The sequence below is a fragment of the Amycolatopsis sp. QT-25 genome (assembly GCF_029369745.1).
GTDB lineage: Bacteria > Actinomycetota > Actinomycetes > Mycobacteriales > Pseudonocardiaceae > Amycolatopsis.
Genome location: NZ_CP120210.1, coordinates 4,743,046 through 4,800,320 on the forward strand (window position 1 = coordinate 4,743,046; position 57,275 = coordinate 4,800,320).

54 protein-coding genes (2 of these 54 only partly in view) are annotated in these 57,275 nt (G+C 68.4%); 32 read left to right on the forward strand and 22 right to left on the reverse strand.

The annotated features are described in order from the left end of the window. Both P3102_RS21995 and P3102_RS22000 read right to left on the reverse strand, forming a co-directional pair. Window positions 1-1,226 carry the 5' portion of an MFS transporter gene (locus tag P3102_RS21995; protein WP_276361353.1) on the reverse strand. Its footprint begins 76 nt before the window's first position, so only the first 1,226 of its 1,302 coding nucleotides appear in the window; it begins with the start codon at window positions 1,224-1,226; its stop codon lies beyond the left edge, outside the window. After that, the gene (locus P3102_RS22000; RefSeq protein ID WP_276361355.1) at window positions 1,223-2,584 is read right to left on the reverse strand and encodes a M20/M25/M40 family metallo-hydrolase; all 1,362 of its coding nucleotides are present in this window, start codon (window positions 2,582-2,584) and stop codon (window positions 1,223-1,225) included. The genes P3102_RS21995 and P3102_RS22000 overlap by 4 nt, the downstream gene beginning before the upstream one ends. 46 nt (window positions 2,585-2,630) lie before the next feature. Between P3102_RS22000 and P3102_RS22005 the strand changes: the two genes are divergently transcribed. Beyond that, window positions 2,631-3,173, forward strand: coding sequence for a helix-turn-helix domain-containing protein (locus P3102_RS22005; RefSeq protein ID WP_276361357.1), 543 nt, complete (start codon window positions 2,631-2,633; stop codon window positions 3,171-3,173). Window positions 3,174-3,729: 556 nt separating this feature from the next. On the opposite strand, the gene P3102_RS22010 is transcribed toward P3102_RS22005, so the two are convergent. Then, window positions 3,730-4,605 carry a YhjD/YihY/BrkB family envelope integrity protein gene (locus tag P3102_RS22010; RefSeq protein ID WP_276361359.1) on the reverse strand — a complete coding sequence of 292 codons (876 nt, stop codon included), beginning with the start codon at window positions 4,603-4,605 and terminating at the stop codon, window positions 3,730-3,732. 96 nt (window positions 4,606-4,701) lie between these two features. On the opposite strand from P3102_RS22010, the gene P3102_RS22015 reads away from it, so the two are divergent. Next, window positions 4,702-5,301, forward strand: coding sequence for a CDP-alcohol phosphatidyltransferase family protein (locus tag P3102_RS22015; protein WP_276361361.1), 600 nt, complete (start codon window positions 4,702-4,704; stop codon window positions 5,299-5,301). Here the strand turns inward: P3102_RS22015 and crtI are convergent. From crtI to P3102_RS22030, 3 genes are read right to left on the reverse strand one after another with little or no spacing between them, the layout of a single operon-like run. Further along, complete coding sequence (crtI, locus tag P3102_RS22020) at window positions 5,212-6,744, reverse strand: phytoene desaturase family protein (RefSeq protein WP_276361362.1); 1,533 nt, start codon at window positions 6,742-6,744, stop codon at window positions 5,212-5,214. The two genes, P3102_RS22015 and crtI, sit on opposite strands and share 90 nt — an antisense overlap. Then, the gene (locus P3102_RS22025) at window positions 6,741-7,862 is read right to left on the reverse strand and encodes a glycosyltransferase (RefSeq protein ID WP_276361364.1); all 1,122 of its coding nucleotides are present in this window, start codon (window positions 7,860-7,862) and stop codon (window positions 6,741-6,743) included. Before P3102_RS22025 ends, crtI begins: the two co-directional genes overlap by 4 nt. Next, a complete protein-coding gene (locus P3102_RS22030; protein ID WP_276371293.1) occupies window positions 7,841-8,659 on the reverse strand; it encodes a carotenoid biosynthesis protein in 819 nt (272 codons plus the stop codon). Before P3102_RS22030 ends, P3102_RS22025 begins: the two co-directional genes overlap by 22 nt. A gap of 429 nt (window positions 8,660-9,088) precedes the next feature. Here P3102_RS22030 and P3102_RS22035 point away from each other — a divergent pair, with 429 nt between their 5' ends. From P3102_RS22035 to idi, 4 genes are read left to right on the forward strand one after another with little or no spacing between them, the layout of a single operon-like run. Beyond that, window positions 9,089-10,189 carry a polyprenyl synthetase family protein gene (locus P3102_RS22035; RefSeq protein WP_276361365.1) on the forward strand — a complete coding sequence of 367 codons (1,101 nt, stop codon included), beginning with the start codon at window positions 9,089-9,091 and terminating at the stop codon, window positions 10,187-10,189. 59 nt (window positions 10,190-10,248) lie between these two features. After that, window positions 10,249-10,557, forward strand: coding sequence for a hypothetical protein (locus P3102_RS22040; protein WP_276361367.1), 309 nt, complete (start codon window positions 10,249-10,251; stop codon window positions 10,555-10,557). After that, on the forward strand, window positions 10,554-12,104 hold the full coding sequence (locus P3102_RS22045; RefSeq protein ID WP_276361368.1) for an FAD-dependent oxidoreductase: 1,551 nt from the start codon (window positions 10,554-10,556) through the stop codon (window positions 12,102-12,104). The genes P3102_RS22040 and P3102_RS22045 overlap by 4 nt, the downstream gene beginning before the upstream one ends. Further along, window positions 12,101-12,676 carry an isopentenyl-diphosphate Delta-isomerase gene (gene idi, locus P3102_RS22050; RefSeq protein ID WP_276361370.1) on the forward strand — a complete coding sequence of 192 codons (576 nt, stop codon included), beginning with the start codon at window positions 12,101-12,103 and terminating at the stop codon, window positions 12,674-12,676. Before P3102_RS22045 ends, idi begins: the two co-directional genes overlap by 4 nt. Here idi and P3102_RS22055 read toward each other — a convergent pair. From P3102_RS22055 to P3102_RS22075, 5 genes are all read right to left on the reverse strand, one after another. Next, window positions 12,633-14,129 (reverse strand): cryptochrome/photolyase family protein, encoded by a 1,497-nt coding sequence (locus tag P3102_RS22055; RefSeq protein ID WP_276361371.1) that lies wholly within the window; start codon window positions 14,127-14,129, stop codon window positions 12,633-12,635. The genes idi and P3102_RS22055 overlap by 44 nt on opposite strands. 113 nt (window positions 14,130-14,242) lie before the next feature. Further along, the gene (locus P3102_RS22060) at window positions 14,243-14,452 is read right to left on the reverse strand and encodes a DUF2945 domain-containing protein (RefSeq protein ID WP_276361373.1); all 210 of its coding nucleotides are present in this window, start codon (window positions 14,450-14,452) and stop codon (window positions 14,243-14,245) included. Next, a complete protein-coding gene (locus P3102_RS22065; RefSeq protein ID WP_276361374.1) occupies window positions 14,449-14,880 on the reverse strand; it encodes an OsmC family protein in 432 nt (143 codons plus the stop codon). The genes P3102_RS22060 and P3102_RS22065 overlap by 4 nt, the downstream gene beginning before the upstream one ends. A gap of 230 nt (window positions 14,881-15,110) precedes the next feature. After that, the gene (locus tag P3102_RS22070) at window positions 15,111-15,872 is read right to left on the reverse strand and encodes a VC0807 family protein (protein WP_346660138.1); all 762 of its coding nucleotides are present in this window, start codon (window positions 15,870-15,872) and stop codon (window positions 15,111-15,113) included. Next, window positions 15,773-16,228 carry a MarR family winged helix-turn-helix transcriptional regulator gene (locus tag P3102_RS22075; RefSeq protein ID WP_276361378.1) on the reverse strand — a complete coding sequence of 152 codons (456 nt, stop codon included), beginning with the start codon at window positions 16,226-16,228 and terminating at the stop codon, window positions 15,773-15,775. Before P3102_RS22075 ends, P3102_RS22070 begins: the two co-directional genes overlap by 100 nt. Window positions 16,229-16,287: 59 nt before the next feature. Here P3102_RS22075 and P3102_RS22080 point away from each other — a divergent pair, with 59 nt between their 5' ends. Beyond that, complete coding sequence (locus P3102_RS22080; RefSeq protein ID WP_276361379.1) at window positions 16,288-17,634, forward strand: NAD(P)/FAD-dependent oxidoreductase; 1,347 nt, start codon at window positions 16,288-16,290, stop codon at window positions 17,632-17,634. 149 nt (window positions 17,635-17,783) lie between these two features. Here P3102_RS22080 and P3102_RS22085 read toward each other — a convergent pair whose 3' ends face one another. From P3102_RS22085 to P3102_RS22115, 7 genes are all read right to left on the reverse strand, one after another. After that, window positions 17,784-18,980 carry a ketosynthase chain-length factor gene (locus P3102_RS22085; protein WP_276361381.1) on the reverse strand — a complete coding sequence of 399 codons (1,197 nt, stop codon included), beginning with the start codon at window positions 18,978-18,980 and terminating at the stop codon, window positions 17,784-17,786. Then, the gene (locus P3102_RS22090) at window positions 18,977-20,242 is read right to left on the reverse strand and encodes a beta-ketoacyl-[acyl-carrier-protein] synthase family protein (RefSeq protein WP_276361382.1); all 1,266 of its coding nucleotides are present in this window, start codon (window positions 20,240-20,242) and stop codon (window positions 18,977-18,979) included. The genes P3102_RS22085 and P3102_RS22090 overlap by 4 nt, the downstream gene beginning before the upstream one ends. A 23-nt stretch (window positions 20,243-20,265) precedes the next feature. Next, window positions 20,266-21,723, reverse strand: coding sequence for an NDP-hexose 2,3-dehydratase family protein (locus tag P3102_RS22095; RefSeq protein WP_276361384.1), 1,458 nt, complete (start codon window positions 21,721-21,723; stop codon window positions 20,266-20,268). A gap of 140 nt (window positions 21,724-21,863) precedes the next feature. Further along, a complete protein-coding gene (locus P3102_RS22100) occupies window positions 21,864-22,670 on the reverse strand; it encodes an ABC transporter permease (RefSeq protein ID WP_276361385.1) in 807 nt (268 codons plus the stop codon). After that, window positions 22,667-23,623, reverse strand: a complete 957-nt coding sequence (locus P3102_RS22105; protein ID WP_276361387.1) for an ATP-binding cassette domain-containing protein — start codon at window positions 23,621-23,623, stop codon at window positions 22,667-22,669. The genes P3102_RS22100 and P3102_RS22105 overlap by 4 nt, the downstream gene beginning before the upstream one ends. Before the next feature lie 80 nt (window positions 23,624-23,703). Next, window positions 23,704-24,363, reverse strand: coding sequence for a VC0807 family protein (locus P3102_RS22110; protein ID WP_276361388.1), 660 nt, complete (start codon window positions 24,361-24,363; stop codon window positions 23,704-23,706). A gap of 92 nt (window positions 24,364-24,455) precedes the next feature. Then, entirely contained in the window at window positions 24,456-25,220 is a 765-nt protein-coding gene (locus P3102_RS22115; protein ID WP_276361390.1) for an AfsR/SARP family transcriptional regulator, read from the reverse strand. A gap of 881 nt (window positions 25,221-26,101) precedes the next feature. Between P3102_RS22115 and P3102_RS22120 the strand changes: the two genes are divergently transcribed. The 14 genes from P3102_RS22120 to P3102_RS22185 are packed head-to-tail and all read left to right on the forward strand — an operon-like array spanning window position 26,102 to window position 38,316. After that, complete coding sequence (locus tag P3102_RS22120; protein ID WP_276361392.1) at window positions 26,102-27,328, forward strand: class I SAM-dependent methyltransferase; 1,227 nt, start codon at window positions 26,102-26,104, stop codon at window positions 27,326-27,328. Beyond that, window positions 27,328-28,002, forward strand: coding sequence for a dTDP-4-dehydrorhamnose 3,5-epimerase (gene rfbC / locus P3102_RS22125; protein ID WP_276361393.1), 675 nt, complete (start codon window positions 27,328-27,330; stop codon window positions 28,000-28,002). Before P3102_RS22120 ends, rfbC begins: the two co-directional genes overlap by 1 nt. Further along, a complete protein-coding gene (locus P3102_RS22130; protein WP_276361395.1) occupies window positions 27,999-29,108 on the forward strand; it encodes a DegT/DnrJ/EryC1/StrS family aminotransferase in 1,110 nt (369 codons plus the stop codon). Before rfbC ends, P3102_RS22130 begins: the two co-directional genes overlap by 4 nt. Next, complete coding sequence (locus P3102_RS22135) at window positions 29,105-30,127, forward strand: NAD-dependent epimerase/dehydratase family protein (protein WP_276361396.1); 1,023 nt, start codon at window positions 29,105-29,107, stop codon at window positions 30,125-30,127. Before P3102_RS22130 ends, P3102_RS22135 begins: the two co-directional genes overlap by 4 nt. Window positions 30,128-30,135: 8 nt before the next feature. After that, window positions 30,136-30,567 carry a cupin domain-containing protein gene (locus tag P3102_RS22140; RefSeq protein WP_276361397.1) on the forward strand — a complete coding sequence of 144 codons (432 nt, stop codon included), beginning with the start codon at window positions 30,136-30,138 and terminating at the stop codon, window positions 30,565-30,567. 26 nt (window positions 30,568-30,593) lie between these two features. Further along, window positions 30,594-31,058, forward strand: coding sequence for an SRPBCC family protein (locus P3102_RS22145; protein ID WP_276361399.1), 465 nt, complete (start codon window positions 30,594-30,596; stop codon window positions 31,056-31,058). Beyond that, window positions 31,055-32,101: a methyltransferase gene (locus tag P3102_RS22150; protein ID WP_276361400.1), complete on the forward strand. Its 1,047-nt coding sequence runs from the start codon at window positions 31,055-31,057 to the stop codon at window positions 32,099-32,101. Before P3102_RS22145 ends, P3102_RS22150 begins: the two co-directional genes overlap by 4 nt. Next, window positions 32,098-33,354 carry a cytochrome P450 gene (locus tag P3102_RS22155; RefSeq protein WP_276361402.1) on the forward strand — a complete coding sequence of 419 codons (1,257 nt, stop codon included), beginning with the start codon at window positions 32,098-32,100 and terminating at the stop codon, window positions 33,352-33,354. Before P3102_RS22150 ends, P3102_RS22155 begins: the two co-directional genes overlap by 4 nt. Beyond that, window positions 33,339-33,662 carry a TcmI family type II polyketide cyclase gene (locus P3102_RS22160; protein ID WP_276361404.1) on the forward strand — a complete coding sequence of 108 codons (324 nt, stop codon included), beginning with the start codon at window positions 33,339-33,341 and terminating at the stop codon, window positions 33,660-33,662. The genes P3102_RS22155 and P3102_RS22160 overlap by 16 nt, the downstream gene beginning before the upstream one ends. Further along, window positions 33,659-34,009, forward strand: coding sequence for an antibiotic biosynthesis monooxygenase (locus P3102_RS22165; protein WP_276361405.1), 351 nt, complete (start codon window positions 33,659-33,661; stop codon window positions 34,007-34,009). Before P3102_RS22160 ends, P3102_RS22165 begins: the two co-directional genes overlap by 4 nt. Continuing rightward, window positions 34,006-35,037 carry a class I SAM-dependent methyltransferase gene (locus tag P3102_RS22170; protein WP_276361407.1) on the forward strand — a complete coding sequence of 344 codons (1,032 nt, stop codon included), beginning with the start codon at window positions 34,006-34,008 and terminating at the stop codon, window positions 35,035-35,037. Before P3102_RS22165 ends, P3102_RS22170 begins: the two co-directional genes overlap by 4 nt. After that, window positions 35,034-36,173, forward strand: coding sequence for a glycosyltransferase (locus tag P3102_RS22175; RefSeq protein WP_276361408.1), 1,140 nt, complete (start codon window positions 35,034-35,036; stop codon window positions 36,171-36,173). Before P3102_RS22170 ends, P3102_RS22175 begins: the two co-directional genes overlap by 4 nt. Further along, the gene (locus tag P3102_RS22180; RefSeq protein WP_276361410.1) at window positions 36,170-37,117 is read left to right on the forward strand and encodes a hypothetical protein; all 948 of its coding nucleotides are present in this window, start codon (window positions 36,170-36,172) and stop codon (window positions 37,115-37,117) included. Before P3102_RS22175 ends, P3102_RS22180 begins: the two co-directional genes overlap by 4 nt. After that, window positions 37,114-38,316 (forward strand): acyl-CoA dehydrogenase family protein, encoded by a 1,203-nt coding sequence (locus P3102_RS22185; RefSeq protein ID WP_276361412.1) that lies wholly within the window; start codon window positions 37,114-37,116, stop codon window positions 38,314-38,316. The genes P3102_RS22180 and P3102_RS22185 overlap by 4 nt, the downstream gene beginning before the upstream one ends. A 4-nt stretch (window positions 38,317-38,320) precedes the next feature. Here the strand turns inward: P3102_RS22185 and P3102_RS22190 are convergent, their stop codons facing one another. Next, complete coding sequence (locus P3102_RS22190; protein ID WP_276361413.1) at window positions 38,321-39,595, reverse strand: NAD(P)/FAD-dependent oxidoreductase; 1,275 nt, start codon at window positions 39,593-39,595, stop codon at window positions 38,321-38,323. Window positions 39,596-39,653: 58 nt separating this feature from the next. Here P3102_RS22190 and P3102_RS22195 point away from each other — a divergent pair, with 58 nt between their 5' ends. The 4 genes from P3102_RS22195 (at window position 39,654) to P3102_RS22210 (ending at window position 43,697) form a co-directional block, all read left to right on the forward strand. Further along, window positions 39,654-40,130, forward strand: coding sequence for a MarR family winged helix-turn-helix transcriptional regulator (locus P3102_RS22195; protein WP_276361415.1), 477 nt, complete (start codon window positions 39,654-39,656; stop codon window positions 40,128-40,130). Between the two features lie 5 nt (window positions 40,131-40,135). Next, window positions 40,136-41,497, forward strand: coding sequence for an MFS transporter (locus tag P3102_RS22200; RefSeq protein WP_276371294.1), 1,362 nt, complete (start codon window positions 40,136-40,138; stop codon window positions 41,495-41,497). Window positions 41,498-41,606: 109 nt separating this feature from the next. Next, window positions 41,607-42,707, forward strand: a complete 1,101-nt coding sequence (locus P3102_RS22205; protein WP_276361416.1) for a polyprenyl synthetase family protein — start codon at window positions 41,607-41,609, stop codon at window positions 42,705-42,707. Window positions 42,708-42,722: 15 nt separating this feature from the next. After that, entirely contained in the window at window positions 42,723-43,697 is a 975-nt protein-coding gene (locus P3102_RS22210; RefSeq protein WP_276361418.1) for a phytoene/squalene synthase family protein, read from the forward strand. Between the two features lie 41 nt (window positions 43,698-43,738). On the opposite strand, the gene P3102_RS22215 is transcribed toward P3102_RS22210, so the two are convergent. Both P3102_RS22215 and P3102_RS22220 read right to left on the reverse strand, forming a co-directional pair. Beyond that, entirely contained in the window at window positions 43,739-44,632 is an 894-nt protein-coding gene (locus P3102_RS22215) for a MerR family transcriptional regulator (RefSeq protein ID WP_276361419.1), read from the reverse strand. A 234-nt stretch (window positions 44,633-44,866) separates the two neighbouring features. After that, the gene (locus P3102_RS22220; RefSeq protein ID WP_276361421.1) at window positions 44,867-45,751 is read right to left on the reverse strand and encodes a MerR family transcriptional regulator; all 885 of its coding nucleotides are present in this window, start codon (window positions 45,749-45,751) and stop codon (window positions 44,867-44,869) included. Window positions 45,752-46,644: 893 nt separating this feature from the next. Between P3102_RS22220 and P3102_RS22225 the strand changes: the two genes are divergently transcribed. The 7 genes from P3102_RS22225 to pip all read left to right on the forward strand — a co-directional run bounded on the left by P3102_RS22225 (window position 46,645) and on the right by pip (window position 56,114). Then, window positions 46,645-47,322, forward strand: coding sequence for a DUF1990 family protein (locus P3102_RS22225; RefSeq protein WP_276361422.1), 678 nt, complete (start codon window positions 46,645-46,647; stop codon window positions 47,320-47,322). A 36-nt stretch (window positions 47,323-47,358) separates the two neighbouring features. Next, on the forward strand, window positions 47,359-48,414 hold the full coding sequence (locus P3102_RS22230; protein WP_276361424.1) for an NAD-dependent epimerase/dehydratase family protein: 1,056 nt from the start codon (window positions 47,359-47,361) through the stop codon (window positions 48,412-48,414). A 267-nt stretch (window positions 48,415-48,681) separates the two neighbouring features. After that, the gene (locus tag P3102_RS22235) at window positions 48,682-48,903 is read left to right on the forward strand and encodes a DUF6480 family protein (RefSeq protein ID WP_276371296.1); all 222 of its coding nucleotides are present in this window, start codon (window positions 48,682-48,684) and stop codon (window positions 48,901-48,903) included. Between the two features lie 1,292 nt (window positions 48,904-50,195). After that, window positions 50,196-53,303 carry an RHS repeat-associated core domain-containing protein gene (locus P3102_RS22240; protein WP_276361425.1) on the forward strand — a complete coding sequence of 1,036 codons (3,108 nt, stop codon included), beginning with the start codon at window positions 50,196-50,198 and terminating at the stop codon, window positions 53,301-53,303. A 25-nt stretch (window positions 53,304-53,328) separates the two neighbouring features. Further along, window positions 53,329-53,811: a hypothetical protein gene (locus P3102_RS22245; RefSeq protein WP_276361427.1), complete on the forward strand. Its 483-nt coding sequence runs from the start codon at window positions 53,329-53,331 to the stop codon at window positions 53,809-53,811. 209 nt (window positions 53,812-54,020) lie between these two features. Beyond that, window positions 54,021-54,920, forward strand: a complete 900-nt coding sequence (locus tag P3102_RS22250; RefSeq protein WP_276361429.1) for a helix-turn-helix domain-containing protein — start codon at window positions 54,021-54,023, stop codon at window positions 54,918-54,920. Between the two features lie 243 nt (window positions 54,921-55,163). Next, the gene (gene pip / locus P3102_RS22255; protein WP_276361430.1) at window positions 55,164-56,114 is read left to right on the forward strand and encodes a prolyl aminopeptidase; all 951 of its coding nucleotides are present in this window, start codon (window positions 55,164-55,166) and stop codon (window positions 56,112-56,114) included. Window positions 56,115-56,365: 251 nt separating this feature from the next. Here the strand turns inward: pip and P3102_RS22260 are convergent, their stop codons facing one another. Continuing rightward, a protein-coding gene (locus tag P3102_RS22260) for an ABC transporter ATP-binding protein (protein WP_276361432.1) crosses the window boundary here: on the reverse strand, window positions 56,366-57,275 show its 3' portion. It continues 848 nt past the right edge of the window; the window shows 910 of its 1,758 coding nt (coding positions 849-1,758); the start codon falls outside the window, past its right edge; the stop codon is at window positions 56,366-56,368.

Below are 57,275 nucleotides of genomic sequence, written 5' to 3' on the forward strand. Positions count from 1 at the left end.
ACCACGCAGGTACCGCTGAGCAGGGCGAGCGCGGTGATCCAGTAGCTGGGCGCGAGGGTGGATCCGGTGGCCGCGATCAGCAGGGTGATGGCCAGCGGGGTGACGCCGCCGAAGAGGATGACGCCGAGGTTGTAGCTGATCGACAGCCCCGTTCCCCGGCCGCTGACCGGGAACATTTCGGCCATGGCCGCGGGCAGCGGCCCGGCGTACCAGGCTTTGACCAGGCCCATCAGCGCCAAGGCCGCCACCAGGGTGACCATCGCCGGTGCGGCGCGGATGAGCAGGAACAGCGGAAGGGCGATGAGCGCGATCACGGCGGCGGCCGCGGTGAGCATCCGGGTCCTCCCGATCTTGTCGGAGAGATGACCGGCCACGGGCGTGAGCACGGTGAGGACGACACCGGTCACGAAGGTCGCGGTGAAACTCGTCGACGGGGACATGCCGAGGTGCCGGATGGCGAACGTCGGCATGTAGGTGATCAGGTAGGAGAACCCCGTCGAGACCGCGATCATGCCCATGACCAGCAGCACCCGTGTCTTGTGGTGCCGCATGAGGTGCACCAGTGGGCGCGGCGGCGCGGAGTCCGGTTTGGCGTGTGCGGCGATGAACTCCGGCGAGTCGCGCAGCCGGGTACGGATGTAGTAGCCGGCCGGGCCGAGGAGCAGGGCGACCGCGAACGGTATCCGCCATCCCCACGTGTCGAACTGCGCCGGGCTCAGGAACCCGCTCGTGGTCGCGAGCAAGCCGGTCGCGAGCAGGACCGCGAACGCCTGGCTGGCGGTTTGCCAGCTCCCCATGAAGCCACGCCGCCCGGCGTGACTCTCGACGAGCAGTGCGGTGGCGGAGCCGAACTCACCGCCCGCGGAGAAACCTTGGAGCACCAGCGCGAGGAGCATCCCGATCGGCGCGAGCACGCCGATCTTCTGGTAGTCGGGCAGGACCACGATCAGCAAAGAGCCGAGGGTCATCAGCCGGATGGCCACGGTCAAGGCCGCCAGCCGTCCGGCCCGGTCGGCGTAGACACCGAGCACCACCGCGCCGATCGGCCGGACCAGGTAGGCGGCCACCGCCGTACCCAGTGCCAACATCAACGAGGTCACCGGATCGGCCGAGGGAAAGAACTGCCGCGCGATGACGTCGGCGACCAGTGCGTAGGCGGTGAAGCTCAGCCATTCCAGCATGTTCCCCGTCGAGGCCGCCGCGACGAGGCGCACTGTCGCGTTCATCGTCGGCCGATGCTGGAGAGGACACTGGCCGCGGTCACGATGCCCTGGTGGAACCGATGGAGTTCGAGGTTCTCGTTCGGCGCGTGGTTACGCTCGTCGACATTCGCCAGCGCGATGCCGTAGCAGGGCAGGGCCAGCCCATCGGTGAGCGCCGCGATCGGCAGGCTGCCGCCCATCGCCGGGACCGCCAAGGCCTGCTTCCCGTGTGCCTCGGTCACCCCACGCAGCACGAGGTCGGCATAAGGCGCGTCCGGCAACGTGCGGGACGCCTCCATGGTCGCCCCGAACCGCAGCTCGGCGTGTGGCAGATGCTTGCCGATGTGTGCGCGGACAGCGTCGATGACCGTCTCCGTCCGCTGGCCACCGGCCAGCCGCATATCGCATCGGGCGACCGCGACCGACGGGACGACCGTCCGGTGCTCGTCGTTGTCCATGCAGGTCAACGAGTTGATGCTGAACGTCGGCAGCGCGAGTCGTTCGTTGACGTCCCGGCCGCGACCGGTGTCCATCCGGTCCAGTCCCGCTTCCGCCAGCATCGCGGCCGGGTCGATCGGCAGTGCCCGCACCGCGTCGAGTTCGGCGTCGGTCAAGGGCGTCACGCCCGCGTCGTGACCGTCGATGGTCACCTGGCCGTCGGGTCCGCGCATCGTCGACAGCAGCCAGATCAGCTCCCAGGCGGGATTGGGCGCGACATTGCCCCAGTTTCCCGAATGCAGCGGGCTTTTCGCGCCGCGCACGGTGATCTCGAAGGCCACGACGCCACGCACGCCGAGCGCGACCGTCGGCTCGTAACTGTCATGCACCGGACCGTCGCTCCACACCGCCAGATCGGCGGCCAAGTCCTCTCGCATCGCCGCCAGCGTGCCGGTCAGATGCGGGCTGCCGATCTCCTCCTCACCGTCGAGCACCACGGTCACCGAGCACGGCGGTCCCCCGTGGATGTCGCGCAGTGCCCGGAGAGCGAGGAGCTGAGCGAGGTGCTGGCCTTTGTTGTCACCGGTGCCGCGCCCGTACATCCGGCCCGCACGGACACTCGCCTCGAACGGCGGACTGTGCCATTCCTCCAGCGGTCCCGCCGGCTGGACGTCGTAATGCCCGTAGATCACCACATGCGGACTGCCCACCGGACCCGCCGCGTGCCCGACGACCAGCGGCCAGCCGCCGGTTTCCACGACCCGTGAGCTGAGCCCGCTGCGTTCCAGCAACTCCCGCGCGTACGGCGTGGCCCGTTCCATGCCCTCGCCCGTGGCACTCACGCTGGGCACCGCGATCCAGTCCGCGAGCTCTTGCTCGTGCCGCAGCCGGTGCCGCCGCGCGTATTCCCTGACCGAGTCCACGTCGACTCCCATCGATTTCATCGAGTGAAATTGATTTTGAGTATGAGAATCGATTACCGTCCTGTCAATGGCCGGACAGATCGAGCCCCCAGCCGCGACGCCGGAAGAACTGCGCGCGCTCTCCCACCCGCTGAGCTGGCGCATCCTGCGGTTGTGCCTGAACACGGCATGGACCAACCAGCAACTCGCCGAACGCCTCGACGTCGCACCGGCCACCTTGCTGCGCCGGCTGCGGGTACTGACTTCAACGGGATTCCTCGTGGCCGAGGAGCCACGGCGAGGACCCAAAGGCGCGTGGGAACATCCCTACCGGGCGACCAAGAAGACCTGGCGTCTCAACCTCGAGCCGGGGAGCGACCTTCACCTCACGGCCAAGGTCGACCTCGCCATCCTGGACGCACACCGGTCGGAAATCAGCGAGAACGACCCTTCGGTCCCCCAGCACACCCGCCGGGCGGTTCTGCGGCTGGATCCCCGCGACCAAGCGGAGCTGAACAGCAGGGTCGACGCGCTCCTCGACGAGTTCGCCGGGCGAGAGAAACCGGACCAGGCACCCATCGCCATCCTGTGGAACGCCGTCGAACGCCACGAACCTCCCGGACAGCCGTGACGGTCACGCCGAAGGCGCTCGGGTAGCCCCGCTGAAACTACGCGCCGCCGATTACACCTTGCCGGACTCGGCACCGTGTGGACTTGACGGGCCAGGTGTCGCGGGTGGCGGGAGCAAGCGGTTGCGAGTTGTCTGCCGAGATGACCGAACGTGGCGTAGGTCAGCTTCTCCCGTGAAGGGCTTCTTCCAGATGCCTACGGCGATGAGCCCGGGGTCGCAGGCCCGGGAAGCCGGTTATGCACCGGTTGCTCCCGGACCTCCAGCGGCCCGGCAACCGCCGTCCTCTTCCACTGTCTGCCCCGCCCGCCGGGACGAACACGGTCTGGCTCGGTGGTACTCGATGGGGCGTCGAGCTCGGCTGCCGCCGAGTAGCCGAAGCGACCGAGGCGTGATTCGCCGCGAAACACGGGTTTCACCTCGTCCCGAACTTTCTCCGAAACACGCGGCTGTCGGCACCAGGCCGATGATGGCTGCTGAATCGCTTGTGCAACGCTTCACCGATGTGCCCTGGCCAATGCGCATCCAGACCTGTTCCGAGCCACGCGGAGACTCGTGCTTACGACGCGCTTTCGCTTGCACTTTCGGGGGATTTCTCAGTGGCCGGCTCCAGACCCGCCCGGGTGCCTTCGACGCTCAACGTGAGCCTGAAGCCGAGCAGGAGCAGGACGTGCAACAGATAGAGCCAGAGGACCAGGGCCGACACCACTCCCACCGCCGCCAGCCCGCCGAACGGGATACTCCAGTCCAACGGGATGGCCAGGAAGAGAAGAAAGCCGTGGAAGAACCCGGTGAGGATCGACGCGACGGCCAGCGAGCCGAGCAGCAACGGCCCGCGGCGCGCCGTGCGCGGGGCACTGCCGACGAACACGATGCCGGTCACCAAGGCGATGAGCAGCCAGTCGATGTGAAAGGACAGCGTGATGCCCCAGAAGGTCGACCAGCCGCCGCCGGTGTAGAGATCGGCCACGAGGTCGGCGGTGGCGAGCGGCACGACGGCCAGGGTCGGGCTGAGCAGCAGGACCGGGACGAACATCAGCCGGCCCCGCCAGCCGACGAAGGCGCCAGGCGCCCGCCCGGCGACCTGCACGAGTCCCCGGTAGAGGCCTTCCCCGTAGAACGTGGCGGGCAACAGGGTCACCAGGAAGGCACCCCACGGGGTGTTCAGCGCGGCGTTGGCGAGAGCGGTCAACGCGACACCCGGTCGCTGGTCGGGCGGGAGCGCGTCGGCCCATCGGGACACGCCGTGGTGGACGAACTCGGGCGATCCGAGGAAAGCCGCCCCGCGCAAAGCGACCAAGGCCAGCGGAACGACGGCAAGCACGGCGAAGAACGTCACACCGGCCGCCCAGAGGGACAGATCGCGGCCGCGCAGGGATCGGGCGGTGTCGCGGAGCACGACGGTGACCCGGCGGCGCACGGTGACACCGCTCATGACAGGGCGTCTTCGGAAGGCGGGATCTCCGGCTGGTCCAGGCTGCACGACCACGACGTCTCCGGCAGCCCGCTCGCGGTCGGGTGGCTGCGCGGTGTGCAGGTTCTCGCCCGCCCGGTGCTCGGCGTCCCTCCGGACGTGCTCACCGGGGTGGGGGTCCTGTGCGCGGCGGCCGCGGTGCCGACGGCGTCCGCGGGCGGCTGGTGGCTGTGGCTCGCGCTGGTGCTCCTGGTGGCCACCGGCGTGTTCGACGGTTTGGACGGCGCCGTCGCGCTGCTCACCGGCAAGGCCCGGCCTGCCGGGGCCGTCCTGGACGCGGTCGCCGACCGGATCACCGAACTGTGCTTCACCGCGGTGCTTTTCGTTCTCGGCGCGCCGTCGACCTGGTGCGCCGGTCTCGCGATTTCCTTCTTGCTGCACGAATATCTTCGAGTGCGGGCCCAGGCCGCCGGGATGCGCGGCGCCGGCGCGATCACGGTCGCGGAACGTCCGACGAGGCTGATCGTCGCCGCGGTGGCGGTGACCGGCTCGGCGCTGGCACCGGCGGGAGCGCCTTGGTCCGGATGGCCTTGGGCGCCGACCTGCGCCGTGGTCTGGGCGGTTCTGTCAGTCATGGGGCTGGTGCACCTTTCGATCGGCACGGCGCGAGCGCTGCCCGCCCGCCGGGCCGACCAGTCCGGCGGTGATCGCGGCTGACATCGCCACCAGCGGCAGTCCGCCGCCGGGGTGGGCCGAGCCGCTCGCGAGGTAGAGCCCGGGGACGGGACCGCTGTTGGCGGGGCGGAGCAGGGCGGCGCGGGAGCCGTTGGAGGACGAGCCGTAGATCGAGCCGCCCGGCGCACCGACCTCACGTTCGAGGTCCGCGGGGGTGCGGATTTCTCTCCACAGTAACCGGTCCCGGACGTCGTGGCCGCGCTCGGCCAGGATGTCGAGCACTCGGTCGGCGTAAGCCTCAGCCAGTCCCGGTGCCGTCCAGTCCACTCCGGACACCGGGTCGTGGCGGGGAGCGTTCACGAGCACGAACCAGGATTCACCGTCTGGTGGGTGCAGTTCGGGATCGTCCGGGGCGCAGACGTAGACGGTGGGGTCGGGCACGGGCCGTGGTGCTCTTCCGAAGATCGCGTCGAACTCGGCGTCGTAGTCGGCGGGGAACAAGACCCGGTGATGACTGGGGTTCGGCGTCTTGCCGCGTAGGGCGAGCAGAAGCACGAATCCGGCCAGCGAAGGTGGTACGCGCCGGAGCGCGCGGCGTGGTCCGCGAGCACGCGGGTCGTCGAGCAGATCACCGTAGAGCCTTGCGGCGTCCGCGTTGCACACCACGATCGGTGCGGCCAGTCGTTCGCCGTCTGCCAGCCGCACACCGCGCACCCCGTCCGGGCCGGTTTCGACGGCGGTGACTTCGGTGTCTGTGCGGATCTGGACGCCGAGGGCGGAAACGCGGCTCAGCAGGGCTTCACCGAGGCGGCGGAGCCCGCCGCGGACGTGCCAGCTGCCGAACTCCTGTTCCACGAACGGAACGACACTCATGACGGCGGGCAGCCTGCGCGGGTCCGAGCCGGTGTAGGTGGCGTAGCGGTCTAGCAGCATGCGCGCTCTGGGGTCGCTGAGGCGACGTCGTCCCATACTCCGCAGGGTGCGCCACGGAGCGATCGCGAGCAGGTCTTTGACGCTGGTGGAGTACCGGATCAAGTCACGAGTCCCGTTCAGCGGGTGCTGGAGTACCTGTTCGCCGACGAGCGACCAGAGATACCCCGCTTCCGCCATCAGACGTGCCCACTCGGCTCCCGCCCCATCGCCCAGCGCGTCGTCCAGAGCCGCCGGCACGGCGTCGCGATCATGCGGCATGGTCAGCTCGGTTCCGTCGGCGAAGCGGTACTGACATGCGGGATCGACCGGTTCGATTTCGATGAGCGAGTCGAGATCGGCGCCCGTGGCCGCGAACAGGTCGCGGTAGACCGACGGTAACGTCAGCAACGAGGGCCCGGTGTCGAAGGTGAACCCGTCCCGGCTGAAGGTGCCCAGCTTGCCACCACACCGCGAAGAACGTTCGAGCACGGTCACCGCGTGCCCGCCCGCCGCGAGCCTGGCCGCGGCCGCCAGCCCGCCCATGCCTGCTCCGATGATCACGACGTCGCTCATGGTGCCTCCCGGCGCAGGACACGGTTCTTCCACATCAGCCGTCCGGTGCGGCGGGCCCACCAGGACCGGCCGATGAGACCGACCAGGGCGAGGACCGACACCGGATGCACGAGGCTGTCGGGCCAGACGCGGCCCCGGGTGCGGCGGGCCGCCACGGTCCGGCCGGCGACTCCTGCCAGGTATCCGAGCAGTCCGGCTTTCGAGCCGGTCAAGGCGGCCGCCGCGGGCAGCACCCACACCGTCAGCAATCCGGCGCAGATCGCGAGGGCACCGGGAACCGAAGCGGTGGCCGACCAGAGCGACTTGGTGTAGCCGTCGCGCAGATCCGGCCAGTTCGTGTACATCGTGCACTCGGCGATCCGGCTGCCGTCCGCGACCACCCCACGGCCACCCGCGTTCTTGACCGCTCGCATCAGCGCGATGTCGTCCAGCACCTCGTGCCCGACAGCGGCGAATCCGCCGCATTCGCGCAGCATCGCCGCGTCGATGATCAGGAATTGACCGTTCGCCGCGGTGAGAGACGGTCGCGGTGATCTTTCCGCGAGCCGCAGCGGGAGCAAGGTCAACCACGACCACTGCAACAGCGGCTGCACCAGACGGGCGCCGGCACTGTCGGCGCGTTGCCTCGGGAACGGTGAGACGGCGTCGAGCGACGCGCCGCGCAGCAGCGAAACCGCTGACGCCACCGCGTCCGGGGCGAGTACGACGTCCGCGTCGACACACACCAGGACGCTTCCTCGGGCCCGGGTGGCGAGCTGGTGGCAGGCGTACGGCTTGCCGACCATGTCCGGTGGCGGCTCGATCCCGGTGAAGACCTTGACGCGCGGGTCACCTCCCGCGACCCGCCGGACCACCTCGGCCGTCCCGTCGGAGGAGCAGTCGTCGAGTACGAGTATCTCGACGTCGTCGAGTCCGCTTTGCGCCATCAGCGAGCGCAGTGTCGGCGCGACCCGCAGGGCTTCGTCACGGAGCGGAAGCAAGATGGACACCGGCTCCCGGCAGCGAGCCGGTTGTTTCGGCGGCTCCCGGACGATGCGCGCGTTGTAGGCCGCGTGGACGGAGGCCGTCACGGCGGCCACCGCGGCGGTGCGCACGATCACTCGGGAACGCGTGCCCACAGCAGCCCCCGTCCCAGCCGGATCGCGAACGGCACGGCGATCGCTCCCATCAGCAGTCCGCCCACCACGGCGACCCAGGGCCTGCCGAAGAAGGCGAAATGCGCCCATACCGACGAGAACCAGGTCCAGAGGTACAGCGCGGGAGCGGGACCCGCGGCGAGCCCGGTGACACGGTCCCGCTCGAGTGGGATCAGCCGATGCAAAGCGGTTTGGACGATGAGCGCGACGAGCAGCCAGCCCGCGAAGTTGGTCAGCGGAATGCCCTCCACACCGGGAAGCGACGGCGTGGGCGAAAACCAGGTCCAGTAGCCCTCGTCCACCATCTGAGGGTCGAGGAAGACGTCCCAGACGGCGAGGGCGGCCGCCGACACCGCGACGACGAACACCGGCCGCCTGGCCAATGCCCGGCCCACCAGGAAAGCGGGCCACGCCATCATCAGCCAGGCCAGCGGAATGAGCATCGGGACACCGGCTATCCGCCAGCCGAGCGACGCCGTGTACCGGTAGTGCCCGAACGGCAATCCGGTATGCAAACCGACGACCTCGGCGAGCAGGCCGCCGCCACCGGCGATCACGGCGAGCACCACGGCGGCTTTCGCCCCCGCACGCGTCCAGGCATCGGCGAGTGAGGCGGCCGCGAAACAGAGCACGGTCAGCACGGTCAGCGGGGTGCGCGCTCCGGCGTTGGTGACCGAGTAGAGAATCTGGCAGAGCACGGTTCCCGCGGCGCAGATCCACGCGGCCAAAGCACCGGGTCGAGACGACGAACGTGAGAATGCGGCGGCCCGCGTAACCATCACGACGACACGATAGACCGCTCGGTGCGGACAGGAAGAGCGGTATCCGCTGACGCGCCGAAAAAACAAGGAACTGCTGCGAAAAAAGCAGGAGCGGCGAGGAAAAGAATGCAGAACGAAATGCCCGGCGGCGCCACGTCGGCCGGGAGGGAACCGGTCGGTGCCGGGCACCACCGAGCATCCAAGACCCGATCCCGGAGGGCCGGGTTCCGAACGGCGGCGGGGAGCCGTCCACCGTTCCCCCAGACGGGACTGTTCGATTCGTCACCGATCCAGGTTTGACCCCGAGAGTGCCGGGTAGCCGCGTATATCCCGGTCAGGCAAGCGGCACCCCCAGGTTGCGGGGTGGTCCCCGGATCCAGTAGACAAGGTACACCAGCCGTGAAACGGTTGTGCATCGAATCACCGAATGGTGGAGGGGGCAGTCGGATGACGTCGACCGTGGCGGCGGAAGTGGTGCCGTCGGGCGAGGAGACGGCTACCTGGTTGGATGCCTTACGGGAGCGCTGCCTCGCCGAAGCGCACGGTTTCGTCGAGGCGCGGTCGATCGAAAACTTCGCCGGTCACACCGAGGGTGAACTCGCCAGAACTGTCATCCCCCAGTTCGTCGCGAGCGGCAAGTTCCTCCGCCCGACGTTCGCTTATGTCGGCTGGCGTTGCGGCAGGCCGGAATCGGAAGACGCCTTGCGAGCCGCGTCCAGTCTGGAATTGCTGCACTGTTTCGCGCTGGCGCAGGACGACGTCATGGACGGCTCGCCACTACGCCGGGGACGTCCCTCCCTGCACACCCGGTTCGCCCGGTGGCACACCGAGCAGGGGTGGGGTGGATCCGCTGATCGGTTCGGCGAGTCCGCCGCCACGCTGTTCGGCGATCTCTTCCTGGTCTGGTCGGAGCGGATGCTGAGGGAATGCGGCCTCGACGCGACGACACTGGCACGCTGCTGGCCGCGCTACGACCGGATGCGCGCGGAGCTCGCCGTCGGGCAGCTCGCCGATCTGGTGAACGACGCGCGCTCGCTCCCGAGCTGGGAAGCCTTGCTCGACGTCCTGCGCCGGAAGTCCGGCAACTACACCGTCCGCAGGCCGCTCGAGTTCGGTGCCGCGCTGGCAGCTTGCGGACCGGACGTCCTGACCGCACTCGCCGAGTACGGCGGTCTGGTGGGTGAGGCGTTCCAGTTCACAGACGATCTGCTCGGCGTGTTCGGCGATCCGCTGGTCACCGGCAAACCCGCCGGCCAGGATCTGCGCGACCGCAAGGCTTCCAGCGTCGTCGTGCTCGCCGCCGAGATGGCCGATCGGCGCCAGCGGGCCGAAATCGCCGAACTGCTCGCACTGACGACAGTGGACGACGACGCCGTGGCCCGGTGGCGCGCGCTGATCAGCGCGGCCGGCGCCCGCGAACGACTCAGCGAACTCATCCGAGAACGCGCGGAAAAGGCCCAAGCGGCGCTGGACCCCACCGTGTTCCCCCGGCACGCCGCGGACGCGCTGGCCGTTCTGGCCACCAGATGCGCGGAGCGCGATCGATGAAGCCGGCTGCTCCGGCGACCCGCCGGCTGCCTACGGGCCCGGCGGCGCGAGGAGGCACGATGAACGCCCTGGCGCGAGGCGGTCTGCCGCCTGGGCGCGAGCACTCCGGCCATGACGTTCGCCGCGCCCGCCGGGTCCGGTACGCCGTGTGCGCGGGAGGTGACCATCCCACTGGGAGAGTCACCACCGGCGACGCGGCGCTCTGTCGCCATCCACGCCGCAGCGTCCTCGAGTCCGGCGGAATAGGATCACTCGCCCAGCGCGTGACCGACGCCGCTTTCGCCGACGTCCACGAAACGACCGTCCCCGGACGGCGGCGGGACATCGTGCACACCGTCGTCGGCACCGCCCCGGAGGAGACCCAGTGACCACACCCCTCGGTATCGATCCCCGCCTTGTCACCCTTCCGGCGTCACGCGGCCTTGCCGACGCCGGGCAACTCGGCAAGCGTCCCACCGTGGCGGTGATCGGCGGCGGCATAGCCGGCCTCACCGCGGCGACCGGACTGGCCGAACGCGGTGTCGACGTCACCGTCTTCGAACGCGAAAACCACCTCGGTGGCCGGGTGGGCGGCTGGCGGGAACAGTTGTCCGACGGCAGCACGGCGACCATGAGCCGAGGCTTCCACGCCTTCTTCCGCCAGTACTACAACCTGCGCGCATTGCTGACCCGCACCGATCCTCATCTGGACCGGCTCACCCCGTTGTCCGACTACCCGCTCCTCGACGCGCACGGCCGCACCGACACCTTCGCCGGGCTCCCGCGCACGCCACCATGGAACGCGCTGGGCTTCGCTCTGCGCAGCCCGACTTTCACCCCCGGGGACCTCCTGCGGATCAGCGGACGCAATGCCTTGCCGCTGGCGACGGTCAGTGTGCCCGAGACCTATCACCGGCTCGACCACACCGACGCCTCGTCCTTCCTGGAAGCGATCAACTTCCCGGCGGCCGCGCAGCACCTCGCGTTCGAGGTGTTCTCCCGCAGCTTCTTCGCCGATCCGCACCAGCTGTCGGCCGCGGAGCTGGCGACCATGTTCCATCTGTACTTCCTCGGCTCCAGCGAAGGCCTCGTCTTCGACGTGCCGACCGAACCGTTCCCTCAGGCTCTCTGGGATCCGCTGGCGAGCTATCTGGACGGCCGCCGCGTCGAAATCCGCACCGGTGAAACAGTCACCGCTCTCGGCCGGACGGCCGGCGCCTTCGAAGTCGAGACGGGCGGCGAGACCTTGCCGTTCGACGGAGTCGTGCTCGCTTGTGACGTCACCGGGCTACGGGACATCATCGCGGCCTCGCCGCAGCTCGGAACCGAAGCCTGGCGACGCGGGATCGGCGAACTGCGCACCGCACCGCCGTTCCTGGTCCGGCGGCTCTGGCTGGATCGCCCCGTCGAGTCCCGGCGCCCGCCATTCCTCGGCACCGGCAGCGTCCCGCCGCTGGACAACATCAGCCTGCTCGACCGGTACGAGGGAGAAGCCAAACGCTGGGCCGCGCGCACCGGCGGATCGGTGGTCGAACTGCACGCCTACGCCGCCACCACGCAAGACCACAGCGGTTTGGAGAAAGCGCTGGAAGAACGTCTCCACGAGATCTACCCGGAGACCCGCGCCGCCCGGACCGTCGGAGAGATCACCTTGTGGCGCGAAGACTGCCCGCTGTTCGGGGTCGGTGACTTCGCCCGCCGCCCCACGATCACGACGCCTGAGCCGGCTCTGGTGCTGGCCGGGGACGGCATCCGCATCGACCTGCCGGTCGCCCTGATGGAACGCGCGGCGGCCACCGGCTGGGCCGCGGCGAACGCGCTCCTCGAAAACTGGGGCCTCGCCGGGCATCCGATCCGTTCGGTCCCCAACCACGGCCGGATCGGACTGTTGAATCGGCTGGCCGCGTCGAAGTCGTTCAGCGGTGCGCGGGCATGACCGAGGAACGCGTCGTCTACGTCACCGAAGACGGGACCCCGACCGGTGAGACCGCGCCCAAACTCGCCGCGCACCATGCGGAAACCCGGCTTCATCTCGCTTTTTCCTGTTATCTCACCCGAAAATCGGACGATGCGCTATTGGTCACCCGTCGAGCACTCGTCAAGAAGGTGTGGCCTGGCGTGTGGACCAACAGCGTGTGCGGTCACCCGGCGCCAGGCGAGACGCTCGAATCCGCCGTCGTCCGCCGGGCCGCCCAAGAATTGGGGTTGCTGAACCTGGCCGATCTCCGCTGTGTCCTTCCCTCCTATCGCTACCGGACCCCGCCCTTCAACGGCGTCGTGGAGAACGAGTTCTGCCCGGTGTTCACCGCACGGGTGGACGTGGACCCCGAACCCGACCCCGCGGAGGTCGAAGAGTGGCGCTGGATCAGCTGGGACACCTACCGCGAGATGATCGGCGACCCGTCGTCGAACCTGAGCTACTGGGCCAAGGACCAGTTCCACCACCTGGATCCCTTGATCGCCGTCAAAACCGACGCCGTTCCCTTTCCTGTGCCACCACGTCGGTGAGGTCCGACAGCCTGCCCAGGCCGTTGAGGGGCTGACGCATCCGCGGGTTCCCTCGCAGGCGTTCGGCGTTGCGATCGAGGAAGGCCCAATATCCGGCGGTGAACGGGCACGCCGTTTCACCGACGCGTTTCTTCGGGTCGAAGACGCAGCCTCCGCAGTGGTCACTCATCCGATTGATGTACGCGCCGCCTGCCGCGTAGGGCTTCGTCGCGACGACGCCACCGTCGGCGTACTGGCTCATCCCGATGACGTTCGCCGGCATCACCCACGGGAAGCCGTCGACGAAGGCGGTGGCGAACCAGCCGGTCAGTTCCGCCGGATCGTAACCGCGCTGAAGCGCGTGGTTGCCCAGCACCATCAATCGTTCGATGTGATGGGCGTAGCCGCGGTCGCGGACCCCGGCCATCGCGGTACGAAGACAGGCCGCCTCCACCTGATCGGCGTCCAGCTCGCGCCACCATCGAGGTAACTTCGTCCGTGCCTGCAACTCGTTTCGACGCGGGTAATCCGGTCCGAGGTGCCAGTACAGATGCCACACCCATTCGCGCCAGCCGAGTATCTGGCGGACGAATCCCTCGACGCCGGCCAGTGGCGCTGTACCGTCGCGGTACCGTTCCTCGGCTTTCCGGACGACGTCGAGCGGGTCGAGGAGACCGAGATTGAGGGGCACCGACAGGAGGGCGTGCGACATCGCCCAGTCCGCGTGAAGCATCGCGTCCTGGTGTGGGCCGAAAGTGGGCAGCCGCAGGTCCAGGAAGCGGCGCAGAGCACTGGTGGCTTCGCTGCGGCTGACAGCGAACTGACGCGGGCCATCGACGCCGACGGGATGGATCGCCCCGTCCCGTTCCGCCTGATCCAGATCGGCCCGGACACGTTCGTCGATCACGTCTTCACGAGGAAGCCACGGAGGAGGGACCGGCAGGGTCGAGCGGCCCGGCGGCGGACGGCGGTTTTCGTGGTCGTAGTTCCACTTCCCGCCCGCCGGATGACCGTCCAGATCGAGCAGCACCCCGAAGCGGCGGCGCTGGTCGCGGTAGAAGTCCTCCATGAGAAACCGGTGCCGCCCGGCCGCCCACGACGCGAACTCCTGTCTGGACAGGACGAAGCCCGGTGTGGGCATGACCTCCGCCACGACACCCTCGTCATGGAGCCGCCGGACCAACGCGTCGGCGGCATGCGAGCCCGGCTCGTGCACGACGACCGGCTTGCCGAAGCGGCGCAGGCCTTCGGTGTAGGTAGGCGCGTCGACGATTCTGGCCCGACCGCCCAAATCGGCGGCCAGCCTCCGCATCCCGGTTTCGATCAAATGCAACTTCTGCCGATGGAACCGGCGGCGCCCGAACGCCGCGGCGGACCGGATCAGCAGAACTTCACGGTCGCGGTGTTCGGGCGTGCTGTGGAAATGCGGTCCGAGCTGGTCGCTGAACAACCACAAGGCATGGGGTGCGTTCATCCGGTGCCCGACTATTCACTTCTCGCGGGTATCGCCGGTCACCGGCCGCGCGTCCGGCTCGTCCGGGGTGCGGGAGGCCGGTGGCCCGGTGGCGTGGACATCGCGCTCGCCGTTCACATCTTCTCCAGTGCCTCGGGCTTGTGCACCGCCTCGCCACCGCTCTTGGAGCTGCGCACCAGATACTGCGGTTCGTCAGCGGACGCGCGGACGGTACGGCCTGCCGCTTCGGTATCGGCGGTGATCTCCTTCACCACCTCGCCTTCGGCCTCCCCGCCATGACTTTGCCAACGCACCTTGTCACCCTGGTGAAAGCGCTTGGTCATGGTCGCTCCTTGCCTGAGGGATTCGATCGGCTTTTCGCCGGGAAGTCGTCAACCACCTCGACCGTCCAGCCGTCGACCAACGGACAATGGTGTATCGCTTGATCGACCACACCTTGGCGACGTTCCGCCGGTACACCGGGTAACGAGACCGACAGCCGGGCATCGACGCTGTAACCCTGTGCGGTGTCGTGGATCAGCTTGGCCTCCGCCCGTACCGCACTGTCGTCGGTGTCGAATCCCCCGGTGGACGCGGCCAGGACGACCGCCTGATGCAGGCAGGTCGCCAGCGCCGCGGCGTACAGCCGCTCCGGATTCCAGCTTCGACCAGCGCTTTCCCCGTCACCCACCAAGGACAAGGTTTCCGGCTCGACACCGGCTACCCGGACCTGACCGCCCTGGGATACCGCCTCGGCATGTTCGATTTCCATTCCCACCGTCCTTGAATCGTCTGTGCAACGATTCAGCGATACCCGGCATGTCGGGGCTTAATCACTTTTCGCGGATCAGCCCCCCGGAGGGGGATCTTCCCGCGAGTGCGTGTGTCACCGAACTGGTCGACACTCACCAGGGACACCGGAAGCTCGCCGAATGAGTCCACTGGCGAGATACCGCGCTCGGCGCTTCGACATCGGCGGTGGCGCTCATGGTGGGCTCTTCGTCATCGACAGGGCCTGCCGGCGACTCCCCCGCCGACGAGTCCGGCACCGACGATCACGACGTCGGTTTCGCGCAGAGCCGCGGCGCCGTTCGCCCGGCCGCCCACGAACTGGGTGACTCCGATCAGGCCGAGGATCGCGGCGGGGCCCAGAATCGTGGTGGACACGACCGCCAGGGTGAGCGGGAGCGTGTAGACGGCGACGATGCCGAGGCTCGCTTCGGCAAGCAGGACGACCGCCCAGAGCAAGGTGAGCCGCCGGTGCAGGACACGGAAGCCTTCGCTGTGGTCGAAACGCCGGTCGAACGCGTCCGGGCTGCCCGACAGATCTCGGCGTATCCGCGCGATGCTCGGGCGCCTCCAGCCGAGCGAGACGGCCATCACCACCCCGATGACAGCCGTGGTCGCCAGATCCTTGGCCAGTTCGAGACGAGGATCACCGGCCACCACGGCGACCGCGATCCCCACCCCGAAGCGAACCAGCACCAGCACCCCCAGGACGGTGATCTCCTGGGTTCGCAGCGAGGTCGCCACCAGAACCACCAGAGATGCGGAGGCGGCGCCGACCAGCGCCCAGACCGGGGCGACGCCACAGGTCAGGAGTCCGAAGTAGACAGCCAGGGGCAGCATGACGTTCTCTCCCACGGCGAGCAGGAACCTGCGATTCACCGCGAGCCCGCTCCGGCGTCGGCCATTCTGCGCAGGAGGAAATTCAACTCGACGACTTCGCCCGTCGTGAGGCCGAGAGCCGCGGGCCGGTTGCACGCCCGGACCGCGGGCGCGACCTGGGTGAGCGCGGTGGTGCCTCGCGACGTCAAGCGCAAAGGTGTGCGCCTCCCCCGGCCGCGAGGGCTCGCGCGAATCAGAAGATCGCGTTCGATCAGGGCTACGACCACTTCGCCGATGCTCTGTGGCCGGACCAGCACCCGCTTCGCCAACTCCGATTGCGTCAGACCCGGTACGGCGGCCAGGTGGGCGAGGACGCCGAATTGAACCGGCGAGAGGCGCTGGGCGGCGAAGATCCGAGTGAACTCCCGCGCGACGGCGCGGTAGGCCTGCTGCAAGGCCCACCCTGTCGATTCCCCGGGATTCCCGGAGTTCCCTGTCATCGCGTCCGGCACCGCCTCAAAGTATCAGGTACCTTCCACACTCGCAGTGATCGTCAACCGAAGGATGAGTGATGAAGGTCGTCGTGATCGGTGCCGGAATCGGCGGCTTGGTGCTCGCGCACGGTCTGCGCGCCGCGGGGGTGGAGGTCACGGTGTTCGAACGGGACAGAGCACCTGCCGATACCGGCGGCTACCGGCTGCATCTGGATGCGGAAGCCTGCGAGATCCTCGACCGGCGTTTGCCGCCCGCGGTGTGTCGGGCGCTCCGTGCCAGCGCCGCGGATCCTGCGAGCTTCACGCGGTTTTCGGTGTGGGACCACCGCTTGCGGCCCCTGCTCCATTTCCCGCGACGACCGACGCCGTCCGCTCTGCTGATCGGCCGTATCCCGTTGCGCACCCTGCTTTGCGAGGGCCTGCACGAGACGGTGCGCTTCGGCCGCGAGTTCACTCGATCGAGTGTTTCCGCCGACGGGAAGGTGACCGCGTACTTCGCGAAGGGAGCTCCCGTTCAAGGCGACCTGCTGATCGGCGCGGACGGTGCCCGGTCACGGGTGGCGCCGGCGCTCGCCGGCCGTCCCACGGCTCACCCGCTGACCGCCCGCGGAGTGGCCGGACGGACGCCGCTCACGACCGCGGTCCGGAGACTTCTGCCTCCGGCGATCACCTGCGGCCCGGGGTTCGCCATCGGACCGGGCGGCACCGGCATGTTCCTTTCCGCTCATACGCCCGGCACGGAGGTGGAGCAGAGCGACATCGCACCGGTCCTCGAATCGCCCTATCTGCTCTGGGGGATCACGACGACCGAACCCGAAACCGGCGAAGAACACCCGCTCGAGGACGCGCAGGCCTTGCTGCACCGATGGTCGCCCGCCGCGCGGGCTCTCCTGGACCTCGCGGATCCGGCATCGGGCACTTCGTTCCCGTACTTCGCGGCCGACCCCACGAAGGGCCTGATGCCGTGGCCCGCCGGTCGGGTGACCGCGTTGGGAGACGCGGTGCACGCGATGCCGCCGACCGGTGGACGCGGAGCCGCCACGGCCGTCCGCGACGCCGACCTGCTCACCGAACGGATCATCGACGTGCACCGCGGCGTCACGCCGGTGAACACCGCGATGGCCCGCTATCAGGGCGGGGTCGAGGGCTACGCACATGAGGCACTGCGCGAGTCGCTGCAACCCCTGATCTGGCAGAGACGGCTCCGGCATCCGCTGGCTTATCACGTGGCGCGCCCAGCCTTGAAGGTCACCGGAGCGGCCATTCGCCTTCGTTCGGCACTGGCAGGCTCAGCCCTCCGGGACCGAGGCGGCGAGCCGGTCGTTGGCCAGCGTGAGCAGGTCCCGCGCACGGCCGAGTTCCGCGATCGCGCCGTCGGGGACGATCACCCCGTACCGGTTTTTCAGCAGGGCCTCGGTCTGTAGCAGTGCGAGCGAGTCGTAGCCCAGGCTGTCGAGTTCCGCATCCAGGAAGGTGTCGAGATCGAGAGCGGCGTCCACCTCTCCACCCGCTTCGACCATCACTTCGCGCAGTTGTTCACCGGTCATCATCGTGTGCTCCTTCTCGTTTTCGGTCAGACAGGGGTGACGACGAGGGCGGAGTTGAATCCGCCCTGACCACGGGCCAGCACCAGCGCGGCGCGTACCACGGCCTGACGCGGCTCTCCGATGACGAGGTCCAGGCCGTACTCCGGCGCGGCCGCGGTCACGTGGACGGTCGGCGGGACCAGCTCGTCGCGCAGGCCCAGCAGCGCGGTCGCGACATCGAGCGCCGCACCACCGGAGGACAGACGGCCGGTCATCGTCTTCGGCGCCGTGACCGGCACGCCGCGTCGTCCGAAGACCGTCTCGATGGCGTCGGCCTCCTGAGCGTCCAATTCGGGTACTCCGGCCGCGTCGGCGTAGACGACGCCGACGTCGGAAGGGACGAGTCCGGCATCGTCGAGCGCGCCGCGAATGGCCGCGGTCAGACCCGGGTGGCCGGGTAGGTCGAAGGTGGCGCGATAACCGGCGATCCGCCCATAAGCGGTCGCACCGCGAGCCTCCGCGACGGTTTCGTCTTCGACGACGAGCAACGCACCGCCCTCCCCTGCCACGGAACCACTCGCGTCCGCGGCGAACGGCAGGTAGGCGCGCTCGGGCCGGTCTCGGGTGGTCATCCGGCCGGATTTCAGCTGCGCCACCCACCCCCAGGGGCACAGTGACGCGTCGATCGCTCCCGAAACCACCAGCTCGCCACCGCGACGCAGCAGGCGCCTGGCCTGGCCGAGCACGTCCAGGCCACCGGCCTGTTCGGTGACCAGCACGCCACTCGCGCCGCGCATACCGTGCCGGATGGAGATCTGCCCGGTGTTCACCGCGTAGAACCACGCGAACGACTGGTAGGCGCTCACCTGCTCCGGCCCGTCGGCCCAGAGCCGCTGGAGCTCGCGCTGACCGAATTCGAATCCGCCGGACGAACTCGCCGTCGCGACGCTCATCGCATACTCCGGTCGCTCCGCCGGGGTGACGCCGGCATCGGCCAGTGCCCAGTCCGCCGCGACGAGCGCCAGCCGCGTCATCCGATCGGTCTGCGGGAGCAGGCGCTGGGGCAGGAGTTCGCCGGGATCGAAGTCGACCTCGCCCGCCAGCTTGCCCGGATAGGTGCCGACGTCGAAGCGGGTCACCGGTCCGATCCCGCTGCGACCGTCGAGCGTGGCCTTCCAGAACTCTTCGGTCCCGGCGCCGTTGGGTGCCACCACGCCCAGTCCGGTGACGACGGCCCCGGTCATCGGCCCAGCGATCCGGGTTCGGCGAGTACGACGGCGCTCTGGAAGCCGCCGAACCCGCTGCCGACACTGAGAACGACGCGGACCTCGGCGTCGCGAGCGGTGAGCGGCACGTAGTCGAGGTCGCACGCGGGGTCGGCCTGGCGCAGGTTGGCCGTCGGCGGGATCACTCCGCGGTCGATCGCGAGCGCCGACGCGGCCAGTTCGATCGAGCCGATCGCGCCGAGGGAGTGCCCGACCATGGATTTGATCGAACTCATCGGCGTGTGGCGTGCGTGCCGGCCCAGGCTGGTCTTCACCGCCGCCGTCTCGTGGACGTCGTTCTGCCGGGTGCCGGAGCCATGCGCGTTGACGTAGTCCACCCGCTCCGGAGCGACCTTGGCCTCCGCGAGGGCCGCGTCGATCGCGGCGGACATCTCGCGGCCGTCCGGCCGTAGACCGGTCATGTGGAAAGCGTTGCAGCGTGCCGCGTAACCGCCGATCTCGGCGTAGACCCGCGCTCCGCGCCGCCGGGCGGCACCGAGTTCTTCGAGGATGAACATCGCGGCTCCTTCACCGAGCACGAATCCGTCGCGCGTCCGGTCGAACGGACGGGACGCGGACTCCGGTTCGCCGTTGCGTGCCGTGGTCGCCTTGATCGCGTCGAAGCAGGCGACCGTGATGGGGGAGATCGGCGCGTCCGTCGCACCGGCGAGCATCACGTCGGCGGAGCCTTCCGCGATGAGCCCGGCGGCGTGACCCACGGCATCCAAGCCGGAGGTGCACCCGGCCGAGAGCAGGGCCACCGGGCCCCCGATGCCGAACCGGCGAGCGACCTCGGCGGATATCGAACTCGGGACGAAGTAGTCGAAGAGGTGATCGACCGCCTTCTCCGCGTCGACCTCCCAGCGTTTCCCCAGCTCGCTGACGACCGCGTATTCGCGGTCCAGTCCCATGGTGCAGCCGACCGCGCTGCCGATCGTCACACCCCACCGGCGCGCGTTCTCTCCGGGCCTCAGCCCACCGTCCGAAACCGCTTCGCCCGCGGCGATCACCGCGAGTTGCGTGCTGCGGTCGAGCCGGACGGCTTCGTCCGGATCGAAACCGTGCTCGGCCGGATCGAAGTCGCATTCGGCGGCCACCCGGGAGCGGAACGGCGCCGGGTCGAAGAAGCTGATGGTCCGGGTCGCGGTCCGGCCCGCGGTGATCAAGTCCCAGAACGCGGCCGTACCCACCCCGCCGGGGGCGATCACACCCATCCCGGTGATGGCGACACGTCGAAGCACGGTTTCCTCCCTCTCGGCGATCGTCACGCCGTACGCGCGGCGCGGCCGCAGGCCAAAGCTTGCAAGCACGGCAACAGGCTCCGTGCTTGGACGTCGACGTAATGGCTGTGCCGCAACAAACTCGTCAGCTGGTCGACGGTCATCCAGTGGAAGCCTGGCCGTTCGAGCACGTCGTCGACTTCGAGCACGACATAGCGCGTGCGTGTGTGGTGGAACCTGCCACCTTCCTCGGACATCACGGTGTCGAACCGGAAAGCCGAGGGATCGGCACCGGACACGACGTCGAGGAACGGCGGCTTCGCGAGTTCGGGCAGGCGTTCATACGTCGAGGGCGTGCACTGCACTGTCGGCGCGAGTTCGACGGTGTCGAGGAATCCGGGTTCGCGACGCAACTGGACGAGGACGTGCAGCACGCCATCGAGGACGGTGACGAGAAAGCACACCAGGCCGACACCGCGGGCGGCGAACATCGGCTGGGACCACTCCCCCACCTCGCGTCCGTCGGCCTTGACGTCGACACCGATCACGTCGAAGAAGGCGCCGCTCTCATGCGTGATCGCCCCGTCACGGCGATGCCAAGCGGGCAGCCCGGCGAGAGGCACCCGCTCGGCCTTGATCGCGGCTTCGGCTCGGGCCGCGGTGACCGCTCCCAGTATCTCGCCGAGGTGATGCACCCCGCCGTGCGTTCCGGCCAGCGACCGGACGAGGGCACCGGTGAAGTCATCGGCGAAGCCGTCCAGGCCGTGCAGTAAACCGGAACCGTGGAACGGTAAACAGGACAGGACGGTGCGCGCGTCCATGTTGACCAGATCCTCGACAGCCAGCGCCGCATGGATCTCGGCGAGCGTGCACCACCGAAATCCCTCCAGTACCTCGATTCCGGGATCCACCTCGACGACCATGTTGCGGTTTCGCTTGCGGAGAAACCACGAACCCTGTTCGGACTGCAGAACGTCGACGAGCACACGATCCACCTCTGCGTCCACGAAGTACCGGAGGTAGGGCACGGACCGGCCACCGTGGGCTCGGGTGAAGTTGCTTCGTGTCGCTTGGACGGTGGGGGAAAGCTGGTGCCCGCGCGGGTTTCCCGGCTCGGCCTTCGCCTGCATCAGAAAGCGTTGCACACCGTCCACACACGCCGCGAGGATTCCGAGAACACCGATCTCGAACTGGCAGATGATCGGCTGTCGCCAATGCCCGACACCTCCGCCTTCGACGCGTACGTCGAGGCCTTCCACGGTGAAGAACCGTCCGGTTCGGTGACGGATCACCTGTTCGTCGTGCCAGTCACGAAGATCGGCGAGATCGGCGCGGCTCACGGTCATCGTCGAATCGCGATCGCGCTCGGCGAGCCAGTGACGCAGCGCTTCCGCGCCCGCCGGCGCGGAGGTCGTGGCCGAGCCCACCAGGATCGCCGGGAGGCCGCGGTCGCCGGAGACCAGGCTGTCGGAACGGCCGTCGAGGGTGGACGGCCGGCTCACGTGCCCGCCCACCTGTCCACAAAGGACGATTTCGGCATGGGAACTCCTCCACTGGTCGGATCTTCTGGAGGAAAGCCTGCCCGGTGCGGCTCGACGAAGACTGTAGATTTCTCGGACGTCCCGGTCGAGCGGGCGCCGGGTCACACCCGGGAGCGCAGTGCCCTGACGCTGAATGTTCCGAACACCGCGGCGAAAGCCGCCGACCAGAGGACGGTGGCCGTCAAGGGACCACCGACCGGCCCGCCGGACAACAGGGCGCGCAGGGTGTCGTTGACCTGCGTCACGGGATTGACCGATACCCACGACCGCAACCACGGTGGCATGGTGTCGAGCGGAACGAGCGCGTTGCTCGTGAAGGTCAGCGGCAGCACGACCACGAAGCCGAAGACCTGGACTTTCTCCGGGTCACGTGCGAGCACGCCGAGCCAGACCGGCAGCCAAGCGAACGCGACGGTGAACATCGTCAGCACCGCGAAGGCGCCGAGCAACGAAGCAAGGCCGGTGGTGAGGCGGAAACCGAGAACGACTCCGACGATCAGCAGAACGATCAACGACCACAGCTGGCGGACGACATCGGCGAGCACCCGGCCCGCCAGGGGCGCGCCTCTGGCGATCGGCAGGCTACGGAACCTGTCGAACAAGCCTTGCTTCAGATCGGCGGACAAGCCGATGGCGGCGTAGATGGACAGGAAGAGCGCGTTCTGCACGATCAGGCCGCCGAGCGCGAACTGGAGGTAATCGTGCGGGGTGCCGCCGATCGCGCCGCCGAAGACATAGGTGAAAAGCAGTGTGAACATGACCGGCTGCACCGAGAGGTCGAGCAGTTCGGCGGGTTTGTGCTTGATCTGGAGGATGCTGCGCCAGGCGAAGGTGACCGATTGGCGAACGGCCGCGGACACCGGGACACGACGCGGCCAGCTCGTTTCGGGGCCGGTGGCCGTCGTCATCGGGTCACCACCGGGTCGTCCGGTGCGGCTGGGGCCGCACCGGTGATGGTGAGAAAGACCTCGTCCAGCGTCGAGCGGCGCAGGGCGAGTTCGCTGACCGGGATTCCCCGTTCGTCGAGACGCCGGACCACGACCGGGAGCAGCGTGTCGTCTTCGGCCGTCATCACCAGGGCGCCGTCCTCTTCGGTCACCGGATGCCCCAGACTCACGAGCACCTGACGTGCCGCGGCCAGCCGCCTCGCGTCGCGGGGACGGATCACCAGGGTCGAGATTCCCAGTCTCGACTTGAGATGCTCGGGGGTGCCACTCGCGACGACGACCCCCTTGTCGATCACGACCACGTCGTCGGCCAGGCGGTCGGCCTCCTCGATGTATTGCGTGGTGAGCAGGACCGTGGTTCCCTCGCCGATCAGTTCGCGGACCACCTGCCACAATTCTCCGCGGCTGGCGGGGTCCAGTCCCGTGGTCGGTTCGTCGAGGTACAGCACCCGTGGCCTGCCGACCAGGCTCGCCGCGAGATCCAGCCGCCGGCGCATTCCCCCGGAATATCCTCCGGCCATCCGTCCGCCCGCTTCGCCCAGACCGAATCGGGCGAGCAGGGCGTTCCCGCGGCCGCGGGCCTCGGTCCGCGACATGCCGAGCAGCTTTCCGATCAGCACGAGGTTTTCCAAGCCGGTGAGTTTTTCGTCGACTCCCGCGTACTGCCCGGTCACGCCGATCATCCGGCGGACCCGGTACGCGTCGGCGACGACGTCGAACCCTTCGACCACCGCCGTTCCGGCGTCCGGCCGGATCAGCGTACTGAGAATCCTGACCACAGTGGTCTTGCCGGCGCCATTGGGTCCGAGAAGGCCCAGGACCGTGCCACGGCGTGCCGCGAACGCGACGCCGTCGAGCGCGGGTGTGGAGCCGAACCGTTTCGCCAGGCCGTCGACCTCGATCGCCGTCTGCATGGCCTCACTATGACACCAAACCGACGAAGTGTCAGGTTCCTTCTACTTCGCTCGGGCGCGGCTCGAGCCGGACTCGAGTCTCACCCCTCCGGATCGACCGGGCTACGGCGACCTCGCCACTGTGTCCACCCCACCAGGGCCACAATGGCCAAAGCGGCCATCGTCTGCGACAGGAACGCCGCGACGTTCAACGGCAGCAGATAGATCACCCCGATACGCGCCGTCGCCTCACCGAGCAGGCCGATCCCCCAGACCCACGTCATCTTCCGGTTGAGCCGCCGAAAGTCGGCCGACCTCTTCCATTGCCTGCCGAACGCGGCCTTCCGCGGCGACAGACTCCTCCGGATGAAGTAGATGGCGGGTTTGGCCAGTACCAGGCTGGCCAGCACGCCGAGGCCCACGGCGGCGGTGACGAGCGAGTCCTTGGCCAGGACGAACCTGGCGTCTCCGGTGATGAGCGCCGCCAGCACACCCAGGAAGAACCGCACCGTCAAAAGGATGGAGAGCGCGCCGAGCTGCCGCTCCCGTATCCAGATGACCACCGCCCGCAGGAAGGCGATCCCGCCCGCCGCCGCCAGCGCCGCCGCTTCGTGCACGCCGAACAGCAGCAGAACCACATAGCAGGCGAAGGGCAAAGCGACATCCAGCAGCAGAGTCCAGGCGATGGTCCGCCACGACGAGGAAGAACCTCTCTTCGGATCCTGCTGCCGTTCCCGGTCTTGCTCGACCGCGTGAGCCATCGAATTCACCCTTCGCCCAGCCAGTGTCAGGGTCCGGATACCCCGTGCCGCGGACTTTGACTCCCTCGCGGTGGAAAAAGGGAGCGCGTCACTCAGCCGCAGCGAATCTGCCGCACGGGACCGACGCGCGGCGTCTCCCGCCACCTCGGCCCATGCAGAGCGAGCTGCAGCGCGTCGTCCAGACAGGGCGAGGGGTCGATGCCGAGCTCGGAGCGCAACAGGGACCGGACCGCGCGATATGCCGTGATCGCTTCTTGCCGCCGTCCGCTCATCGACAGGGCGCGGACGAGCTGGGCGTGAAAGTTCTCGTGGAACGGGTGCATGTGGACGAGCCGCTTCAATTCGGCCACCAGCTCACGGTAGTGCCCGGTGCTCATCCGCGCTTCGATGAGCAGTTCGGTGGCACAGATCTTCAGCTCGTCGAGCTGGGTGACATAACCGGTCAGCACGGTCCCGCAGACGACGTCCGCCAAAGCCGGGCCCCGCCAGAGCCTCAAGGCGCTCTCCAGCAGGTCGGCGGCGACTTCGGGCTCCGCCTCGAGACATCGCGCCGCCTGCTCGATTTTCGTCTGGAACTCGACGACGTCGATCGAACCGTCCGGCACGTTGAGCATGTACCCCAACGGCCTGGTCACGATCGTGGTCCGTCGCGACGGGCCCTCGAGTCTTCGCCGCAATTGGTAGACGTAGGTCTGCAGCGTGGTGTGCATGCTGGCCGGGGGCCTGCCGCCCCAGAGTTCGTCGGACAGGTCTCCCACATAGGTCACTTTGTTCGCATTGAGCAGGAGCATCGCGAGCACCTGCCGCTGCTTCGGCGCCGACGGGATCCCCCCGCGTTCACCAGATCGTATTTCCATGCCTCCGAGTAATGTGAAATCCACCCCGCACCTCTCATTTCCCCCGCGTCGTCAAGCCTCCAGGGGTCGCATATAGGAGACTGAGACGCTTCACCGTGAATGCCCTTCCCCCTGGGCGAATTCATGCTAGTCGGGACATAAGGAACCTGATAGGTCGAAACTGGGATGTGATGTAAGTCACATATCTGCCTCTTGGCAATCGACTGCTCATATGAGCGCTACGCAACGGTTTACGTGACAGTATGCAACGTTTTTCGAGCAGATACTTCGCACCGTGGCGGTTTCGTCACCACGTGGAACCTCGCCACGCTTCTCGTGCCGGCTGCCTCTCCGCGAACAGTCCCTCACGCTCGGAAATGGCCGCGGGGCTGAACCGGCTCTTCACCACAGCCCGTGGCCCGCCCGACAGGCCGCCGGCCAATCGGATCCTCCTCGAAGAATGAGCAGCCACCGGACGCCGAGGCCCGAAAGCTTCATCCTCACTCGCGTGCCGGTCAGCGGGAAATTCGACCGGGCGCACGTCAAGTGTCTCGCGCGATTTCCGAGGTGCCTGTCTGCTTCTTCTTCGACTGTGCACATTCGCCGGCCAGACGCAGATCTCCTGTTCTTGATCGCCCTGCGCGACGCCGATGCCCGCACCGCTACGGGGACCATCGACGTTACCCGTTCCGACGCGCCGGTGGCTTGCCGAGACCGTCGACGGTCTTCTGAACGCGCTGTCCGGCTCCGAAGCCTTCGAGAAGCGACCGAACCGAGCGACGCCGAACTGCGGCTTCAGCGGAACTGATCCCCGTCGTCGAGCGATCGTCGAGATTTTCGAGGGGTTCTCGAGGACACGTGAACAAGCTCCCCGGCAACCGATCACTCCAGGGGGTAGCGACATGTCTCAATGCCGGGTCTGCGGCGCGTCCGTGACACTCTTCCTCGACCTCGGAAACCAGCCGCTGTCCGATGTCTTCCCGGCAGGAACGCCCGGCTCCGAGGCCGACGAATTCTTCTACCGGCTGCGCGTGGGCGCGTGCACCGGCTGCGCGATGGTGCAGTTGCTGGAAGAAGTTCCCCGTGAGCGGATGTTCGGTGATCATTACCCCTATCGGTCGTCCGGCTCAGCGGTGATGCGCCGGCATTTCACCGCACTCGCGAAGCGGTTGCTCGCGCTCGAACTGTCCGGCCGGGACGACCCGTTCGTGGTGGAACTCGGGTGCAACGACGGGGTCATGTTGCGAACCCTTGCCAGGGCCCAGATCCGGCATCTCGGAGTGGAACCGTCCGTACGCATCAGCCAGACCGCCGTGGAGTGCGGCGTGCAGGTGCTCAACGCGTACTTCGACCAGGAGACGGCGGTGAGGATCAGCGCCGAGCACGGACCCGCCGACGTGATCTACGCGGCGAACACCCTGTGCCACATTCCCTATGTCACGTCGGTTCTCGACGGTGTCGCCGAGTTGCTGACCGATGACGGCGTGTTCGTGTTCGAAGATCCCTATCTCGGTGACATCGTCGCGTCGACGTCGTTCGATCAGATCTACGATGAACACTTCTTCCTTTTCAGCGCCACCACCGTGGCCCGGCTTGCCGAGCGGCACGGGCTGGCCCTCGTCGATGTCGAGCGTCTTCCGGTCCACGGCGGGGAGCTCCGCTATACCCTGGCGCGCGCCGGCAAGCGGCGTGCCGGCGGAGCGGTGGCGGAACTCGTCGCGGAAGAGGCGGCTCGCGGACTGCACACCCCGGAAGCGCTGTCGGTGTTCGCGACCGCGGTCCGGCGCAACGCGCACGACCTCGTCGAGCTGCTGAGCCGGCTGCGTGGCGAGGGCCGGACGATCGCCGCCTACGGCGCGACCGCGAAGAGCGCGACGGTCACGAACTACTGCAACATCGGTCCTGAGCTCGTCTCGGTCGTCTACGACACCACTCCGGAAAAGCAGGGCCGAGTCACCCCGGGCACCCACATCCCCGTGACCCCGGCGGCGGAATTCGCCGACCCTTATCCGGATTACGCGGTGTTGTTCGCTTGGAACCACGCGGCCGAGATCATGACCAAGGAAACCGGGTTCACCGATCACGGCGGCCGCTGGATCACCTACGTGCCCGAGGTCCGGGTGCTCTGATGGAATCGTTCGAGGCCGACCCCGCCGACCGGCCCGGAACACGCCGTGAGCTGACCGTGGCCGGTGCCTGGACCTTCACCCCGATGGTCCACCGAGACCATCGGGGTGCGTTCTGTTCGCCTTACGAACAAGGCGAGCACGAGACGGCCGTCGGGCGGAGGCTGTTCCCGCTCGCCCAGGTGTCCGTCAGCCGTTCCCTGGCAGGAGTGGTGCGTGGCATCCATTTCACCCGGACACCGCCCGGCGTCGCGAAGTACGTGCACTGTTCCCACGGAAGCGTTGTCGACTACGTCGTCGACCTCCGCGTCGGATCGCCGACCTTCGGCGCCTGGGACGCGGTGCGGCTCGACGCCGAACGCGGGCGAACCGTCTATCTCCCGGTCGGGGTCGGCCACGCCTTCGCCGCGCTCACCGCGGAGGCATCGATGACCTACCTGCTCTCCGGCGGTTACGTACCGGAGAACGAGCTGGCCTTGACGATCCGCGATCCACGGATCGGGTTGCGGCTTCCCGGCTTCCTCTCGCGCGAGTCCCCGGTGCTGTCCGAACGGGACCGCGACGCCCCGACGGCCGACCGGCTCCTCGCCGACGGCCTGCTGCCGGAATTCCGGACCTGTACCGCGCTCGAAGCGGCCCTCGGTGGCCGTCCGGCACCTGCTGAGGAGACCGCATGACGATCCGCGTTTGGGACTACCTGAAAGAGTACGACGCCGAACGAGAGGACATCCTCGGCGCGGTCGACACCGTGTTCGGGTCGGGCCGGCTCGTCTTCGGCCCGAGTGTCGACGGCTTCGAACGGGAGTTCGCGGCCTACCACGACGTCCGCCACTGCGTCGGTGTGGACAACGGGACCAACGCGATCAAACTCGGTCTCGAGGCGCTCGGCGTCGGTGCGGGTGACGAGGTCATCACGGTGTCCAACACGGCCGCCCCGACGGTGGTGGCCATCGAAGGGACCGGCGCCGTCGCCCGCTTCGTCGATGTCCGAGCGGACGACCACCTGATGGACACGACACTGGTGGAGTCCGCGATCACCGAACGGACCCGCGCGATCGTCCCGGTCCACCTCTACGGCCAGTGCGTGGACATGACCGCTGTCGGCGAGATCGCCGCGCGGCACGGTGTGCGTGTGCTCGAAGACTGCGCGCAGGCACACGGAGCACGCCGGAAGGGCGCACTCGCGGGGGCGATGGGTGAGGCGGCCGCGTTTTCGTTCTACCCCACCAAAGTCCTCGGTGCCTACGGGGACGGGGGCGCGACGATCACCAACGACGACGACGTCGCCCGCGCTCTGCGGCGCCTGCGCTACTACGGCATGGAAGGCCGGTACTACGTGGTGCAGACGCCGGGGCACAACTCCCGGCTCGACGCGGTCCAGGCGGAGATCCTGCGCCGCAAACTCCGGCGACTCGATCAGTACGTCACCGCACGACGGGAGATCGCCCGGCGTTACGCCGAAGGCCTGGCGGACACCGAACTGGCCCTGCCCCTGGTCACCGACGGCAACGAACACGTCTACTACCTCTACGTCGTCCGGCACCCGCGCCGGGACGACATTCTCGGCGGTCTGGCGGCCGAAGGCATCGAACTGAACGTCAGCTACCGCTGGCCCGTCCACACCATGACCGGCTTCGCGCATCTCGGCTATCAGGCGGGCGATCTCCCCGTGACCGAGAAGCTTGCCGACGAGATCTTCTCCCTGCCGATGTACGCCTCTCTCGACAAGCGCCGCCAAGACGACGTCATCGCCGCGCTCCGGCGGATCCTGGGCGCCCGATGACCCGCGACGATCCGCTGATCGTGGTGCTGGGCGGCACCGGATACCTCGGTTCGTCGTTGGTGTCACGGCTGGCGGCGCTCGGTGTGCGGACGCGGGCGGTGGGACGGCGACAGGCGTGGCGGACCCTGCCGCTCATCGAGCACGTGCGGGCCGACGTGACCTGTAAGACCGACCTGGCGGCCGTCGTGCGGGAGGCCGACGCCGTGGTCCACCTCGTGGCCCTGCTGAGCGGCGGCCGGTCGTGGCGCGTGGCCGAGGACGACCCCGAAGGTCACCGCGTCACCGTGCAGCCGATGTACGACCTGCTGGACATCACCGGCGCGGACCGCCGCGCACCGCTGCCGATCGTGACCGCGGGGACCACCACCATCGCGGGGTGCCCGGACCGTGCCCGGCTCGACGGCACCGAACCCGACCGGCCCGGCACGGCTTACGACCGGCACAAGCAAGCCGTCGAGCGCGCTTTGCTCACGGCCACGGAATCCGGTGTGGCGCTCGGAGTCCCGCTACGGCTGCCCACCGTGTACGGCGCCGGCGCCGGTTCACCGGGCTCGGGCGTCGTGTCGGCCATGGCCGCCCGAGCGGTCGCGGGCCTGCCGCTGACGATGTGGCACGACGGCTCGGTGCTACGCGATCTGGTGCACGTCAGCGACGTCGCGAGTGCGCTTTGGCTCGCCGTGCGGCACGCTGCCGCACTCGGCGGACGCACCTGGCTGATCGGCTCCGGTGACGCCATCCCGCTCGGTGACGTCCTGCGGATGATCGCCGCCGCCACCACCCGATGGACGCGAGACGCCCCGGTTCCGGTGGTCCGCGTGGACCCGCCGGAGTACGCGACTCCCGCCGACTTCTGCGACGTCGAGGTCGATCCCGGCCCCTTCACCGCGATCACCGGATGGCGCGCCACCGTCCGGCTGGAGGACGGGGTGGACGCTGTCGTCCGCGCCACGCTGGCCGAAACCGATCGGTACCGCGACGCCCGGAAACCACTGCCCACAAACAGAATCTCACCGTCCTAGGAGGACATATGAGCCGATCCACCCACCTCGTTCGCATCCGCTCGGCGGACGTACCGGGCAGCCGCCGTCAGGGCGGGCACATCCGTGCCCTTCTCACACCGGCCTCCGCCGGCACGCGAGCGGGTTTCCTGGCCGAAGCGGTACTCGAACCCGGTGAAACCGTGAGCGAGCACTACCACCCTTGGTCCGACGAACACCTGCTCGTCGTCGAAGGCGCCGTGACCTTGGAGATCGATGGCGGCACCGTCGAACTGACCACCGGTGACGCCGGCTTCGTCCGGCGTGGAGCGCGGCACACGATGCGCCAGCACGGAGACGAACGTGCGCGCGTCGTGCTCTTCCTCGGCCCGCTCGCGCCGGACCCGGCCGACGGCCACGTCGACACCGTTCCCGTCCCGCACCCGGACGACCCGCCTCCCGTCGTCGGCGGACCGTCTTGACCACACCACGAGCAAAGGGAGAGATCGTGCCGGCCAGAACCGACAATCGCGTCGTCATCGACGCGCCCTTCGAGACCGTCTGGGACTTGACCAACGACGTCGCGTCCTGGCCGTCCCTTTTCACCGAGTACGCGTCGGCGGAGATCCTCGCGGAGAACCCGGACTCCGTGCGATTCCGGCTCACGACGGTCCCCGATCCTGACGGGTCGGTCTGGAGCTGGGTGTCCGAACGGTTCCCGGACAAGGAGAACCGCAGCGTCACCGCACACCGGATAGAGACCGGGCCGTTCGACTACCTGCGCTTGCGCTGGGACTACCGCGAGGTCGCCGGCGGCGTCGAACTGCGCTGGCGCCAGGAGTTCCAGGTCCGGCCCGGTTCGCCCTTCGACGACGCCGCGATGACCGAGCGGCTCAACCGCACTTCGGGAGAACAGATGCAGCACATCAAAGCCGTGATCGAGTCACGGGTCACCTCGGGCGGACACGCATGAGCGCCGTCGCCGACGTCGCCGCCGGTCCCGGCGGCGCCTCCACCCATCGGGACCGGCTGGCCATTCTCACCTGCGGGCTGCGGCTCGCCCACGTCATCGGCGCGCTCACGGAGTTGCGGGTCGCCGACGCGCTGGCCGACGGCCCGCGGCACGTGGCCGACCTCGCCGAAAGATGCGGCGCGAACGCCGACGCGCTGCACCGGGTGCTGCGGATGGCGGCTTCGTTCGGGGTGTTCACCGAAACCGATCCCGGCGTGTTCGCGCGCACAGCACTCTCAGAGCCCACTCGAGCCGATGTCCCCTACAGCCTGTGGCCGCTGATCGTTTACGGCCGCAAGAAATTCTTCACCGAGCCGTACGGAGCGCTGGTGCATACGCTGCGCACCGGCGAGCCTGCCACCGAACCGGTACTGGGCACCGATTTCTGGGGTTACCTGCGCGATCATCCCGACGACGAGCAGTTCTTCGACTCCATGATGACCGAACTCGGCCGCTGGGAGACCGACCGGCATCTCGCGATGATCCGGCCGGAACGGTTCGTCCGGATCGCCGACCTCGGCGGCGGTCATGGACATTTCCTGGCGGCCGCGCTGCGCCACGCGCCGGGCGCACGCGGCGTCCTCGTCGACCGCCCGACCGTACTCTCCGACGCCGGGCCGGTACTCGACGCCGAAGGAGTCACCGACCGGGTCGAACTCCGTCCCGGTGATTTCTTCGACACACCTCTCCCCGCCGACGCCGACGCGTACTTCCTCAAGGCCGTCCTGCACAACTGGCCCGACGATCGGACCGAAGCACTGCTGCGCCGGGTGCGCGAGACGATCGGTGACCGCGGGACCCCGCTCTTCGTCGTCGAGCAGGTCATCGCTCCCGGCAACGATTTCGACCACGGCAAAGTGCTCGACATCGACATGCTGGTCCTCTTCGGCGGCCGGGAACGCACGCTCGAGCAATGGCACGAACTGTTCGCGGCCACCGGCTTCCGGCTGGCGAACGATCCTGGTGCCGGACGCTGGACCGTCTTGCACGCGGAGCCGGCATGACCACCGAAACGCGGCCGGAATCGCCGGCCTATCCGTTCGCCGCTCGCGACGGTGTCGACCCGGACCCCGGTTACGCCGACGCGCGGATGGCGGGAGCGCCGGTGCCGGTGTTCCTCGGCGGCGGTCGCTGGGCGTGGCTGGCGACCACCATGGCCGACGTGAGAACCGTCCACACCGATCCCCGGTTCTCCCGAGCCGCGGCCGCGGGATCGGCGAACGCGCCGTCCGCCGGGCTCTCTCCACCCGCCGGTTCGCTGCTCGCCCTCGACCCGCCCGACCACACCCGCATGCGCGGCCTCGTGGCCGGGGCGTTCTCCGCCCGCCGGATGGCCCAGCTTCGTCCGAAGGTCGCCGAACGGGCCCGCGGTCTGCTGGCCGCCCGCGCCGGTGACGACCCCGCCGATCTCGTCGCCGGATATGCGCGCCCGCTGTCGGCCGGGGTGATCGGTGCCCTGCTCGGCGTTCCGGAAAGCGATCACGAACGGTTCTTCGCGTGGGCGCAGGCTTTCCTGTCCACGGCGCCCGGGTCCGCGCCCGAGATCGGCCGTGCGCGCGGCGAACTGGCGGCCTATTTCGGTGAACTGCTGGGGCGCCGGGCTCGCAGCCCCGAGCACGATCTCCTCTCCCATCTGGCCGCACAGGACGCCGATCCGCGGGAACTCGTCCTGCTGGCGATGGCGATCCTCGTCGCCGGTCACGAGACGACCAGCAACCACCTGGCGAGCTCGCTCATGCTCCTGCTCTCCGATCCCGGCACGACCTCGGAACTCCGGGGAGATCCGGAAGGTGTCGGCCAAGCGGTGGAAGAGCTGTTGCGCGCCGTCTCCCTTGGCTCGGTCGGCGGGTTCCCGCGGAGGACGACCGAATCCGTCGTGTTGTCCGGTGTCACGATCGAGGCCGGCGACCTGGTCATCCCGGCGCTCAACGCCGCCAACCGCGACCCCGCCGCGTTCCCGCAGCCCGACGACCTCGACTTCGCCCGATTCGCCAAGGTCCCGCCCACCCATGTCGCGTTCGGCGCCGGACCGCACTTCTGCCTCGGCGCCGCGCTGGCCAGGATCGAACTGGCCGAAGGTGTGTCCGCCGTGCTCGACCACTACCCCGAAGCCGAACTCGCCACCCCCGCGGCCGAGCTCGCCTGGACTCGCGACTCCCTGGTCCGCGGGCTGGTCTCGCTGCCGGTCCGGCTCGGCCCGGCCACGTCGTCTCCCTCCGCGGAGACCGGAAAGGAGAACCAGTGCACCGCGCCCTGATGGTTCGCCGGTGGAACCCGGCCGACCGCGAACGCATCACCGAACTGTTCGCCGAACACGATCGCACCGCCCTGCCCGCGCAGATCGGCGCGACCCGCCGGACGCTGTTCGGCTTCCACGACCTCTACTTCCATCTGATCGAAGGCGAGGACGGGTTCCAGCAACGCCTCTACACCGCCGTGCGCGATCAGCGCTTCAAGACCATCGACGGTGAACTGGCGAAACTGCTGCTGCCCTATCGCACCGACGAACCGTCGATGGCACAGGCACAAGCGGAGGCCTTCTACGACTGGCGGCGGCCGCTATGACCACTTCCCGCGTCCGGACCGGCGTCTTCCGCGTCCTGCTCGAGATCGACATCGGTGACACCGCCCCGGCCGACTTCTTCGCCGTGTGGCGCCGCATGGCCGAGACCGCCGCGCGGGCACCCGGCATCCTCGCCCAGTCCCTCAACGCCGACACCCGCCGCGACGGCCGTTACTTCGTCGTCAGCGAATGGCGTACGACGGAGGACTTCACCGCGTTCTCCGCCGGCGCCGATCACGAGCGGCTGGCGACCTCGCTCAAGGCGCTCGGCCGCACGGTGTCGATGACCGGCATGACCCAGGTCCTCACCAGCCCACCCGTCTCCGCCGTTTCGGAGGTCCGACCATGACCACACTGGAATCCACCTCCGTCACCCGTGAACGGCTCTATCGGATGATGCGGGTGTACAAGGAGACCAGCTTGTTGCGCGCCGCGCTGCGGGTCGGCGTGTTCGACGCGCTCGGCGACGGCCACGGCACCCCTGCCGCGATCGCCACGGCGACCGGTGCCGACCCGCGGGGTATCCGCTTGCTGCTCAACGCGCTCGTCGCCCTCGGGCTGGTCCACCGTCATCAGGACGGCCGGTTCACCCTCGACCGAGGTGGCTTTTCGCTCCTGGTCGGCTCGAGCCCGGACTTCTACGGCGGGATGGTCGACGTCGTCGCCAGTGACGAGGAGTGGGACGCGATGCGCGACCTCGCCGCCGCGGTCCGGAACGGCGGCTCCGTCCGCGACGTGAACGCCGAAACGCCGGGCTACCACTACTGGGAGACCTTCGCACGATCGGTCGGGCCGGTGACGGTGCCGACGGCGGGCCTGCTCGCCGAACTGCTCGAGCCGTGGTCGGCGACCCGGTCCGGCACGCGCGTTCTCGACCTCGCCTGCGGGCACGGCATTTACGGGTTCACGCTCGTCAGGCGCCTGCCCGGAGCGACGGTGACCTGCGTCGACTGGCCGAACGTCCTGGAGATCACCCGGCAGCATGCCCGGGAACAAGGTCTCGACAGCCAGGCGCGGTTCGTCTCCGGTGACATGTTCGAACTCGACCTCGGCCCGGAACACGATCTCGTCCTGGTCACCAACGTGCTGCATCATTTCTCCGAAGCACGCGCGACCGAACTGCTCTCGCGTGCCACGGCCCAGCTCGCCCCGGGCGGACGCATCGGTGTCGTCGGGTTCGTCGCGGGTGACGACCCCGCGCGGGATCCCGAACCGCATCTGTTCTCCGTGCTGATGCTCGCTTGGACCAACGCCGGTGAGGTGCACACCACAGCGGCGCACGAACGCATGTACGCGGCGGCGGGCCTGCGGATCGAAGCGACCCGCCGGGTACCCGGCCTTCCGTTCCACGTGACCGTGCTGGGGAGGTCGTCGTGATCCGGGTCCTCGCGCTCACCTCTTCCGGCCTCGGTCACCTGTTCCCGATGGTGCCGAGCCTTTGGGCCGCCCGGTGCGCCGGCGCGACGGTCCTGGTCGGCGCGACCGGCCCCGCGGTAGCCGGTTCGGTCGGCGCGGGGATTCCCGCCGTGGACCTGTTCCCGGACGGCATGGACGAGTTGTCGGCGATCCGGGCCTCGTTCCTCCGGCGGATGCCGGGGGCGGCGGAAGGTGAGCGATTCGCCTTGGCGATGCGGCTGTTCGCCGCGCTGTCGGATCGTGTCGCCGACGCCGCGGTGGCGCTGGGCCGCGCCTGGCGGCCGGATGTCGTGCTGCACACCGCGTTGCAACCCGCCGGGCCCTTGGTCGCCGCGGTACTCGGCGTCCCCGCCGTCGAACACGGGTTCCAGCTCACCGGGGTGGCCAGGACCCAAAGCCTCATGGAGCCGCATCTCGCGCAAGCGTGCGAACGCCACGGAGTGCCCGGGTTGCGAGACGTCGACGAAGCGCTCGACGTCTGCCCGCCGAGCATGTTCCCGGGCGGCCCGACCGGGCTCGCGCTCGGCTACCGCCCCTATGGCGGCGCACGGGCACTCGACCCGGCCGAGTTCACCGAACGGCCCGGGCGCCGCCGTGCGCTGGTCACCCTCGGCACCATGGCCGACCACGGTGAACTCGCCCCCCTGCTGCTCCGGACACTGGCCAAGCACGACCTGGACGTGCTGGTGGCCGGGGAGCTGCCGGTCGGCACCGATCCGGACTCGGTACTCGCGCACGGCTGGTTGCCCCTGGAAACGGTGCTGCCCGGCTGTGACGTGCTGGTCCACCACGGAGGCGCGGGGTCGACCTTGGCCGCGCTCTCCCGCGGTGTCCCCCAGGTGATCGTGTCCAGGGACGCCGACCACGCGTTCAACGGCGAGGCGATCACCCGGCGCGGCGCCGGGGTCTTCGCCGTCCCGGACGGCGGGGACACGGCCGTACTCGACGAGGCGCTCGACCACGTACTGCACGATCCGCGTCCGTCGAAGGCCGCGCGCGAAGTCGCCGAGGAGATCGCGGGCCTGCCCGGTCCCGAACAGGTCGTCCCCGACCTGCTGACGGAACTCACGACCGCACGACGAAGGGAGTACGCATGAGCACCGTCCCCGAAGAACCGGCGCTCGAAACCGGTCTCGAGTTGCTCGACGAGCCGACCCTCGCTCGTGTCGTCACGCACGGCCATCGGGCACCCCGCAGCGGCTGGCTCGGTGTCGGCGCACTGATCGCCGAGTCGCTGTCGCTTCGCGACCACCGGATCCCCGCGACCGCCACGGTCGCCTTCGGCTCCGGCACGAGATCCGAAGGTCCGCAATGGACCAGCGACGTCCCGGTTCCCGCGGGTGGTTTCGCGGTTCTCGCCGGCCGGACCGACGACGGGCACAGCACGTGGACCGCTTACCTCGCCGACGACCTCGTCACGGCGCCGGTGGCGCTCACCCCGGCGATGGACGTCTGGGGCGGTCACCTCCTCCTCGTGCGCGACGGCGCACGGCCGCTGGCCACGGTCGTCGACACCGTCGTGGTGCGGCCCGGCCTGCTTTCCTTGCCCCCCGGCCTGCTGGCCATCGCCGCGGCGGGCGCACACGCGCTGGGTGTCGCCGCGCGCTTCCGTGACGCGTTCCTGCGCAAGGCCGCGCGCAGCGCGCGTGGCTGGGCCGCGGTGAAGACGATCGACGATCCGATGGTCCTGTCCATCCTGCTGACCGCCGAGGAACTGCTGGACGGCGCGGCGGCGCTGCTGAACGCCCGCGTCCGCGCGCTCATCGGAGATCCGGACCCCGGTCCGGGCGCATGGGCGCGGCTGGTGCTCGCCGGGATCGGCGCGCTCGACGCGGCGTGCGCGGCGACGACGAAGGTCATGACCGTGACCGGAGCGAGCGCGCTCTACGACGGCAACCCGATGCAGGAGTCGTTCGCGCACCTGGCCGCGCTGAGCGCACACCCGTTGTTCGACCGGCCCGTCCGGCTGCTCAACCAGCGGGCCGCGCTCGAACCGGACCTGGACCGCCTGTTCACCGACGATTCGGGGGAAGCCCGATGACAGTCACCGAGACCGGTGCGCGGCACACGAGCACCCCCGAATCGCTCATGACCGAGGCCCGCAGGCTGGCCGCCGGACTACGCCTGGGAGCGGCGGCGACGGAAGAGGCGCGAACGCCCGACCGGCACACGGTGGAAAAACTTCGTGAAGCCGGGCTGTTCTCCCTGACCCTGCCGAAGATCCTGGGCGGCGCCGAAACCGATCCGTGCACCGTGATGTCGGTGATCGAAGAGATCTCGTGGGCCGATCCGTCGGTCGGCTGGACCCTGCTGATCGGGCAGTCGGCGGGCTTCCTGGGATGGGGGTCCCTCGATCTCGGTCGCAAGGTGGTGGCGGACCGAGCCGATCCCCTCATCGCCTGTGCGCTCGCACCGATGGGCGAAGGCACGATCCTGCCCGCGTCCGAAGTGGAGGGGGACAACGGACCGGTCTACCGGCTCGACGGCCGATGGGCGATCAACTCCGGCTGCCGGCACGCCGACTGGTTCATCGCCGCGTTCGCGAAAAAGGAGGCGGGCGTGGACTCGCCGCAATGGGGCGAGGACGTCGTGCGCTTCGCCGTACTGCCGGCGAGCGAAGTCGAGGTGCTGGACACGTGGCACGTCCTGGGCCTTCGCGGTTCCGGCAGTGACGACGTGGAGATCCGGGGGGTCGAGGTGCCGCACTCGATGACCTTCAGTCCCTTCTTCGAACCGGGCGAACACGACGGACCGCTCTACCGGTTGTCCTACTTCGCCTTCCTCATGATGATGATGGGCGGATTCTCCGTCGGTCTCGCCCGGCGCGCGATCGACGAGGTCCGGGAGCTGGCCGGGCGTGGTGCGGGGCCCGATCTCGCCGACACCGACACCCAGGTGGAGTTCTGGCGGCTGGACAACGACCGGCTCGCCGCGCGATGCCTGCTCCACGCGGGCGCGGCCCGGGTGTGGGAAGAGGTCGCGGCCACCGGCGCCGCGTCGCCGGAAGCCCGTGCCCGGTTCGCCGGCGCCGTGCAGCATTCACAGCGGGTGGCGGAACGCGTCGTCGACGGCGCCTGCCGGCTCACCGGGGCGGCGGGCCTGCGCGACGAACACGCTCTGCAGCGACTGTGGCGAGACGTCCACGCGGCGGGGGCACATCTGGCGTTCGGGCTCGTCACCGAACGGCGCATGGCCAGGGTCGCCTATCTGGGCGACCATTCCATGCAGTACATGATCTGACGGCTCATTCGCCGTCCGTCTTGCCGGTGAAGGTCCGCAGCACCGTGCGGATCCCGCCGGCCGACTTGAGCCCGAACTTGCCGAGCCGGAAGGACACCGGCCCGTCGAGTCGTTGCGCCCACTGCAGATTCGCCACCGAGGCCTCGATCGCCTTCCGGCCGCGCTCCAGCATGGCGGCTTCGTAGGCGGCGAGGGCGGGCACGGGACGGCCGAGTCCTTGATCGCAGAGGACCAAGGTCTCGGTCAGCGCGGCCGCGTCACACAGGGCCGTACTCGCCCCGATCCCGCCGGTCGGTGGCATCACGTGGACGGCATCACCCAGGAGGGTGACAGTCGGCTGTGTCTGCCACGGTGAAACCTCGGGAGCGACCCAGAACGTCAGCGGCGACAACGTCTCCGGATCGGCCGCGGCGACCAGGTCCACGGCGGCCGGGTTCCAGCCATCGAGCATCTTCCGGGCCGCCTCGTGCAGATCGCCACCGTCGCGCGGGTCCAGGGGCCATTCGGCCACCGGCGCTCCCACGGACCAGAGCACGTAGGCGGAGTCGGGTTCGCGGGGCCCGCCATCCACCGGGAGGTCGGGCCTGCTCCGGCCGGACGGATCGTGGCCGGAGAAGAACATGTTGTGCCCGTCCGGCCCGATCGCGAAGCCGGCACCGTCGATCATCGCCGCCGGAACGCCGATCGATTCGGCGGTTTCGAGCGGCGTGGTTCCGGCGACGCACACGACGTCCCACGGCTCCGGTTCGGCCTCGGGCAGCAACTGCCGCCGCACCGCCGACGCCCGGCCGTCCGCGCCGACCAGCAACGTGCCCTCGTCGGTCTCTCCGGTGGAGAGCTCGACGGCCACCCGGTTGCCCGGCAACGAGCGATACCGCTCGACCGCGCTGCCCCAGCGCACGACGTCGTCGAGCCCCCGCAGCAGCAGGTCGCGCAGCGGACGGCGACCGATCAGCGTGTCATCGTCCACCAGCAGCGCGGGATCGGCCGTCGTAGGGGAAACGAGCAGCTCCTCCAGGTTCTCGTCGAGGATGCGGAACGCGTCCAGCGGCCGCGACGCACTGTCCAGGATCGCCAGGTAAGTCTCCAAAGGGAGGCAGGCGTGCAACGCGCGGTTGGCCGCACCGGTCAGGTGCAGTCGGTAACCGGACCACCGTTCGTGCGGCGTGGCATCGCGTTCGTGCACCGTCACCGCGATTCCGTGGCGGCGCAGGCCGTGGGCCAGGCACAGGCCGCCGATTCCGGCACCGGCGATGATCACGTGACTGCGTTCGGACACCGCTACCACCTCGAAGCATAAGGTTCCTTATGGATTTGGGCTAGGATATCGTCATGCGGTGCCCAACGCAGATCAGCCGGTCCACCCCGGCAAGCCTCCGGTGTGGACGGACGACGACATCGAGGAACTGGCGGGGTGGAACATCATCCGCGCCTATCTCGCGTTCGTTCCGGAGATGTCCCGTGCGCTCGCCCCGGTCGGCATCTCCCCCGCTCAATTCGGGATCCTCGTCCAGGTCGACAACAGTCCCGGCATCGCGCAAGGCGCACTGGCACGCCGATGCCTGGTGAGCCCGCAGAGCATGGGCGAGGCCCTGCCCCCGCTGGAGGCGCTCGGCCTGATCGCGCGCGGCGAGCGCCCGGGCCGCGGTCACCCGATTCCGGTGTACATCACCGAGGCGGGCCGCAAGTTGGTGAAGAAGTCGACGAAGGCGGTCCTGGCGGTCAACACCCCGGAGGCGATGGGTCTCGACGCGGACGAGCAGCGGACACTGAGGCGGTTGCTGCAGAAGGTGGTCGGCACACTCGTGCCCTGATCCTGCTGGCGGCCTGCCTCGCGCAGTTCGTCACGGTGCTCGACGTCTCCGTGGTCAACGTGGCCCTGCCCGCCATCCAAGACGGACTCGGTTTCGAAGCCGGGGAACTGCCCTGGGTGGCCAACGGCTACAGCCTCGCCTTCGGCGGCTTCCTGCTCCTCGGCGGCCGCTGCGCCGATCTGTACGGCAGGCGACGTGTCTTCCTGGCCGGCGTCGCCCTGTTCGGCGGCGCGAGCCTGCTGGCGGGAGTGGCGACCAGCCCCGCCCTGCTGGTCGTGGCCCGGGTCGTGCAAGGACTCGGCGGCGCGGCCCTGTCCCCCGCGACGCTGGCGATCGTCACCGGCACCTTCACCGACGACCGCGCACGACGTGGCGCGCTGGGTACGTGGTCCGCCGTCGGCGCGGTCGGCGGCGCCGCCGGCGGGATCCTCGGCGGTGCCCTGGTCCAGTGGGCGGACTGGCGGTGGATCTTCCTGATCAACGTGCCGATCGCGGTGGCCATCGGCGCCCTCGCGTTCAAGCTCCTGTCGCGAGATCACCGGGCGGCTCGCCAACGGCTGGACGTCGGCGGGGCGATATCGGCCACCGGTGGCCTGATCGCCTTGGTCTACGGGACCACCGTGCTGCAAGACGGCGACTACGGCAACCCGTTGACCTATACCCCCTTCGCCGTGGCGATCGTCTTGTTCGCGACGTTCGCCGTCATCGAGCGGCGAGTCCGCGATCCCCTGCTCCCGCCCGGGTTTCTCACGAAACGGCCGGGACTGACGGTCAACCTCGTCATGGCCGCGCTCGGCTGCGTCGCCTTCGCGACCTGGTACCTCGGAGCTCTTTTCCTGCAGCGGATCCTCGGGCTCGGCGCGTGGCATGCCGGGCTGGCGCTGCTGCCGCAGGCGGCGTGCATCGTCGTCGGCGCGAGACTGGCGAGCCGGGTGCCGTCCCGGATCCCGCCGGAACGGATCGTGTCGGCCGGTACCGCGGCCGTGGTCGCCGGGCTCGCCTGGTTCTCCTTCCTCGACGCGACGTCGGCCGTGACCGGGGTCGTCCTGCCGGGGATGCTGGTCACCTTCGGGCTGGGACTCTCGTTCGGGCCACTCGCGGGATTGGCGACGGCGACCACCGGAAAGCAGGACACCGGACTGGCCGCCGGCCTGCTCAGCACGTTCCGGCAGATCGGCGCCGCCCTGGGTCTCGCGCTCCTGGTCTGGATGGCCGCCGCCCGCACGACGGCCCTTGCCGGCACCGGGATTCCGGCACTGGAAGCCGAAGCCGCGGGGTTCGCACGGGCCTTCCTCGTCGCGGCGGCACCGGCGGTCGTGGCGACGGTCCTCGCCCTGTCGATCCGGTCCGATCGGCACACCGGGTAGCGGACCGCGCGCAGTGCCGCAAGGCGCTTGCCACTAGTATCAGGATCCTGCTACTTTTCGCTCAGGGGCCAGGCGATCTTCGCCCGGCACGCCGGGCGGGAGGATGACCATGGCACTGATCGCCGGCGACACGGCCGTCACCGAGGTCGACGTGGAAAAGTGGCTGGAAGACCTGCGCGATCGCAGCCGGACGGCGGCATTGCGCTTCGTCCGCGACCGCTGCGCCGAACTGTTCACCGGCCGCACCGAAGGCGGACTCGCCGTCACCGCCCTCCCGTCCTATGTGGCCGGTGGGAAGTTCCTGCGATCCGCCTTCGCCCAGGTCGGCTGGTGCTGTGGCCGCCGCACGGATTCCGAGGCCGCGTCGCTCGCGGGCGCGAGCCTGGAACTGTTGCACTGCTTCGCGCTGGCCCAGGACGACGTCATGGACAACTCCCCGCTGCGCCGCGGAACACCGGCGTTGCACACCCAGTTCACCCGCTGGCACCATCAGCAAGGCTGGGCCGGATCACCCGTCCGCTTCGGAGAATCGGCGGCGGTGCTTTCCGGCGACCTGTTCCTGGTCTGGTCGGAGCAGCTGTTGCGGGAATCCGGCCTGGGCACCGACGAGCTGGCTCGCGGTTGGCCGGTCTACGACGTCATGCGCGCCGAACTGGCTGTCGGGCAGCTCGGCGATCTGGTCAACGATGCCCGACAGGCACCGAACTGGGCCTCGGTACTCGACGTGCTCAGGCGCAAATCCGGCAACTACACCGTCCGGCGGCCGCTGGAGTTCGGGGCAGCGCTCGCCGGCTGCGCTCCCGGCGTACTCGCCCGGCTTGGCACCTTCGGCACGCACATCGGCGAAGCGTTCCAGTTCCGCGACGATCTGCTCGGCGTCTACGGCGATCCGGCGATCACCGGCAAACCCGTCGGCGACGACCTTCGCGAACACAAGGCCACCAGTGTCGTCGTCCTCGCCAGGGAACTCGGCTCCCCGCGGCAGCGCAAGGAACTCGCCGAGCTCGACCGGCTCGATCCCATCGGCGACGACGCCGTCCATCGCTGGCAGACGGTGATCGAAGCGACCGGCGCGCGCGAACATCTCGAAGGCCTGATCACCGCCAGGGTCACGTCCGCACACGAAATCCTCGACCACATGGTCATCCCTCCGCGGCCACGGAGGGCACTGTCCTTGCTCGCCCTTCGCTGCACCGCCCGATCCCACTGACCTGGAAGGCAGCCGATGACCAGAGCGGAACTCGACGCCGCCGGCATCACCGACCTCCGGCTGCGCGCCGCCTACGCGCGATGCCGACGGCTCAACGCAGAACACGGCAGGACGTACTTTCTCGCGACACGGCTGCTGGCCCCGGCTCAGCGTCCCGCCGTGCACGCCCTCTACGGTTTCGCTCGCTGGATGGACGACGTCGTCGACGAACCCGGGCCGGACACGACTCTCGAACGCACCGCCGCGGCGCTCGATGCCATCGAACACACCGTCCTCGACGGTCTGCGAACAGGAAAGAGCGACGATCCCCTGTTGTCGGCCGTGATCGACACCGCCACCCGTTACGACATTCCCGTCCGGCACTTCGAAGCCTTCATGGCGTCGATGAAGATGGATCTGACGATCGAGGGCTATGCCGACCGATCCGCGCTGAACGTCTACGTCCACGGTTCCGCCGAGGTGATCGGCCTGCAGGTCATGCCGGTGCTGAGCACCGTGGCGCCGCCGGAGGAGGCCGCGCCGCGAGCGGCCGCGCTGGGAAGAGCGTTCCAGCTGACCAATTTCCTGCGCGACGTCGCCGACGACGTCCACCGCGGTCGCATGTACCTGCCCGCGGACGAACTGGCCGCCTTCGACGTGGACAGGGAGCTGCTGACCTGGTGCACCGAGCACCGGACGCTGGAACCACGGGTGAAACGAGCACTCGCCGACCAGATCGCGACCACACGACAGGTCTACCGGCAGGCGAAGCCAGGGATCGCGATGCTTCATCCCGTTTCTCGCCCCTGCGTCAGCACGGCGCTGAACCTGTACTCCGGGATCCTGGATCGCATCGAAGACGCGGACCACGACGTTTTCCTCCGTCGCGTGCGGGTGCCCCGCCACCGCAAGATAGCCGTCGCCATTCCCGCGCTCTCCCGAGCACGCCGTGCCCGGCGTCGACACGCGACGCCGACGGCCCGGCAACCCGAGGCACGAGCTCGACTGTGATCCGCACACCGGGAACGCGGTGGGGCGCCCTGGCCTGACCTTCAGTCGGCCTGCATCCGTTCGGCGGCGATACGCAGCGCGTCGGCGAGATCGTTGACCCAGCGCGCGTCGTCGACGTGCAGCCCCTCCCAGCCCGGACCGGCGGCGACGACCTCCAAGCCGCGGCGCTGCAGACGCTGGCACAACAGGTCGTCGACGGTGTTGGCGGACATCGCCCACAGTACGATCAGCTTCGGGTCGAGTTTCGACGCCATCCCGACCATGGTCTCCGCCGGCACCATCTGACCGAGATAGACCGCGGGTATGCCGACCTCGACCAACGAGGCACGCAGCACCTCGACCGGCAGGCTGTGCCTCTCGTCCGGACAGCAGCCGATGAGCACTCCCCGTTCGGAAGGTGCCGTAACGAATCGTGCGACGTAACGCTGAAGCGCCAACGACACTTCGGTGGTGAGCGCCCATTCCGATTCGAAGCACACGTCACCCCGGAGCCACCGGCCGCCGAGGTTGCGCAGGATCGGCAAGAGCACGTCGGTCCACATCGCTGCCGCACCGAGCGCGTCGAGGGTCTCGTCCAGCAACGCCGCGATGGAGACGAACTCGAGGTCTTCCGCGGCGCGCTCGAGTTCACCGACCCGCCGGTCGATCGAGACCTCGGGGAGCGCTTCCTCTCGTCCGGAGAACGCGGCCGCCGCGGCCTCCCTGGCGCGAACGCCCCGGTCGATCAGCCGCTGCATGTACTGCAACCGGCGAACGTCCGCGTCGGAATACCGGCGATGCCGTCCGCCCGCTCGCGCGGTGGGCCCGACACCGTATCGAGAAGCCCAGGTCCGAAGCGTGACCGGCGAGACACCCAGCACCTCGGCGACCTTGCCGGGAGCCCACGATCCGGCGGTTCCGGAGTCACCGTCCCCCGTCAGCCGGTCGACACTCATGCGGCACCACGTTCCCCCGGCTCGGGGCGATCCACGGCGCGCTCGGCCACGCGCGAGCTCGAGCCCACTGTGGACAGCTGCAATCCGGTCATGCCCGCTCCTACGAATACGGCGTCCGATAGTAGTCAGACACCCACCTCGACCGCGTATGACGTCATCCAGGGCGACAAGTACCCCCGAAGATCGCGTCATAGTGGGCGCGGCGCGGCTTCGCGTGGTACCCAGCGGTTCAGTTTACGAGTTCACCCGACGTGTGTGCACGAACACCGTCCGCAGGGCCGCCGCGAGCGTGTCGATCACCGGTCCCACATTGCCGCTGAGCGGATACCACCCGGGGCCGGTGGCGCGGGCGGGAACCTTCAAGCGGCGGAGTTCGGACAGCAGCGGCGTGTCCGCGGTGTACGGCGTCATCGACCACAGCAGCACGAGCACCGGTTCCCGGCGCACAGCGGTCCGGATCACCACTTCCGCCGGGACCATCTCACCGAGGAACACCACGGGCACCCGGGCTTCGCGCAGCACGGCGTTGAGCACCTGCAGCGGGAGGGAATGCCGCTCGGCACGACAGCAGGCCAGCACCACCGGAGCACCTTCGAGTGAGTCGACCGGACGCGGGGTGTTCCGCTCGAGCGCGGCCGCGATCGCGCCGACGAGTGCCCACTCCGCCTCGTACGCGACGTCCCCGTCCCGCCGGCGCTCACCCTGGCGGCGCAATACCGGCGCGAGTACGTCGTCCCAGGCGGAGATCGGGCCGTGAGCGGCCAAAAGCCGATCGAGCAGGTTCGCGAGCGACGCGAGATCCACTTTCGCCGCCGCGTCGTCGATCTCGTCCGCCCGACGCCGCGCCTCCGCCACGGTCACCTCATCGGCGAGAACCAATCTGGCGGCCTCTCCGGCGCGCATGCCCTGATTGACCAGCGCGGTCATCCGGCGCAACCGTTGCAGATCGCGAGGACCGTACAACCGTTGACCACCGCCCGAACGGCGGGCGGGTCCGAGCCCGTGGCGGTTGTCCCAGGTTCGCAGGACGACCGGCGGCACACCGAGAAGAACCGCGAGCTGTCCCGTCGTCCACCAGGATCGCCGGTCGGCCACCCTCAGTATCGGATCCGTCGTCACTTTCCCACCATCGACTGGCCTGGCCGTGGCCGCTCCCCCGCCCAGCCGCGTCCTCCGCTTCGCGGCATACGGCCCCATGATGGCCGAAGCGAATCGCTCGCGCAACGCTTCGGGATGCCTGGCCGAACGACCTGAAGGTGTACTTCGTTCGACCCGGACGACCAGCATCTCTCCATACGCTTCCGCATCGATTTTGGGGAAACCACCAGGTGACATCGTCGACCCGCGGCCGGGTGACAAGCCCACAGCATCGACCGGAGCGCTGCCTGCCTCGACGGTGTCGGCTTACGACCCATTCGAGTGAATCGTTTCCGCGACGATTTTTCGGCCTCTGCGGGTTTTGCCGCCTTTCCGGCGGGTAGACCTCAGACATGCCCCGCCGATGAAGAAGAGGCCCCCGTGAACGCCATCAGCGCCACCGCGAGAGTCGAGGCACCGTCATACGCGGTGTCTCCTCAGTGGACCCGGTTCGACGCCACCACGCTGGAGCAGGACGCTGAGGGCCGCATCGCCTGGTCGGAGACGGCTGGATCCTGTCACTGCGGGACGACGCTGTTTCGGATCGGCCTGGAGTCGTTCGTACGCGGGTCAGTGCGCACTGACCGGTGCGGGCTTCCCGGGGGAACCGCTACCCGATCACCGGACGGCTCGACGGAACGGCCCGGAGAGGGAGCCGATCGAGTGAGCCCGATATGCCACCAGCGCCTCGCCGCCTGCGTTCGTAGTCCGTAGGCACGGCGAGGAATACGGCGGCCGGACAGCCGGCCGCCGCGCCCGGGGCCGGATGCCGCAGGAGAGGGCCATCTGGACTGCGGTATCCGGCCCCGCCGGTGTTCTCTCCATCCGAACTACGCGGCAGCCGCAAGCAGCCGGCCACCGGCGAAGGAGGTTCGATGCGCATCACCCGCGGCCGTGACGCCGACCCGTTCGCGGTGCTGGCCGATCTCGGCGCACGGCGGATCAATTACGACCGCGGTGAAGTCGCTCGGCCCGACTGGAACTTCGACCGGCATCGCCATGTCCTGGGGTTCGAGGAACCGGGCCCGCCGACCGAGTCCGGGCTGTGGTCGCGGGCGCGGGCGTTGGTCCGTGACTATGAATTCACCCCTCCCGAATTGATCAACGCCCACTACCGGTCCGGCACCGACCTCGCCGAGCGAAATATGCTGCTGGAGGGCCGTTTTCTCGGCCTGCGGTTCCTGATGGGCGTTCGCATCACCGCTCTGCTCGACGAGCGCGGCGAAGAGCGGACGGCATGGGGATGGAGCTACGACACCCTGGACGGGCACCTCGAGCGCGGCCGGGTGGACTACGCCGTGGTCAAGCACCACTCGACCGGTGAGGTCGAGTTCACCGCGACCAGCTATTCGCAAGTCAGCCCGGCCCTTCATCCCGTGCTGCGGATGGGCTGGGCGGTGTTCGGACGGCGCACCCAGCTTCGGTTCTACCGCCGCATCGGCGAACGTCTGGAAGACCTGCTGCGCTACCCGGCCGACGCGGTGACCGTCCCCCGCCGCAGACCCGTCGCGCGGGGGTGGAATCTCACGATCATCGACGCCGCTTCGGGATGAAACCCGTACGTCCGGACAACTTCTTGAGGAGAAACGATGCGCATCGCCATCACCGGCGCCTCCGGCAATGTCGGCACCGGGTTACTGCGGGCCTTGTCCGCCGACACCGAGGACCACGACATCGTCGGCATCTGCCGCCGCCCCCCGATCTCGGCACCACCGTATGACCGCGTCACCTGGCATCCGATCGACCTCGGCGCGGATACGGCTCACGATCAACTGCGCACGGCATTCGACAAGGCGGACGCCGTGGTCCATCTGGCCTGGGCGTTCCAGCCAGTGCGTGATGGCGAACAACTGCACCGAACCAACTACAAAGGAACCCGCGCCGTCCTGGACGCGGCGCACTCCGCGGGCGTCACACACCTCGTCCACGGGTCCTCGATCGGCGCCTACGCACCCGGCGCCACCGAACCGGTCGACGAAACGTGGGCCACCACCGGCATCCCCACTTCGCGCTACGGCACCGGGAAAGCCGAAGCCGAGCGCATGGTGGAACGCTTCACCGCCGAGCACCCGGAGATCACCGTGTCCAGTGTGCGGCCCACCTTGGTCACCCAGAGTGGCGCGGCAGCGAGTTTCCGCGCGCTCTTCTTCGACCCCATCGTGCCGGAGTGGCTGCTCGGTCTCCTGAGTTCCGGTCGCTTTCCCGTCCTTCCCCTTCCCGCGCACTTTCGAGTCCAATTGGTTCACGCGGACGATCTCGGCGACGCGATCGTCCGGATTCTCCGGCGACGCGCGCCAGGAGCGTTCAACATCGCCGCCGACACGGTCACCATCGAGGATCTCGCCGCCGTGGCGGAAAGCCGCGCCCTGCCGGTTCCTTCTCGACTGCTGCGCGGCCTGGTCGCGGTGCTGTGGCGGATGCGGCTGCTGCGTTTGTCTCCGGGATGGTACGACGTGGGCACCGAATCACCCTTGGTCGAGACGACACGGGCGCGCGAGACGCTCGGCTGGGTTCCACAGAGGACAAGCTCGGACGCGGCACGGGACCAACTCCGCGGCTTGGCAGGAACCGAAGCACTGCCCAGCCCGGCGCTGCGCCGGGACCGATTCCTCACCGAACCGTACCGGCGATTCGGGCGCAGCTGAGCCGGTGAGCAAACCGGCCATCACAGGCGTCGATGCGCGTCCGTTTCACCACGGGCCGACGGGGTACCACCTATCCAGCACACATTTCACCACAGCAAGGTGGGTACTTCCCACGACCAAGTCGTCCCGGTCGAAAACCGGGGCCGTGGCCGGGGTCGCGGCAAGGAACTCACCGTGCCGGCGGCGGGCTCGACCGGATGCGGCGGCTCACCGGCCGTCTTGGAATGTTGTACGGCACGCACTACTCGACGGAAGGCCGTGATCGCGATGACAGCGCCTGGTCCTGAACCTGAGGACGCACCTGGCCTCGAGGCGGGTGGCTCCGTCACGCCCGGCGACACCCCGCCCGACGCGGGGCAGACGTCCGGTCTGTCACACCCCCAGCCGATGCCTTCGCGGGCCGGGCTGATCATCACACTGATCATGATCGGGTTCGTGGTGGTCGGCATCGCAGGCTTCTTCATCGTCCGGGCGCTGGAGCTCTTTTGACCTTCACGAGGTGACCCGAAGAGGGCCGTCCGCCACCGTTGCCGTGGAGTGAATCAGTGACGGCGACGACCGTAAGCCGCGCAAGCAAGCGGCCGCGCCGCCGGTGTCGGCCTACTCCGTGTGCGGCAGGCCTGGTGCTCGCCAAATGCCGTTCCTGATCCAAGGTCGATGCCACGTAGCGCGAGTTGATCATGCGACCTTGCTTCCTGTCGTTGCCGACACGACCTGGGCGGCGTGTCTGAGCGAGCCTTCTCCGCGTGCTCCGCGGTGGCGCGGCTGTGACTGGCGTGAGGTAAGGACAGGGCGAACGTGTCCTGTCGCACGGTTGTCTCGTTGATTACATGGAAGGTTTTCCGGGACGCGAGCCGGACACAGACCGATCTCGGCCTGAACTGTCCACAAAGGAATCATCCCCTCCCTTTGATGCCCGATTTGAGTCATTCGCCAGGGTTTGTGAGGGACAATGAGCGTTCTGTGGAAAAGTAAGTCGAACCTGTCGTGTCGCGGGGCGCGCGGTCGCTCCGCGCAGCCGGCTTGGTGGTCGTGAAGGCCTCCAACACGACACATTCGCCTCACCCCGCACTAGAACACGAATCGCCACTCGAATCCCCTATAGTCCCGAAACGACTCGGAATACCTCCGGACTCGACACTGGGACGCCCGCGCCGGACTCACCGCCGAGCTGCTCCGCACCGCCGTCGTCCTCGCTCAGCGTGACCCTGTGCGGTAACTCCGCACCGACCGGTCGCGTCACCCCGTGACCACGCCGCTGCGATGCACAGGCCCGGCGGTCGGAGCGGCGATCAGATCGACGCCGGGTGGCATCCACCCATGCAAAGCAGCTTTGCCGTCACGATGGGTGGTGATCAGCCGGGCGTCGCGACGAAATGTCAGATCATTCGGCCTGCCGATCGGACCACGTGGTCGTGCCCCGATGCCGTCGCCTCATCCCGGCGTGCCCGGACCACGACGACGGAAACCGCGGCCGTACTGTCCACACGCCGGCGAATCCGCATCGAATTCGATCAGCGAGGGAAGTGTCGTCCAAGTCCACGAATTCTCGTGACACGGCGCAGGATAGTGGTCGGCCAAGGCCCCGTATTGGAAAAATGTCAGATCGACGCCAGATGTGAGAATCAGGGACACCCGGCCCGTCGCTCCCGTGGGCTGACCGGGTGATGTTGCCTCGATCGCCTGGAACACGAGCGTTTCGGCTGCGTAGCGTCCGCAAGGTGTTTGGACGCCAGGGGGCGTCGTCCGGGGCGAGCATCACAGAGAGGCCACTTCATTCCATGGATTCAAGACGCTTTCATCGATGGCGGCTGCGCGGAATCTTCGCGATCGCGGGCGCGGTCGTCCTGGCGGCGAGCGGAATCACCGCCCCGGCGAGCGCCCTCACACAGTTCACCGCGAAACCACCGCGTCCAGCCGTGAATCAGGCATGGCATCCCGGCTCCGCGGTCGACCGGACACCTGACGGCGGCTCACCACCCGCGAGCGATTGGACGTCTCGCGCGTCCCGGCTCCGAGCCGACAAACAGGCATCCGGGCTGGCCTCCTGCGGCGACCGGACGGGAATTCGCCCGTTCTATCCATTCGAGCGGTTCAAGGTCAGCGACCGGATGGAGATCCTGGTCAACCTCTCCAGCGGGAACCTGGTGGTCACCCAGGACGACTTCACCCTCAACGGCACCGGCCTCAACCTGGCGGTCAGCCATGTCTACAACAACCTGGTGCCGAATCGTGGCTCGTTCGGGCTCGGCACGACAATGTCGGTCGGCGCCGACGTCGGCCTGGAACTTTCCGGCAACAACGTGATCCTGCACGGCCCCAGCAACTACTGTGCCACCTATGTGCCGAAGTCCGGCGGCGGGTACACCACACCGAACGGGATGAACGCTCAGCTGCGCAAGGAAAGCGACGGCACCTTCACGCTGACCTTCGACTCCTCGGAAGAGAAATGGCGGTTCACCGCCCAGGGCTGGCTGACCTCACAAGCCGACCGCAACGGCAACGCCAACGGCTACACCTATCACCCCAACGGAACGCTCGCGTCGATCACGGACTCGCAGGGACGGGTCACCACGGTAGCGAGCGACACCCAAGGCCTGGTGAAACGGATCATCGACCCGACCGGTGCCGACGTGGGAACCTACGAGTACGACGGACAAGGCCAATTGGTGTCCTTTGCCGACCGTAACGGGCACACGGTCACACTCGAATGGGACGCGGCCTCCAACCTGGTGTCGATCACCGACCCGTCCGGTAACTTCTACCGCTTCGCCTACGACGGCGCCGACCGGGTCACCAAGGTTTCGGTTCCCCACAGCGCCAAGTCCTTGGACACGACTTTCGACTACCAGAGCGGCCGAACCGTGGCACGGGACCCGAAGGGCAACGCGACCACTTATCACTTCGACACTGAGGGCCGCCAGGTGAAGGCCGTCGACGCGCTCGGGCATGAGCAGTCGCGGTCCTGGAGCGCCAACAGCGACGTCCAGTCCACGACCGACAGCATGGGCAACAGCGGCAAGCGCCTCTACGACCCGCTCAACAACCTCGTCGGCACCGAACTGCCGACCGGCGCGAAGAACACCATCGGCTACACCGACGTCGCGCACGCACACTCCCCCACGTCACTGAAAGACCCGGCAGGGCGGGAACTCGTCCACGAGTACGACGGACCCGGCAACCTGACGAAGGTCCGCTCGGCCGGTGGGCTGACCGCCGAGCTGGACGTGCGCACCTACAACTATCCGAAAGGCACACTCGCCACGGCGAAGGACGGCAACGGCAACATCACGAGTTACGGCTACGACGCGGCCGGAAACCTGACGTCGGTGACGGAACCCGCGCCGTTGGGAGCCACCGGCTATCACTACGACGCGCTTTCGCGGATCGTGCAGGTCACCGACGGTCGCGGGCGCAAGATCGGCTACGACTACGACAAGTTCGACCGCGTCGTACGGGTCACCGACGACTCCGACGGCGACAAGACCTTGCTCGAGATCTGGTACGACCACCAGGGCAACGTGATCTGGAAGATCGCGCCGACCTGGAACATCTACTACTCCTGGGACCGATACCCCGTTGGTAACCAAGTCAAGACCGCCGAACGGACCGAAGGAACCGGTAACGAGCACGTCACCTACGACTACGACGAAGCGGGCAACCTCGACAACGTGTGGACCAGCGAAACCGGTCAGCCACTGCTGTTCTACTACGACGCCGCGAACCGCCTCGTCAAGATGACCGATCCCGGTGTCCAGGACACCACGTTCACCTACGACGACGCCGACCGCCGCACCGCGATCCAGTGGCCGGGAGCGGGGACCCAGACGATCACCTATGACAACTCCGGCCGCCAGACCGGCATCACGGTGAAGAACACCGCGAACACCGAAACGTTCAAGGCGACGTACAGCTACATCACCTCCGGTGGCGCGGACAGCGACCAGCTTCAGTCGAAGACGATCGCGGGAGTCACCACGCCCTACGGCTACGATCCGCTTCGGCGGATGACCCAAGCCGGCCCGGAAACATACGGCTACGACCTGGCGAGCAACCTGACGAACCTGGCGGGAACCCCGTTCACCGTCAACGCGGCCAATCAGCCCACCCAAGCCGGGAACTCCGTCAACGGCTTCGACGGCGCGGGTAACCTCACCGGCCGCACCAATCCGGCCGAAACCTACACCTACAGCCCGACCAACCAGCTCGTGCGGGCGAGTTCCGGTGCCACCGAGACCTATCGGGCCGCCTACGACGGCATCGACCAGACCCAGCCGCGGTCCATCACCGAGAAGACCGGCGCGACCACCAGCACACACGTCTTCGGGCAGACCGCCCTTGGCCCGATGTGGGTCAAGGAAAACGGCTCGACCACCACGTACAGCCGTGATCCCGGAGGCAGCGTGATCACGGTCCGGACCGGCACCGGCGCTCGTTACAACGCCATCACCGACTACCAGGGCACGGTCCTCGGTCTGGTCGACACCACGGGGGCCGTCACCGCGAACTACACCTACACCCCCTACGGTGCCTCGAGCACCAGCGGCGTCGCCGCGTCCGCGAACAAGCTGCGCTACCTCGGGCAATACCAGACACAGCGCGGCGAACTTCTGCTCGGCTACCGGAACTACAAGCCCGACTGGGGGCGCTTCACTCAGCCGGACCCCACCCGTCAGGAGCGAAACGCCTACAACTACGCGACCTGCGATCCGATCAACAACAGCGACGCCACCGGAGCGCTGTCGATCAAGAATATCGCCAAGAAGGTCTGGGGCGGCGTCAAGAAGCTCAAGGACGGGCCTTTCTGCTACATCGACCGTGCACTGGAAGACACGGACGATTCACTCAAAGACGAGTTCAAAGACCTCACCGAATGCTTCCTGAAATAAGGGCCGTGCAACGACTGGAGGAACCGTGTTCAGGACCACATCGTGGCGTACTCGATTTGCAACAGTTCTCGCGGCATTGACGACGACCGCGGTACTCTTCCCGGCGGCTCCGGCATCGGCGGACGTCGGAGCCGTGAAAGCCAGGCAAATCCAGGAGCGGGTCGACCGGTATCTGGCGGCAATCCCCGACAGCCGCCAAGTGGCACCGGGAAGGCTCGCCATCCCCGGCGGCGAACTGACGGTCGGGGACACGGAACGCCAGGCATGCCGACACGGTTGGCTGTGCACCTGGAAGTACGACAACGGCTTCGACAAGATCAACTACTATCGCTGTGGGACATATCCGCTCCCCAACTGGGTCGGCCGCGGCGGCTTTGAGAACAGTCAGACCGACAACACCTACACCGCGTTCAAAAGGGCCGACGGCTCCGTCGTACGAGCCTCCTACGCCTACGATTTCTATGACGACATGGACTGGACCCCCGTCTGGCACGTGTTGGTCTGTTGACCGTTGCCCCGGGCTGCCACGAACTCCCGAACGTTGATCGCGTTCGGGAGTTCGACAGCTCGTATCGGCGCGATGGGCCTGGAGGCCGGTGCTGCCTTCGCACTGCCCGGAAATGACCGATGAGCGGACTCGGCAACGGCGATACTGTGCACGGAGACGGAACGTGCGGTCGTCGCCCGCGGCATCGCGGGAGGACAGGGGGAACCGAGGTGCGGGACAACGCTGCGACGACCTCAGCCGGCCAGTCATGGCACACCCGGCGCCCGAACCGGCGATTGGGTCGCTGGGTCAATTTCTATCTGGCCTATCGGCGCACGACCGGTGTCTCGATGGTCCGCACGGTGGCCGCGCTGAACTCGATCCTCGTCATCATCGACCTGGCACCGGGAATCCGGCGTGCACGGCTGGATTCCCCCTTCACGGCGATCTCGCCGGTCACGGGGATGACCGGTGGTCCGATCTCGTACGAAAGACTCGGACACGAAGAGGGAGTCATCGTCGAGCTGACCCCTCTCGGTGCGCGGGCGCTGTTCGGTATCCCGCTGAGTGAACTCGGAACCGCCAGGGTGGGCATGGCGGACCTCTTGGGCGAAGACGCCCGTCGGCTCACGGAACGGTTGTGGGAGACGGAGACCGTCGAGGGCCGGTTTCGTATCCTGGATCGCTGGTTGGCGAAGAGACTCCTGGACGGCCCCATGCTGTCCAAGGCGCTCGAGGGCAGCTGGCGAAGTCTGACTCTGTCGCAGGGCAACGTCAGAATCACCGAACTGGCGAACCGGGCGGGAGTGAGCAGGCAGCACCTGGCCACCGGCTTCCACCGGGAGATCGGACTGTCGCCCAAGACGGTCGCGCGCGTCGCACGCTGCCACTCGGCGATCAGGCTCATCACCGGCAGGAACCCGCCTCCCTTGTCCACCGTCGCCCAACTTTGCGGCTACACCGATCAGGCACATCTGAACCGGGACTTCCGCCTTCTCGTCGATACGACGCCGACCGGTCTCCTTCGATCGGGCGACTCCTGCACCGACCTTTTCCTGGGCAGCGAGATAGCGCTGCGCCCCCGGCAGCGGACCGGTACGCCGCTGGAATCGGGGCTGCCGCTCTCCTGAGTGACCGCGGAGGTCACAGATCGCCGACCGTCGCGCGGGGGGTTGCCCACCAGCCGAGTAGCGCCCGAGATCCCGTCGTGTGCTCTGTTCTGTTCACGTACGCTGATCGCCAGTAGTCGCGCCTGACGGCGGGCCGGTCGAAACCCGGACTCCGGGCGCGCAGTGTCGTGGGTGAGCTGCCGAGCGAACGGCCCGTGGTCGATGTCCACTCCATGAACGCGCCATGTGTCCGAAGATGGGTTCATGTATCCGGAAATCGAACCCACCGTGTCGGGCCACTTGGACACCGGTGACGGCAACCTTGTGTACTGGGAGGAATGCGGGAACCCCGACGGCAAACCTGTGGTGTTCCTGCACGGCGGCCCCGGCGGCGGCTGCTCACCGTCGCACCGCCGGCTGTTCGACCCGGCCGCCTATCGGATCGTCCTGTTCGACCAGCGCGGGTGCGGGCGGTCACTGCCGCACGCGTCGGCGTCGGGCGATCTTTCGTCGAACACGACCTGGCATCTCGTCGACGACATGGAACGCCTGCGGGAGTCGCTGGACATCCCGCGGTGGCAGGTGTTCGGCGGGTCCTGGGGGTCGACGCTGGCGTTGGCGTACGCCGAAAAGCACCCGGAACGGGTAACGGAGTTGGTGCTGCGCGGGGTTTTCACACTGCGTTCGTCCGAAGTGGACTGGTATTACCGGGGTGGCGCGGCGAACGTCTTCCCGGACCTGTGGGAGAAGTTCACGGCGCCGATCGCCGGGCTCGACGGCGATCCCGTCGAACTGTACGCGAAGCTGCTCGCCGACCCCGACCCCGCGGTGCACGGGCCCGCCGCCGTCGCGTGGAGTACCTGGGAGGGCGCGACGGGGACCCTGCTCCCCCGGCCGGAACTGGTGGCGGATTTCGCCGTACCCGAGTACGCGCTGGCGTTCGCGCGCATCGAGAACCACTATTTCGTGCACAACGGATGGCTCGAAGAGGGCCAGCTGATCCGGGACGCCGGTGTCTTGACCCACATTCCGGGCGTGATCGTGCAGGGGCGGTACGACGTTGCCACCCCCGTGGTCTCCGCGTGGGATCTGCACAAGGCATGGCCGGAGGCTGACCTGGTGATCGTGCCGGACGCCGGGCACGTGTACGACGAGCCCGGCGTCCTGGCCGCGTTGCTGGAGGCAACGGACCGGTTCCGTGGCCGGCCCGGATAGGGACGGGTATGGTGCACGGCCGGCCACCCGGTGCGGGGCGCTCACCGAATTCCCGCACGTCGACGGCGAGGACGGTCCACACGGCCGAAGCCTTCACCCGCACCGAACACTGGATCGATTGCACCGGCCGTACGCGCCACCGGCACCTCGACGACGGAGGCGTGGTCCGCCCACCACACGTGTTGTCGTCTGCCTTCACAGCGAAACCCGAGCTTCCGCATCCGGAGTCCGTACGGCAGAGCCGGGACGGATCACGTCATCATGGGCACTTCGAGCGTGGCTGCCAGCAGGCTCCGGGTGTAGGGGTGCGCCGGTTTCGTGAGTACGGATTCGGTCGTGCCCGACTCCACGACCCGCCCCTGACTGAGTACCACGACATTGTCCGTGATGCTTCGGACCACTGCCAGGTCGTGGGTCACGAAGATCATGGACAAGCCTTCGCTCAGCAGCGAACGCAGCAGTTCCACGACGGACGCCTGTACCGACACGTCGAGCGCGGACGTCACCTCGTCGCAGATGAGGAGTTTCGGCTCGCACACCAAGGCACGGGCGATCGCGACACGCTGGCGTTGCCCTCCGGACAGTTCGGCCGGATGGTGCCCGGCGAACCGCGCCGGTATCTCGACTCGTTCGAGTGCTTCACGCACCCGCTGTCTCGCCTCGCGCTTGGTCGTGCCGAAATAGTGCTGGAGCGGCACGGCCAGGCTGTTTTCCACGCTGCGACGGGGGCTGAGCGAACCATAGGGGTTCTGGAAGACGTACTGGAGCTCGCGGCGGGTTTCCTTCGTTCGTTTCCCCGCCGCGGCGGGGATCGGGCGGCCTTCGAACGTCAGCGTGCCTCGTTGCTCCTCGTGCAGGCCGACCAGGCAACGCGACATCGTGGTCTTGCCGCTGCCCGATTCGCCGACGACGGCCAGGCATTCGCCCCGCGCCAGGCTGAAGGACGCGTCGAAGAGGACCTGCGTGCCGCCGTAGCCCGCGGTCAACCCGGCTGCCGAGAACACGATCTGGTCGGAAACCGCGGGCGGCTCGGTCGTGCGCGGCGGGTTCCGGGGTGCCCGCACCACCTCGTGCATCCGCAGGCAACGCGCCAGCGTGCCCGAGGGCGCGGGTTCGAGGGGAGGGCGGGTCGTCGTGCATTCCGCCGCGGCGTGGCCGCAT

Bases quoted from the DNA above. Each gene is read 5' to 3' on its own strand.
- P3102_RS22000 (WP_276361355.1), bottom strand. From the start codon at position 2,584: ATGAAATCGATGGGAGTCGACGTGGACTCGGTCAGGGAATACGCGCGG.
- P3102_RS22005 (WP_276361357.1), top strand. From the start codon at position 2,631: ATGGCCGGACAGATCGAGCCCCCAGCCGCGACGCCGGAAGAACTGCGC.
- P3102_RS22010 (WP_276361359.1), bottom strand. From the start codon at position 4,605: ATGAGCGGTGTCACCGTGCGCCGCCGGGTCACCGTCGTGCTCCGCGAC.
- crtI (WP_276361362.1), bottom strand. From the start codon at position 6,744: ATGAGCGACGTCGTGATCATCGGAGCAGGCATGGGCGGGCTGGCGGCC.
- P3102_RS22030 (WP_276371293.1), bottom strand. From the start codon at position 8,659: ATGGTTACGCGGGCCGCCGCATTCTCACGTTCGTCGTCTCGACCCGGT.
- P3102_RS22035 (WP_276361365.1), top strand. From the start codon at position 9,089: ATGACGTCGACCGTGGCGGCGGAAGTGGTGCCGTCGGGCGAGGAGACG.
- P3102_RS22040 (WP_276361367.1), top strand. From the start codon at position 10,249: ATGAACGCCCTGGCGCGAGGCGGTCTGCCGCCTGGGCGCGAGCACTCC.
- idi (WP_276361370.1), top strand. From the start codon at position 12,101: ATGACCGAGGAACGCGTCGTCTACGTCACCGAAGACGGGACCCCGACC.
- P3102_RS22055 (WP_276361371.1), bottom strand. From the start codon at position 14,129: ATGAACGCACCCCATGCCTTGTGGTTGTTCAGCGACCAGCTCGGACCG.
- P3102_RS22060 (WP_276361373.1), bottom strand. From the start codon at position 14,452: ATGACCAAGCGCTTTCACCAGGGTGACAAGGTGCGTTGGCAAAGTCAT.
- P3102_RS22065 (WP_276361374.1), bottom strand. From the start codon at position 14,880: ATGGAAATCGAACATGCCGAGGCGGTATCCCAGGGCGGTCAGGTCCGG.
- P3102_RS22080 (WP_276361379.1), top strand. From the start codon at position 16,288: ATGAAGGTCGTCGTGATCGGTGCCGGAATCGGCGGCTTGGTGCTCGCG.
- P3102_RS22085 (WP_276361381.1), bottom strand. From the start codon at position 18,980: ATGACCGGGGCCGTCGTCACCGGACTGGGCGTGGTGGCACCCAACGGC.
- P3102_RS22100 (WP_276361385.1), bottom strand. From the start codon at position 22,670: ATGACGACGGCCACCGGCCCCGAAACGAGCTGGCCGCGTCGTGTCCCG.
- P3102_RS22105 (WP_276361387.1), bottom strand. From the start codon at position 23,623: ATGCAGACGGCGATCGAGGTCGACGGCCTGGCGAAACGGTTCGGCTCC.
- P3102_RS22110 (WP_276361388.1), bottom strand. From the start codon at position 24,363: ATGGCTCACGCGGTCGAGCAAGACCGGGAACGGCAGCAGGATCCGAAG.
- P3102_RS22115 (WP_276361390.1), bottom strand. From the start codon at position 25,220: ATGGAAATACGATCTGGTGAACGCGGGGGGATCCCGTCGGCGCCGAAG.
- P3102_RS22120 (WP_276361392.1), top strand. From the start codon at position 26,102: ATGTCTCAATGCCGGGTCTGCGGCGCGTCCGTGACACTCTTCCTCGAC.
- rfbC (WP_276361393.1), top strand. From the start codon at position 27,328: ATGGAATCGTTCGAGGCCGACCCCGCCGACCGGCCCGGAACACGCCGT.
- P3102_RS22130 (WP_276361395.1), top strand. From the start codon at position 27,999: ATGACGATCCGCGTTTGGGACTACCTGAAAGAGTACGACGCCGAACGA.
- P3102_RS22135 (WP_276361396.1), top strand. From the start codon at position 29,105: ATGACCCGCGACGATCCGCTGATCGTGGTGCTGGGCGGCACCGGATAC.
- P3102_RS22140 (WP_276361397.1), top strand. From the start codon at position 30,136: ATGAGCCGATCCACCCACCTCGTTCGCATCCGCTCGGCGGACGTACCG.
- P3102_RS22150 (WP_276361400.1), top strand. From the start codon at position 31,055: ATGAGCGCCGTCGCCGACGTCGCCGCCGGTCCCGGCGGCGCCTCCACC.
- P3102_RS22155 (WP_276361402.1), top strand. From the start codon at position 32,098: ATGACCACCGAAACGCGGCCGGAATCGCCGGCCTATCCGTTCGCCGCT.
- P3102_RS22165 (WP_276361405.1), top strand. From the start codon at position 33,659: ATGACCACTTCCCGCGTCCGGACCGGCGTCTTCCGCGTCCTGCTCGAG.
- P3102_RS22170 (WP_276361407.1), top strand. From the start codon at position 34,006: ATGACCACACTGGAATCCACCTCCGTCACCCGTGAACGGCTCTATCGG.
- P3102_RS22180 (WP_276361410.1), top strand. From the start codon at position 36,170: ATGAGCACCGTCCCCGAAGAACCGGCGCTCGAAACCGGTCTCGAGTTG.
- P3102_RS22185 (WP_276361412.1), top strand. From the start codon at position 37,114: ATGACAGTCACCGAGACCGGTGCGCGGCACACGAGCACCCCCGAATCG.
- P3102_RS22205 (WP_276361416.1), top strand. From the start codon at position 41,607: ATGGCACTGATCGCCGGCGACACGGCCGTCACCGAGGTCGACGTGGAA.
- P3102_RS22210 (WP_276361418.1), top strand. From the start codon at position 42,723: ATGACCAGAGCGGAACTCGACGCCGCCGGCATCACCGACCTCCGGCTG.
- P3102_RS22215 (WP_276361419.1), bottom strand. From the start codon at position 44,632: ATGAGTGTCGACCGGCTGACGGGGGACGGTGACTCCGGAACCGCCGGA.
- P3102_RS22225 (WP_276361422.1), top strand. From the start codon at position 46,645: ATGCGCATCACCCGCGGCCGTGACGCCGACCCGTTCGCGGTGCTGGCC.
- P3102_RS22230 (WP_276361424.1), top strand. From the start codon at position 47,359: ATGCGCATCGCCATCACCGGCGCCTCCGGCAATGTCGGCACCGGGTTA.
- P3102_RS22235 (WP_276371296.1), top strand. From the start codon at position 48,682: ATGACAGCGCCTGGTCCTGAACCTGAGGACGCACCTGGCCTCGAGGCG.
- P3102_RS22240 (WP_276361425.1), top strand. From the start codon at position 50,196: ATGGATTCAAGACGCTTTCATCGATGGCGGCTGCGCGGAATCTTCGCG.
- pip (WP_276361430.1), top strand. From the start codon at position 55,164: ATGTATCCGGAAATCGAACCCACCGTGTCGGGCCACTTGGACACCGGT.